Origin of the sequence: Giesbergeria sp., from assembly GCF_028686475.1 — a bacterium.
Classification (GTDB): Bacteria; Pseudomonadota; Gammaproteobacteria; order Burkholderiales; family Burkholderiaceae_C; genus Simplicispira.
Genome location: NZ_JAQUCA010000014.1, coordinates 1 through 56469, shown reverse-complemented (window position 1 = coordinate 56469; position 56469 = coordinate 1). Strand labels below are relative to the sequence as shown.

52 protein-coding genes (1 of these 52 only partly in view) are annotated in these 56469 nt (G+C 57.1%); 27 read left to right on the top strand and 25 right to left on the bottom strand.

Annotated features, from left to right (window positions below):
• On the bottom strand, positions 1-1922 hold the 5' portion of the coding sequence (locus tag PHX60_RS16025; RefSeq protein ID WP_366144381.1) for a methyl-accepting chemotaxis protein. Its footprint begins 556 nt before the window's first position; the window shows 1922 of its 2478 coding nt (coding positions 1-1922); it begins with the start codon at positions 1920-1922; the stop codon falls past the left edge of the window.
• A gap of 35 nt (positions 1923-1957) precedes the next feature.
• Positions 1958-4204, bottom strand: coding sequence for a chemotaxis protein CheA (locus tag PHX60_RS10525; RefSeq protein ID WP_300077234.1), 2247 nt, complete (start codon positions 4202-4204; stop codon positions 1958-1960).
• Between the two features lie 144 nt (positions 4205-4348).
• Between PHX60_RS10525 and PHX60_RS16020 the strand changes: the two genes are divergently transcribed.
• From PHX60_RS16020 to PHX60_RS10510, 3 genes are all read left to right on the top strand, one after another.
• Positions 4349-4537, top strand: a complete 189-nt coding sequence (locus PHX60_RS16020; RefSeq protein ID WP_366144380.1) for a hypothetical protein — start codon at positions 4349-4351, stop codon at positions 4535-4537.
• A 104-nt stretch (positions 4538-4641) separates the two neighbouring features.
• A complete protein-coding gene (locus tag PHX60_RS10515; RefSeq protein ID WP_300077233.1) occupies positions 4642-4965 on the top strand; it encodes a helix-turn-helix domain-containing protein in 324 nt (107 codons plus the stop codon).
• 135 nt (positions 4966-5100) lie between these two features.
• A complete protein-coding gene (locus PHX60_RS10510; RefSeq protein ID WP_300077232.1) occupies positions 5101-5625 on the top strand; it encodes a hypothetical protein in 525 nt (174 codons plus the stop codon).
• Positions 5626-5755: 130 nt separating this feature from the next.
• Here PHX60_RS10510 and PHX60_RS10505 read toward each other — a convergent pair whose 3' ends face one another.
• From PHX60_RS10505 to PHX60_RS10480, 6 genes are all read right to left on the bottom strand, one after another.
• The gene (locus tag PHX60_RS10505) at positions 5756-6493 is read right to left on the bottom strand and encodes an amino acid ABC transporter ATP-binding protein (RefSeq protein WP_300077231.1); all 738 of its coding nucleotides are present in this window, start codon (positions 6491-6493) and stop codon (positions 5756-5758) included.
• Positions 6494-6517: 24 nt separating this feature from the next.
• On the bottom strand, positions 6518-7183 hold the full coding sequence (locus PHX60_RS10500) for an amino acid ABC transporter permease (protein ID WP_300077230.1): 666 nt from the start codon (positions 7181-7183) through the stop codon (positions 6518-6520).
• Between the two features lies 1 nt (position 7184).
• Positions 7185-7937, bottom strand: coding sequence for an amino acid ABC transporter permease (locus PHX60_RS10495; RefSeq protein WP_300077229.1), 753 nt, complete (start codon positions 7935-7937; stop codon positions 7185-7187).
• A 51-nt stretch (positions 7938-7988) separates the two neighbouring features.
• A complete protein-coding gene (locus tag PHX60_RS10490; RefSeq protein ID WP_300077228.1) occupies positions 7989-9419 on the bottom strand; it encodes a transposase in 1431 nt (476 codons plus the stop codon).
• Positions 9420-9561: 142 nt separating this feature from the next.
• A complete protein-coding gene (locus PHX60_RS10485; protein WP_300077227.1) occupies positions 9562-10461 on the bottom strand; it encodes an amino acid ABC transporter substrate-binding protein in 900 nt (299 codons plus the stop codon).
• An 81-nt stretch (positions 10462-10542) separates the two neighbouring features.
• On the bottom strand, positions 10543-11514 hold the full coding sequence (locus tag PHX60_RS10480; protein ID WP_300077226.1) for a LysR substrate-binding domain-containing protein: 972 nt from the start codon (positions 11512-11514) through the stop codon (positions 10543-10545).
• 81 nt (positions 11515-11595) lie between these two features.
• On the opposite strand from PHX60_RS10480, the gene PHX60_RS10475 reads away from it, so the two are divergent.
• The 5 genes from PHX60_RS10475 (at position 11596) to PHX60_RS10455 (ending at position 16192) form a co-directional block, all read left to right on the top strand.
• Positions 11596-12174: a TRAP transporter small permease gene (locus PHX60_RS10475; protein WP_300077225.1), complete on the top strand. Its 579-nt coding sequence runs from the start codon at positions 11596-11598 to the stop codon at positions 12172-12174.
• On the top strand, positions 12171-13469 hold the full coding sequence (locus PHX60_RS10470; RefSeq protein ID WP_300077224.1) for a TRAP transporter large permease: 1299 nt from the start codon (positions 12171-12173) through the stop codon (positions 13467-13469). Before PHX60_RS10475 ends, PHX60_RS10470 begins: the two co-directional genes overlap by 4 nt.
• A gap of 205 nt (positions 13470-13674) precedes the next feature.
• On the top strand, positions 13675-14751 hold the full coding sequence (locus PHX60_RS10465) for an acyltransferase (RefSeq protein ID WP_300077223.1): 1077 nt from the start codon (positions 13675-13677) through the stop codon (positions 14749-14751).
• Between the two features lie 255 nt (positions 14752-15006).
• Positions 15007-15180, top strand: a complete 174-nt coding sequence (locus PHX60_RS10460; protein WP_300077222.1) for a hypothetical protein — start codon at positions 15007-15009, stop codon at positions 15178-15180.
• Between the two features lie 4 nt (positions 15181-15184).
• Positions 15185-16192 (top strand): LLM class flavin-dependent oxidoreductase, encoded by a 1008-nt coding sequence (locus tag PHX60_RS10455; RefSeq protein ID WP_300077221.1) that lies wholly within the window; start codon positions 15185-15187, stop codon positions 16190-16192.
• A 1-nt stretch (position 16193) separates the two neighbouring features.
• Here the strand turns inward: PHX60_RS10455 and PHX60_RS10450 are convergent, their stop codons facing one another.
• On the bottom strand, positions 16194-16820 hold the full coding sequence (locus tag PHX60_RS10450) for a hypothetical protein (protein WP_300077220.1): 627 nt from the start codon (positions 16818-16820) through the stop codon (positions 16194-16196).
• A gap of 85 nt (positions 16821-16905) precedes the next feature.
• Between PHX60_RS10450 and PHX60_RS10445 the strand changes: the two genes are divergently transcribed.
• The gene (locus PHX60_RS10445; protein WP_300077219.1) at positions 16906-17574 is read left to right on the top strand and encodes an HAD-IA family hydrolase; all 669 of its coding nucleotides are present in this window, start codon (positions 16906-16908) and stop codon (positions 17572-17574) included.
• A gap of 67 nt (positions 17575-17641) precedes the next feature.
• On the opposite strand, the gene PHX60_RS10440 is transcribed toward PHX60_RS10445, so the two are convergent.
• A complete protein-coding gene (locus PHX60_RS10440; protein ID WP_300077218.1) occupies positions 17642-19969 on the bottom strand; it encodes an NADP-dependent malic enzyme in 2328 nt (775 codons plus the stop codon).
• A gap of 143 nt (positions 19970-20112) precedes the next feature.
• On the opposite strand from PHX60_RS10440, the gene PHX60_RS10435 reads away from it, so the two are divergent.
• Both PHX60_RS10435 and PHX60_RS10430 read left to right on the top strand, forming a co-directional pair.
• Positions 20113-20418, top strand: a complete 306-nt coding sequence (locus PHX60_RS10435; RefSeq protein ID WP_300077217.1) for a helix-turn-helix domain-containing protein — start codon at positions 20113-20115, stop codon at positions 20416-20418.
• Positions 20419-20469: 51 nt separating this feature from the next.
• A complete protein-coding gene (locus PHX60_RS10430) occupies positions 20470-20829 on the top strand; it encodes an FKBP-type peptidyl-prolyl cis-trans isomerase (protein ID WP_300077216.1) in 360 nt (119 codons plus the stop codon).
• Positions 20830-20833: 4 nt separating this feature from the next.
• Here PHX60_RS10430 and PHX60_RS10425 read toward each other — a convergent pair whose 3' ends face one another.
• The 3 genes from PHX60_RS10425 to ppsA are packed head-to-tail and all read right to left on the bottom strand — an operon-like array spanning position 20834 to position 25671.
• Entirely contained in the window at positions 20834-22909 is a 2076-nt protein-coding gene (locus PHX60_RS10425; protein WP_300077215.1) for a VC_2705 family sodium/solute symporter, read from the bottom strand.
• Entirely contained in the window at positions 22902-23267 is a 366-nt protein-coding gene (locus tag PHX60_RS10420) for a sodium/substrate symporter small subunit (RefSeq protein ID WP_300077214.1), read from the bottom strand. Before PHX60_RS10420 ends, PHX60_RS10425 begins: the two co-directional genes overlap by 8 nt.
• A 13-nt stretch (positions 23268-23280) precedes the next feature.
• Positions 23281-25671: a phosphoenolpyruvate synthase gene (gene ppsA / locus PHX60_RS10415; RefSeq protein WP_300077213.1), complete on the bottom strand. Its 2391-nt coding sequence runs from the start codon at positions 25669-25671 to the stop codon at positions 23281-23283.
• A 177-nt stretch (positions 25672-25848) separates the two neighbouring features.
• Here ppsA and PHX60_RS10410 point away from each other — a divergent pair, with 177 nt between their 5' ends.
• Positions 25849-26670: a pyruvate, water dikinase regulatory protein gene (locus PHX60_RS10410; protein ID WP_300077212.1), complete on the top strand. Its 822-nt coding sequence runs from the start codon at positions 25849-25851 to the stop codon at positions 26668-26670.
• Positions 26671-26678: 8 nt separating this feature from the next.
• Here the strand turns inward: PHX60_RS10410 and PHX60_RS10405 are convergent, their stop codons facing one another.
• On the bottom strand, positions 26679-27632 hold the full coding sequence (locus PHX60_RS10405; RefSeq protein ID WP_300077211.1) for an alpha-E domain-containing protein: 954 nt from the start codon (positions 27630-27632) through the stop codon (positions 26679-26681).
• Positions 27633-27643: 11 nt separating this feature from the next.
• Positions 27644-29131: a circularly permuted type 2 ATP-grasp protein gene (locus PHX60_RS10400; protein WP_300077210.1), complete on the bottom strand. Its 1488-nt coding sequence runs from the start codon at positions 29129-29131 to the stop codon at positions 27644-27646.
• Positions 29132-29277: 146 nt separating this feature from the next.
• On the opposite strand from PHX60_RS10400, the gene PHX60_RS10395 reads away from it, so the two are divergent.
• From PHX60_RS10395 to PHX60_RS10385, 3 genes are all read left to right on the top strand, one after another.
• Positions 29278-32730 (top strand): transglutaminase family protein, encoded by a 3453-nt coding sequence (locus tag PHX60_RS10395; RefSeq protein ID WP_300077209.1) that lies wholly within the window; start codon positions 29278-29280, stop codon positions 32728-32730.
• A 110-nt stretch (positions 32731-32840) separates the two neighbouring features.
• Positions 32841-35366, top strand: a complete 2526-nt coding sequence (locus tag PHX60_RS10390) for a circularly permuted type 2 ATP-grasp protein (RefSeq protein ID WP_300077256.1) — start codon at positions 32841-32843, stop codon at positions 35364-35366.
• A 3-nt stretch (positions 35367-35369) separates the two neighbouring features.
• On the top strand, positions 35370-36296 hold the full coding sequence (locus tag PHX60_RS10385) for a transglutaminase family protein (RefSeq protein ID WP_300077208.1): 927 nt from the start codon (positions 35370-35372) through the stop codon (positions 36294-36296).
• Between the two features lie 13 nt (positions 36297-36309).
• On the opposite strand, the gene PHX60_RS10380 is transcribed toward PHX60_RS10385, so the two are convergent.
• From PHX60_RS10380 to PHX60_RS10370, 3 genes are read right to left on the bottom strand one after another with little or no spacing between them, the layout of a single operon-like run.
• Positions 36310-37737, bottom strand: a complete 1428-nt coding sequence (locus tag PHX60_RS10380; protein WP_300077207.1) for a tetratricopeptide repeat protein — start codon at positions 37735-37737, stop codon at positions 36310-36312.
• Complete coding sequence (locus PHX60_RS10375) at positions 37712-39706, bottom strand: adenylate/guanylate cyclase domain-containing protein (RefSeq protein ID WP_300077206.1); 1995 nt, start codon at positions 39704-39706, stop codon at positions 37712-37714. Before PHX60_RS10375 ends, PHX60_RS10380 begins: the two co-directional genes overlap by 26 nt.
• On the bottom strand, positions 39707-41305 hold the full coding sequence (locus PHX60_RS10370) for a FecR domain-containing protein (protein WP_300077205.1): 1599 nt from the start codon (positions 41303-41305) through the stop codon (positions 39707-39709).
• Positions 41306-41465: 160 nt separating this feature from the next.
• On the opposite strand from PHX60_RS10370, the gene PHX60_RS10365 reads away from it, so the two are divergent.
• Genes PHX60_RS10365 through PHX60_RS10350 form a run of 4 tightly spaced genes read left to right on the top strand, consistent with a single transcriptional unit; the run spans position 41466 to position 45282 of the window.
• Positions 41466-42164 carry a Crp/Fnr family transcriptional regulator gene (locus tag PHX60_RS10365; protein ID WP_300077204.1) on the top strand — a complete coding sequence of 233 codons (699 nt, stop codon included), beginning with the start codon at positions 41466-41468 and terminating at the stop codon, positions 42162-42164.
• A gap of 37 nt (positions 42165-42201) precedes the next feature.
• A complete protein-coding gene (locus PHX60_RS10360; RefSeq protein ID WP_300077203.1) occupies positions 42202-43008 on the top strand; it encodes an ABC transporter permease in 807 nt (268 codons plus the stop codon).
• Positions 42998-44299, top strand: a complete 1302-nt coding sequence (locus PHX60_RS10355) for an ABC transporter ATP-binding protein (RefSeq protein ID WP_300077202.1) — start codon at positions 42998-43000, stop codon at positions 44297-44299. Before PHX60_RS10360 ends, PHX60_RS10355 begins: the two co-directional genes overlap by 11 nt.
• Positions 44300-44331: 32 nt before the next feature.
• Positions 44332-45282 (top strand): GNAT family N-acetyltransferase, encoded by a 951-nt coding sequence (locus PHX60_RS10350; RefSeq protein WP_300077201.1) that lies wholly within the window; start codon positions 44332-44334, stop codon positions 45280-45282.
• On the opposite strand, the gene PHX60_RS10345 is transcribed toward PHX60_RS10350, so the two are convergent.
• On the bottom strand, positions 45235-46086 hold the full coding sequence (locus tag PHX60_RS10345) for a WYL domain-containing protein (RefSeq protein WP_300077200.1): 852 nt from the start codon (positions 46084-46086) through the stop codon (positions 45235-45237). The genes PHX60_RS10350 and PHX60_RS10345 overlap by 48 nt on opposite strands.
• 240 nt (positions 46087-46326) lie before the next feature.
• Between PHX60_RS10345 and PHX60_RS10340 the strand changes: the two genes are divergently transcribed.
• Positions 46327-47919 carry a bifunctional aminoglycoside phosphotransferase/ATP-binding protein gene (locus PHX60_RS10340; RefSeq protein ID WP_300077199.1) on the top strand — a complete coding sequence of 531 codons (1593 nt, stop codon included), beginning with the start codon at positions 46327-46329 and terminating at the stop codon, positions 47917-47919.
• Here PHX60_RS10340 and PHX60_RS10335 read toward each other — a convergent pair.
• The 3 genes from PHX60_RS10335 to PHX60_RS16010 all read right to left on the bottom strand — a co-directional run bounded on the left by PHX60_RS10335 (position 47900) and on the right by PHX60_RS16010 (position 49846).
• Complete coding sequence (locus tag PHX60_RS10335) at positions 47900-48442, bottom strand: YqaA family protein (RefSeq protein ID WP_300077198.1); 543 nt, start codon at positions 48440-48442, stop codon at positions 47900-47902. The two genes, PHX60_RS10340 and PHX60_RS10335, sit on opposite strands and share 20 nt — an antisense overlap.
• A gap of 93 nt (positions 48443-48535) precedes the next feature.
• A complete protein-coding gene (locus tag PHX60_RS16015) occupies positions 48536-49375 on the bottom strand; it encodes a hypothetical protein (RefSeq protein WP_366144379.1) in 840 nt (279 codons plus the stop codon).
• A gap of 27 nt (positions 49376-49402) precedes the next feature.
• Entirely contained in the window at positions 49403-49846 is a 444-nt protein-coding gene (locus tag PHX60_RS16010) for a hypothetical protein (RefSeq protein WP_366144378.1), read from the bottom strand.
• 61 nt (positions 49847-49907) lie between these two features.
• Between PHX60_RS16010 and PHX60_RS10325 the strand changes: the two genes are divergently transcribed.
• Both PHX60_RS10325 and PHX60_RS10320 read left to right on the top strand, forming a co-directional pair.
• Positions 49908-50156, top strand: coding sequence for a ParD-like family protein (locus PHX60_RS10325; RefSeq protein ID WP_300077197.1), 249 nt, complete (start codon positions 49908-49910; stop codon positions 50154-50156).
• The gene (locus PHX60_RS10320; RefSeq protein ID WP_300077196.1) at positions 50153-50434 is read left to right on the top strand and encodes a type II toxin-antitoxin system RelE/ParE family toxin; all 282 of its coding nucleotides are present in this window, start codon (positions 50153-50155) and stop codon (positions 50432-50434) included. The genes PHX60_RS10325 and PHX60_RS10320 overlap by 4 nt, the downstream gene beginning before the upstream one ends.
• 18 nt (positions 50435-50452) lie before the next feature.
• Here PHX60_RS10320 and PHX60_RS10315 read toward each other — a convergent pair whose 3' ends face one another.
• Positions 50453-50638, bottom strand: coding sequence for a hypothetical protein (locus PHX60_RS10315; RefSeq protein ID WP_300077195.1), 186 nt, complete (start codon positions 50636-50638; stop codon positions 50453-50455).
• A gap of 353 nt (positions 50639-50991) precedes the next feature.
• Positions 50992-51783, bottom strand: a complete 792-nt coding sequence (locus PHX60_RS10310) for a site-specific DNA-methyltransferase (protein ID WP_300077194.1) — start codon at positions 51781-51783, stop codon at positions 50992-50994.
• A gap of 136 nt (positions 51784-51919) precedes the next feature.
• Between PHX60_RS10310 and PHX60_RS10305 the strand changes: the two genes are divergently transcribed.
• From PHX60_RS10305 to PHX60_RS10285, 5 genes are all read left to right on the top strand, one after another.
• Positions 51920-52300 (top strand): helix-turn-helix domain-containing protein, encoded by a 381-nt coding sequence (locus PHX60_RS10305; protein WP_300077193.1) that lies wholly within the window; start codon positions 51920-51922, stop codon positions 52298-52300.
• 149 nt (positions 52301-52449) lie between these two features.
• Positions 52450-53490, top strand: coding sequence for a tRNA dihydrouridine synthase DusB (gene dusB, locus PHX60_RS10300; protein ID WP_300077192.1), 1041 nt, complete (start codon positions 52450-52452; stop codon positions 53488-53490).
• A complete protein-coding gene (locus tag PHX60_RS10295) occupies positions 53487-53720 on the top strand; it encodes a Fis family transcriptional regulator (protein ID WP_300077191.1) in 234 nt (77 codons plus the stop codon). Before dusB ends, PHX60_RS10295 begins: the two co-directional genes overlap by 4 nt.
• Positions 53721-53777: 57 nt before the next feature.
• A complete protein-coding gene (gene purH, locus PHX60_RS10290) occupies positions 53778-55364 on the top strand; it encodes a bifunctional phosphoribosylaminoimidazolecarboxamide formyltransferase/IMP cyclohydrolase (RefSeq protein WP_300077190.1) in 1587 nt (528 codons plus the stop codon).
• A gap of 24 nt (positions 55365-55388) precedes the next feature.
• Complete coding sequence (locus tag PHX60_RS10285; protein ID WP_300077189.1) at positions 55389-55694, top strand: hypothetical protein; 306 nt, start codon at positions 55389-55391, stop codon at positions 55692-55694.
• 68 nt (positions 55695-55762) lie between these two features.
• Here PHX60_RS10285 and PHX60_RS10280 read toward each other — a convergent pair whose 3' ends face one another.
• Positions 55763-56362, bottom strand: a complete 600-nt coding sequence (locus PHX60_RS10280; protein WP_300077188.1) for a hypothetical protein — start codon at positions 56360-56362, stop codon at positions 55763-55765.
• Positions 56363-56469: the final 107 nt, after the last annotated feature.

Below are 56469 nucleotides of genomic sequence, written 5' to 3'. Positions count from 1 at the left end.
AGGTTGGTTTGGTAGGCGATGTCGTTGACGATGCCAATTTTGCGCGCAATTTGCTGCATTGCGCCCACGGTTTCCGTCACGGCTTGGCCGCCTTCGGTGGCGCGCTGGCTGCCTTGGGCCGACATGCCGTCGGCAATTTTGGCGTTGTCGGTGTTTTGCTGGATGGAGGCGGCCATCTGGCTGATAGAGGCCGAAGTTTGCTCGACCGAAGCCGCCTGCTCGCTGGAGGCTTGGGCCAAAGATTGCGAAGTGGCCGATACCTGCGCCGTGGCCGAAACCAAATTGGAAGCGGTGGTGTTGACTTCCAAAATCGCCTGCGACAGCTTGTCCACGGTGTTGTTGACCACGTCTTTGAAGTCGCCCAAATCGCCCCGGTAGTTGCCCTTGATTTTGCGCGTCAGGTTGCCACGTTCCATCTCTTTGAGTACGCCCACCGCCTCGTTGACGGGCAACACAATGCCGTCGAGGGTTTGGTTGATGCCTTGGACGATTTTGCGGAAATCGCCTTGGTGGCGCTGGGCATCGGCACGGGTTGCCAGTTGGCCTTGGGCGGCGGCTTCGGCCAGTATGGCGGCATCGTTCACCAAGGCATGGATGGCCTCAATGCAGGTGTTAAGGTTGTTTTTGATGGTGTTGAAATCCCCTTGGTAGGGGTCGGTGATGGTGGCCGGAATGGCCCCGCGTGAAATAGCATCCACATACTTGGCGGCCACGTTCAGCGGGCCAATCACGGCATCCAGTGTGTTGTTGACACCTTGCACAATTTTGCCAAAATCACCTTGGTGGCGGCTGGCATCGGCGCGCGTGGCCAGTTTGCCCTCTACTGCGGCCTGCGAGAGCAGTTTGGCATCGGCCACCAGCGCCTGCACGGCCTCAATGCAGGTGTTGAGGTTGTTTTTCAGGGTATTGAAGTCGCCTTGGTAGTTGTCAGTGATGCGCGACGGAATATCGCCTTGGGCGATGCGTTGCACATACCCGGCGGCTACATTCAGCGGGCCAATCACGGCATCCAAGGTTTGGTTGACCCCTTGCACAATGGCGCGGAAATCACCTTGGTGGCGGCTTTCGTCGGCGCGCGTCGAGAGTTTGCCCTCTACGGCGGCCTTGACCAACAGTTGTGCATCGGCGCTCATGCCATGCACAGCGCTGTGCAAAGCGCGCATCGCGTGGGCCAGTTGGCCGATTTCGTCTTGGCGCTGCAAGCTGATGCGGTGGCTAAAGTCGCCTTGGGCCATTTGCTCGACGCTGTGCAGCAATTGGCGTGTAGGCACGGTGATGCTGCGGGTAATGAGTACGCCAAACAAGAGGCTGAGCAGTGCGGCCAGACTTCCTAAGCCCAACAGCAGCCAGCGGGTATCTTGGGACTCGGTCATGGCATGGCTGCCAATAGCACGCGCGGTTTGCGTGACCAAGGCAATCAAATTGTCCATGCTTTGCACATAGGCGTTTTGCGCTTCTAAGGTAGGGCCTAGGGCTTCGATGGCGGCTTCTTCGGGTTTGTTGGCGCGTAGCAAAACAATCACTTGCTTGTAGGCTTCGCGGTAGGTTTTGCGCGCATCGGCCACTTTGGCCAGTTGCTGTGCGGCCTTGGGCTGGGTGAGCAAGCCCTCTAATTGCTGGTAGTGTTGGCTGATTTTTTCGCTGATGGCGGCCAATTTTTCGAGTTGGCTTTGGGTGTCGGTATCCGCACGCAACAGGGCGTACATGATGGCTCCATTGAGGGTGCGCGTGTGCAAGTTGATTTGGTCCACCATCTGATTGGCCAACACCACTTCGGTCAAATGCTGATGCGACAAGGCATTGACATCGTGGCTGATGGTGCTGATGCGGTTCATGCCCAAGGCAACGATGGCCAGCAGCAAAGCCAAGGCGGTAGCAAAGCCTAGCCCCAGCCGTGTTCCGATTTTGAAGTTTCCGAACATGGTAATTTTGCTTTCTTGATGGAAATGAACGCTTGTCAGGCGACGCTGAGGTGCTGTGGCGTGGAGGTGGTAGCACCGCCAGCACCAGCGTTGTCGTTGAGGGTATGGCCGCTGGCGACGCTGGCCAGCAATTCCAGAACATCCACAATCAGGGCCACCCGGCCCGTGCCCAAAATGGTGAAGCCACTCATGCCGGGCAGGCCATGAAACACTGGCCCCAAGGGGCGAATCACGGTTTGGTATTCACCTTGCAAGGCATCGACCAGCAGGCCAGCACGCCGCTCACCACAGCGCACTACGACCAAGTTTGCGCGTGCTGTGGGGTCTGACCCCAATAGGGCATCGGCTTGGCTGACAAACCCGCTGGGCAAGCTGGACGGTTCGGGCAAGCCAAACCATTGGCGCAGGCGAATCATGGGCAGCAATTCATCGCGCAGCGGGAACACATCGTGGCCCTTGGTTTGTTGCGCGGTTTCTGGGGTCAACTCGATGCACTCTTCCACCATGTCTAAGGGAATCACCAAAGACGAATCGCCCACCGTGACCAAGAAGCCGTCAATAATCGCCAGCGTCAGGGGCAAACGGATGCGGATGCGGGTGCCTTGGCCCTCGGCGCTTTGGATTTCGATGCTGCCGCGCAAGGCGGCAATGTTGCGCCGCACCACGTCCATGCCCACCCCCCGGCCCGAGAGGTTGTTCACCTGCTCGGCGGTAGAAAAGCCCGGCTCAAAAATCAACTGCTGGATTTCGTGGGGGCTTAAAGTTTGCTCGGGGCGCACCAAACCGCGCTCGATGGCTTTGGCCAAAATGCGCTCGGACGACAAGCCGCCGCCATCGTCCGAGACTTCAATCAAAATATTGCCCGCATCGTGGCAAGCGTGCAGACGCACCCGCCCTTGGGCTGGTTTGCCGCGCGCCATACGCACCGCTACCGGTTCAATGCCGTGGTCGATGGCGTTACGCACCAAATGGGTGAGCGGGTCACCAATTTTTTCAATCACGGTTTTGTCCAACTCGGTATCGGCCCCGCTGATGTCTAGTGCGATGTCTTTGCCGATGTCTTGCGACACCTCGCGCACCACACGCTGAAACTTGTTAAAAGTGGCCCCAATTTGCACCATGCGTAACTGCAAAGCCGAGCCGCGCACCGACTCCACCAAGCGTGCTACCACCGAAGCGGCCTCTTGCAACTGCGGCAGGCCACTGTTGGCCACGGCCAGATGCAGCCCAGCGCTGGCGATAATCAATTCGCCTATCAGGTTGATGTGGGCATCGAGCGTATCGGCTTGCACACGGATAAGGGCGCTCTCGGTGGTTTTGGCTGCTGCTGCGGGTGGTGGTGCAGGTGCTGCGGGCGTTGGTACCGTGGGCGCGCTGCTGGTGGCTGGTGGTGGCGGCCACAACAGAGCCAGCTCTGGTGCCGTCAAGCTGCCGCAATCTTGCAAGGCTTGCATCCATGCTGCATGGACGGCTTGGTCTTGGTTTGGCTCTGGGGGCAGCGCTTGGCGATACTGCTGCAAGGGACTGTGTGGCGGCACAATGCACACTTGGGCGCAGTCGCGCGCAAACTCAAACACCCCTTCGATGGCCTGGGCGCTTAAATCGCTGTGGTAGCGCAGGGCAAAGCCGAGGTAGCAAGTCTCGGAGTCCATCTCGGCCACATCGGGCAGTGCCTGGCTGATGGTTGCCAAGCCCACCACGCGCCCCATGCCCGCCAAACAATGCAGCAAGGCCATTGGTTCCATGCCGTCGCGTAGCAAATTGGGGCCAGCGTAGAGGCTGATGTGCCAGTCGCTGGTTGCAGCGACTGGTAAATCTTCCAAGGGTGTCTGGGGTAGGGCGGGTGCTGGTGTGGCAACGGCCAGAGGTTCTGGCTCCGCTGATGATGATAATGATGGGCTACAGGCTTGCAGCGCCTGCATCAGCTGCTGGCTTTGGGCATGAATGCTGGCATCGGGCGTGCTACCGGCCTCGATATGGTCAATCAACACGGCCAGATGGTCACGCACTTGCAGCAACAATGCCACCAAATCGCGCGACAGTGGCACCTCGCCGCCACGCACTTGGTCCAGCACGTTTTCGGCATGGTGGGTAAAGGCCACCAAATGCTCTAAGCCAAACAAGCTGGCGGAGCCTTTGATGGTGTGGGCCGCCCGGAAGATGGCATTGAGCAATTCAGCATCGGCAGGGGCCTGCTCCAGTTGCAGCAGCGCCTGCTCCATGCTTTCTAGCAATTCACGACTTTCGACGATGAAAGTCTGCAAAATTTCATCCAAATTCATGGTGTTCGATGGCGTGGCATAGGCTTAGAAGGTAGCCGCCATTTGTGACACTGGTATGGACAAAATTCTGCGGTCGGCTTACCTCGCCCGTTAGAGACGGTGCAATCAAATACGGGATTTCCGTACAATCGAGCCATACAAACAGTGGTTGAACACCCTACCTTTCAACGTCAAGCAGCCAGCATCTGGACAGAGGGCGAACGTCACGCTTTCATCGATTGGATTGCAGTCAACCCCTTGGCCGGTGATGTGATTCCGGGTGCTGAGGGCGCACGGAAAGTGCGCTGGGTCGTTCAGGGCAAAGGCAAGCGCAGCGGGGCACAGGTGATTTAGTTCAACTACACCGAAGAAGGTGTAGTTGAACTGTTTGCGGTGTACGTCAAGGCTGATCGGGAAAATATGCCAGCCAGCGACATCCAACGCAACCGGAGAGCATGATGAAGCGACATTTTGATCTTGAAAAAGTGGCTGCCGCCATTGAGGCAGATATGGGTGAGGCCCTGCCCGACATTCGGCAGGCTCTGGCTGAGGTGCAGTCTGGCGTGGGCGCTCGCGTGACTACGCCAGAGCAAATTTTGTTGCGTCAAGCCCGCCAGAAAACAGGCTTGTCACAGGCTGATTTTGCCCGGCGCATTGAGACACCAGTAACTACGCTGCGCGATTGGGAGCAGGGCCGCTTCAAGCCGCCCGGTGGCGTGCTGTGCCTGTTCAGGTTAATGGTGTCACATCCTGAGTTGTCACAGGAATTGGCGACCGCTTAAAAATACAACGGCTTGGGTTCTAACTTTGCGCTCAATCGGACGGCCTCCAGCCGTCGCTTACCTTGGTTCGCTGGGCGACTTAAGCATCCCCTCAGTTTAAGTTTCCATTTCTAAAATGAGGAATTGGAGATGGTTTTGAAAAAGTTACTTAGTATTTTGATGGTATTTTTTTCATCTGGTTTGTGTGCTGCGCCAAGCAGTAGTTCCTCAGAGTATAAAGAGGCTTATACATGTGCCACAGAGAGCTTTGAGTCTGATTATGGCGGTGGGCCTGCAGCATTTTGCATCGGAAACTCCAGAGACCCTTCAAAAATCGAAGAGCGTGCCTACAAAGATGCTAAACGTGACTTCTTGAGCAAGAAAAATTCCACCACCAGTAGTGGTTCTTGTACATTTAAATATGCGATTTGGGTTGGAAATGGCAGTCGAGCTGACGGATTTGAAGAGGGCACTGTCAAGGAGGTTTCCTTACGCAAAATTGCACAGCTATTGCCGAGCAGAGAGAACAGAATAACTTTCTTTGATTTACATGGTCAGGTTATTTCAGGCGAGCTTGCTAGCAAGTTATTTTTTGTGACCAAAAAAGATCAGTATGGCATGCATGAATACAAGTTGTCGGATTTTGCAAAAAAGAACTGCACAAAGAAACAAATTGGTTGAAGCCTGAATCATCATTCTAGTGGCGAGCCTTGACACAAATGGGCCGTCCTGTGACGGTACCTGTGGCATAATAAATCCGTCTGGGGTAAGGCGAATGCCGTTTTATTTCAGATTTGTGTAAAAAAGCCATTCAGTGCTGCAAAATTTTGTTCAAAAACTCTTTGGTGCGCGGTTGGCGTGCTTCTGGGTGGTTAAAAAAATCATCCTTAGAGCAATCTTCCAAAATTTTGCCGCCCACATCCATAAAAATCACCCTGCTGGCCACTTGGCGCGCAAAGCCCATTTCGTGGGTGACGCACATCATCGTCATGCCCTCGTGGGCCAAGCCTGTCATAACATCCAGCACTTCGCCCACCATTTCCGGGTCGAGCGCGCTGGTGGGTTCGTCAAACAGCATCACGATAGGGTCCATGCTCAAGGCGCGGGCAATCGCGACACGTTGTTGTTGGCCGCCCGAGAGCTGGCCCGGAAATTTGTCTTTGTGTGCCATCAAGCCTACGCGGTCTAACATTTTGAGGCCACGTTGTTGGGCCTCCTCTGGCGTGCGCCCTAACACCTTGATTTGGGCAATGGTTAAATTCTCCGTGACTGACAGATGCGGAAACAATTCAAAATGCTGGAACACCATGCCCACATGGGCGCGCAGTTTGGGTAAATTGGTTTTTGGGTCGTGCAGGGGCACGCGGTCCACCCAAATTTCGCCGGATTGGATAGGTTCTAGCGCATTGATGGTTTTAATCAAGGTAGATTTACCCGAGCCAGACGGCCCACACACTACCACCACTTCGCCCCGGCCAATACGGGCCGAGCAATCGGTCAGCACTTGGTAGTTGCCATACCATTTGGAAACGTTTTTTAATTCAATCATGGCAATTCCTTTCGGTGCTTTGCTTTAACGGATAATGGCAATTTTGCGGTGCAGGCGCTTGACCGCCCATGATAGCGCATAACAAATGATAAAATAGAAGGCCGCTGCTGCCAAATAAGCCTCCATCGGGCGACCAAAGTTTTTGCCTGCTATTTCAAAGCCTTTGAGCATATCGTAAGCGCCAATCGCATAGACCAAAGAGGTGTCTTGAAACAGAATAATAGTTTGTGTCAAAAGCACTGGCAGCATATTACGAAAAGCCTGTGGCAAGACAATAAAACGCATATTTTGGCCGTAAGTCATGCCCAAAGCCTGCCCGGCAAATACTTGGCCGCGCGGAATAGCCTGAATGCCCGCACGCATAATCTCGCTAAAATAGGCTGCCTCAAAAGCAACAAAAGTCACTATCGCGGATAGTTCAGCCCCAATCGGTCGCCCTACCAGCAACGGGGCCAGCAAAAACACCCACAGAATCACCATCACCAGTGGAATGCTACGCATTCCATTCACGTAAATGGTGGCGGGCACATCCAGCCATTTGCGCCCTGACAAGCGCATTAGTGCCAATACTGTGCCCAACAAAATACCACCGATGGTGGCAATGGCGGTCAGCATCAGGCTAAAGCCTAGCCCTTTCAGCACAAAATCGTGAATCAAAGCCCAGTTATAGAAAGAAAAATCGAGCTGCATCTCAGTGCCCTCCTGCGCTGGCGGCTTGCAAGCCCGGCACGCGCACACGTTGCTCAATCCAAGCCATAATGCGGTTAATCGCAAAAGCCGATAGCATATACAGCAGCGTAACGGCCAAATAGACCTCGATGCCGCGTGAGGTTTCTTCTTGTGCCTGCATGGCAAACATCGTCAATTCGGCCACCGAGACAGCAAACGCCACCGAGGAGTTTTTGAAAATGTTCATCGTCTCGCTGGTCAGCGGTGGAATGATAATGCGAAACGCCGCTGGTAGCAGCACATAGCGGTAGCTCTGGAAGGTGGTAAAACCCATCGCCAGCGCGGCATAGCGTTGACCGCGTGGTAAAGTTTCAATGCCCGAGCGCACCTGCTCGGCAATGCGTGCCGAGGTAAAAAAGCCCAGTGCCAGCACCACCAGCACAAAACCGGGCACTGCTTGCAAAGCCGGTACCAAAGTGGGAATGACGTGGTACCATAAGAAAATCTGTACCAATAATGGAATATTGCGAAACAGCTCTACCCACGCATTGCCCAGTTTAACGATACGCGGGCTATCGGGCAGGGTACGCAAAGTGCCTACCAGCGTACCCAATAATAATGCCAGCAAAAGCGCCAGCAGCGATACCGATAAAGTCCAGCCCCAGGCCGATAGCATCCAATCCAAATAGGTGACACTGCCGCCTTTGCCAAAGCAGCCCTGTATGGGCGTGCGCTCTAAGGTGTCCTCGCAGAACACTTGCCAATCCCAAGCCATCGCTTGCTCCTTTCTGCTACCGACAAAAAAGCCCCATGAAATCTCCCACAGCTAAACGCAAAGCGTTGTAGCTGGGGTTTCTCGCTTCATCGACCGGTACGCCAAGATGTTGCCATCTGGACGGTTTACCCATGTCTCCACGAGCGTAGGCTGGTTTGCACCCGCCGGTTTGGAGCATTCCGCCCCTACCTTTTGTTTTTTAACCCTTGCCCGCTTGACTTTCTTCTTGGCTACACCCTCGCCCAGCATCAGGGCTACTCCGCGTTTAACCAGCACTTTGGCGGCATTGGTATCGGCGTTGTCAGTGCAATGGCAGCTTTGGCAAACAAACGCGGCTTGAGAGTGCCGGTTGTCTGGGTGAGTGAAACCGCAGTGGCTGCACTCCTGCGAAGAATAGTGTGCGGGCACTTCGATGCACAGTTTGCCTGCGCGCAGGGCTTTGTATTGTGTGTAAACCTTGATTTGCCCCCAGCCTGAAGCCAAGATGGCACGATTCAGGCCAGCTTTCTGCTGGACGTTCTTACCCGGTTTTTCGGTATCGCCTTTGGCACTGGCGGTCATGTTTTTGACTTTGAGCGCCTCAAATACATACAGCTTGTAGGCTGGGTCTGCTACCAAGGCATGGCTGGTTTGGTGGCAAAAATCGCGGCGCAGGTCAGTAGCGTATTGCTGGCATTGGGCTACACGCTGCTTGGCTTTTTTCCAGCGTCCTGAACCTTTAACCCGACGCGCTTGGCGGCGTTGCCAGCGCTTTTTGCGCTTTTCTTGCTGGGTTAAACGCTTTTTTTCTATTGCCCGGAAATCAAACTGCTGTCCATTGCTGGCCGCCAGTGGAATCTTGACACCTCTGTCCAAACCCAGTGTGACGCTGCTTAGTTCAGCAGTGCTGAAGCTGCGTAGCCATTGGGTGATTTCCTCAACGCTAGGCTCAGCAATGCCATCGTCATAGTTGAAAGACACATGCCAGCGCCCGGCATGGATGCTCAGGTGGATGGAAGCTGGCAGCGCGTAATCACGGTGCGCTGTAAAAGCCAAGCAGTCCAGGGGATGCTTTTTGGTGCCAAGATGCAGCAGGTGGTGCGTGACTTTTCCGGTCTCATCTTTGATAGGCTCAAAGGAAAACAATTCGCGCGTAAGCCACACCGATTGTTTACCATACTTGGCTTGGATAGTGGGGCGGCCAGCCAAACCGGCAAAGAAACGGCTGTAAGCCTGCATCCATTTGGCGGCACCATTGCGTAACAGCTGGCTAGGCACCTCCGAGAGCCACGGGGTCAGTTCTGGGTGCTTGAACTGGCTGTATTGCTGGTCTATGGGGGCAAACTGCCCGGTATGGTCGAGTGACTTGCGGGCAAAGGTGCGAAAATAGCGGTCTTCTTGCACCTTGGCGTTGTAGATAAAACGCTGGCAACCTATCCATTGCAACAGCACTTTTTCTTGTGCTGGAGTGGGGTAACAACGAAAACGGTTGCCAATTTGCATCGGATGATTCTATTCCTTATCCAGCAGGCACTTTGCAAGTGCCGCTCGCTTGACCCGCACCCTGCCTAGCGGCTAGGGTGGGGAATGCGCTCGCAAGGAGTTCAAACCAATTGGCTTGAAGGGGCAGGATAAGTGGGTTATCTTACTTTTTCAAGTAATCTTCGAGGGGTTTGTTGTTGGGGTTGGCCCAAGCCGCTTTGGTGGCCTCAGATATGGGCAGACCAATTTTGGTATTGGTGGGTGGCACGGGCTGCATAAACCATTTATCGTACAGCTTGGCCAGTGAGCCATCGGCAATTTGGCGTTTGATGCTATCGTCCACCGCCTTTTTGAAGGCAGTATCGTCTTTACGCAACATACAGGCAATAGGCTCTACCGAAATCACTTCACCGACAATTTTGAAGTCTGCTGGATTTTTGGCTTTAGAGATATTGGCGGCCAAAATAGAAGCGTCCATCACAAAGGCATCGGCCCGGCCAGTTTCTAGCAGCAAGAAGCTATCGGCATGGTCTTTGCCCATGACTTCCTTAAAGTCAATGCCGCCAGCACGTTCATGTTTACGCAAATGCTGCACCGAGGTGGTGCCGGTGGTCACGGCTACGCTTTTGCCATTCAAATCTTTAATATCTTGGATGCCCGAATTGGTTTTAACGGCCATACGCACTTCTTCCACATAGGTGGTGATGGCAAAAGAGACATCTTTTTGTCGTGCTGCGTTGTTGGTGGTGGAGCCACATTCCAAATCTACCGTGCCATTGGTGACCAGCGGAATGCGGTTTTGCGAGGTGACCGGTTGGTATTTAACGTCTAATTTGGCCAAACCGAGTTGCTTTTGGATGTCGGCCAGCACGCGCTCACCCATCTCGGTATGAAAACCCACATACTTGCCATTGCCCAAGGTGTAGCCCAAGCCCGAGGACTCACGCACGCCCAGCGTGACGCTGCCCGAAGACTTGATTTTTGCCAGCGTGTCGTTGGTTTGGGCGACAACGGCAGTGGCGGCCAAACTGGTCAGGGCCAAGGCCAATAGGTGTTTTTTCATAAAGCACTCCTTTTGCGTGGATAAATACTAGCAATGGGACAGTCAGGTGTCTATGCGTAACAACCTTAGCAAGATACTTGCCTAGGTGGCCCCATTGTGGCTGATAGGGGTGCTGTGCGTGGTAGCGTTTTGCAAAAAATCCCACAGCGCTTGGGCGGCACTTTTGCTACTTTCGCGCCCGGTCTCTTTGGCAGCTGGCTTGTCGCGGCAGGCGCGGATGTCCATTGTCAATTCCAGTGCGGGCATCCCTGCTGGCTCGGCGCGCACCAAACGGCCTTTGCCCAAGTCTCTTTCCACCGCGCTGAAGGGTAAAAAGGCTAGGCCGTGGCCTTCTAAGGCCATCGCTTTCAGCCCTTCGGCCATGTCGGTTTCATAAACCCGGTCTAAATGGATGGTGCTGGTCGCTTGTTTGAGCAAAATGTCGGTCAAGCCGCCCAAATAAGCCCCCGGCGCATAGCCCAAATAGGGCAAGGGCTGGGCCACACGACCCGGTAGTGCGTGCAGGGGTTCGCCTTGGGCATCGGGCTTGCTGTACGGGGCCAGCACTTCTTGGCCCAGCACTACCATGTCGTAGCGTTGGGCATCCAATTGCACCGGCTGCGATGCATGGTGGTAGGTGATGAGCAAGTCGCAGCTGCCTTCTACCAGCCGCATCACGGCATCGTGTACGTTCAGGGCAATCAGGCGGCTTTTGAATGGCCCAAACTGGCTGCGTAGGCTAGAGACCCACGCCGGAAAAAAAGTAAACGCCAGCGTGTGCGGTACGGCAAACTCAATCATGTCTTGGCTAGAACTGCCATGCGCGCGCAAGGTGCTGCGCGTGTTGTGCAGTGCCTGCAACATCTCTAACGCTTGGTCGTACAGGGTTTTACCGGCAGCGGTCAGGCGCGTAGGGTAAGAGCTACGGTCCACCAAATCGGTGCCTGCCCAAGCCTCTAGCGCCTGGATGCGCCGCGAGAACGCCGGTTGCGTCACATGGCGCAACTGCGCCGACCGGCTAAAGCTGCGGGTTTCTGCCAGACTGACAAAGTCTTCAAGCCACTTGGTTTCCATGGGCTGATTATCGGTGCAGTCGCTGCGCTGCTGGGGGTGCGAGCCGCATAATAGAAGCACCTATCTTGCTGCTTTTTTCTCATGCCATGCCCTGCCCAGTCTGATTCCAACGTGGCTGCCGATGCGGTAGCCGCTGCATCTTCTGCCGCGCCACCACATCCCCCCAGTGCGGAGCTGCACTCTTTGCGCCTCGAAGATAGCCTAACCGTGGGCATCATGGCCGCTTTGGCTTTGATTACGCTGGCCAATGTGTTGGCGCGTTATTTCACCAACAGCTCGATTGCGTGGACAGAGGAGATTTCAGTCTTTCTGATGATTGCACTGGCGTTGGTGGGCAGCTCGGCAGCGGTGGCGCGTGACCGGCATATCCGCATTGAATACTTTGCCGAGAGTGGCTCGGGGGCACGGCGGCGCTTTTTGGCCCAATTTGGTGCGCTGATGGTCGCTCTGCTGTTTGCGCTGATTGCCGTGTTGAGCGTGCGCGTGGTGTGGGATGATTACCGTTTTGAAGAAACTTCGCCGGGTATTGGCGTGCCACAGTGGTGGTATTCGGTGTGGCTACCGATTTTGTCGGCCTTGATGAGTGTGCGCGCCATTGGTTTGTTTATCCGGCGTGGCAAACAGCCCGATGTGGAGTTTTTGCCGGAGCAACAGCCATGATTGCTACGCTGCTCTTTAGTGCCTTTTTGTTGATGATGCTGGCAGGCGTGCCGATTGGGGCTGCCTTGGGCCTGGCCGGAACCGCTGCCATTGCATTGGCCAATCTGGATAGCCAATGGTTTGGCCTGCTGGCAGTGCCGCAGAACTTTTATGCTGGCTTGGGCAAATACCCGCTGCTGGCGATTCCGATGTTTGTGCTGGTGGGTTCGATTTTTGACCGCTCGGGCGTGGCCTTGCGGCTGGTCAATTTTGCCGTCGCCATCGTCGGGCGTGGCCCCGGTATGTTGCCGCTGGTGGCTATTGCGGTAGCCATGTTTTTGGGCGGTATCTCTGGCTCTGGTCCTGCCAATGCAGCGGCAGTGGGTGGGGTGATGATTGCCGCTATGTCGCGCGCCGGTTATCCGGCTTCATTCTCAGCCAGTGTGGTCGGTGCGGCAGCGGCCACGGATATTTTGATTCCGCCCTCAGTGGCCTTTATTATTTATTCGGTGCTGGTGCCGGGGGCCTCGGTGCCCGCCTTGTTTGCTGCCGGTATGGTGCCCGGTATTTTGGCTGGTGTGGCCTTGGTTGTGCCTGCCGTGTGGATGGCACGCCGCCACCACATGGGCGCACAAGAAGCCGAGTTGCCGCGCCCGCCTTTCTGGCAAAGCCTGCGCGATGCCGCCTGGGGTTTGGCGGCCCCGGTGCTGATTTTGGGCGGTATGCGCGCTGGTTGGTTTACCCCGACCGAGGCCGCCGTGGTGGCGGTGTTTTATGGCCTGTTTGTCGGCATGGTGGTGCATCGCACCATCAGTGTGCGCGATTTGTATCCCATTCTGCGTGAATCGGGCGAGCTGTCGGCAGTGATTTTATTGGTGGTCTCGCTGGCGGGTATTTTTGCCTATTCGCTCTCTACCTTGGGCGTGATTGACCCGGTGGCTAAAGCGATTGTCAACTCTGGATTAGGGGAGTATGGCGTACTGGCGCTGCTGATTTTGCTACTGGTGACGGTGGGCATGTTTTTGGATGGTATTTCCATCTTTTTGATTTTTGTGCCCTTGCTGTTGCCTATTATGCAGCACTATGGTTGGGACCCGGTTTGGTTTGGCGTGATTTTGACGCTCAAGGTGGCGCTGGGCCAATTTACCCCGCCTTTGGCGGTTAATTTGATGGTATCGTGCCGCATTGCTGGCGTGCGTATGGAGTCCACCGTGCGCTGGGTCGGCCCAATGTTGCTGGCCATGTTCTTGGTGATGGTGTTGGTGATTGCCTTCCCGTCACTGGCGTTGTGGCTTCCAGCGCGTTTGGGTTATTGAGCCTTCTTGCGTGGGTGGCTGCATGGAGTTTCTCAGGATGATCAGCGCTGGCCATCAAACTGCTAAGTAATCACGCAGAACCTTCGTGGTAGCATCTTCACTGAGAGAATTACTCAAAAAATTCCACATCGGTTGCACAGACTTACTTAAAATCTAAACATTTTATTTAAAAATTAGTAATTTTTAAAAATTCAAAACATTTTTTATGAATTTTAACCCACCCCCTTCTAGCGCACCAGACAATGAATGGTCTATAGAATTTTTGCGCGGGTGTGCCGCCATGATGGTCATGTACGCGCATTATTATTCATTGGCTGGCATGGAGAGAAATTTATTGAATTTCTTTTTTACCGGAGTTAATCTTTTCTTTGTTATCAGTGGCTTTGTTTTTGCCCCTTATTTTTTTCATAAAAAAATTCAAATAAAATCTTTCTTCATTCGGCGCATTTTTAGAATTTATCCGCTTTATTTGGTGGCTTTGTGTAGCTATGCAGCGTTGCGTTATTTGAATGGAATTCCAATTGAATATTTCTTTGAGCATTTGTTTTTCTTGCATACACTGGAGTCTAAAGAAATAGCTTTTTATTTTAATCCGGCTTTTTGGAGTTTGCCGCCAGAGATAGAGTTTTATTTGGCTATTCCGTTGTTGTGCGTTCTCTTTAGAGGCGGCAAGCCAGTGCGTGTGCTATTTTTTGCTGCCTTGGCCCTGCATTTTGTTTTGGCGAAAAATTTGGATTCAAAAAATCTTATTTTCCAAATAATGATTTTTCATTTGCCGGGGCTTTTGGTAGAATTTTGTCTGGGGATTTTAACTTGGATGGTTGTGATGGCTAAGCCAAGTTTGCTGTGGCGATTGCTCTTGGCTACGCTGGGGGTGGCATTGTGGTTGGTTCTGGCGCAAATTTTCAAGACAGGTGGCGATGCTATCATTTATAACAATAAATGGCTGAATGGCAATATGGGTTTGTTTGCCGCGGTCTCCTATGCTTTTTTAATGGCAAGTTTTGTGGGGCTGATACAAAATCCTTCTGCTCTGTTGAAAAAATTTGCCATTTTGATTGGAAATTTAAGTTTTGGGGTTTATTTGTTCCATAATTTAATGCCAAGTGCTTTAGAATTTTCAAAAGCTTGGTTTTCCAGTTTGCAATATGCTATGGTTTGTGCAGGCGCAACCCTTGTTGTTGCTTGGATATTAAATCGGTTTTATGAAAATCCATTCAGAAAAATAGGCCGTCGTTGGGCCAATTCAGTGGAGCAAAGCCAGCAAGTAGCCGCTCATTAAGCACGCGCCACGGCTGTGGCAGCTGCTTCGCTAGGAAGTAGCGCTCAAGGAATTCCTTACCAGCGCGCTGCCAATAGGATAAATTTGGCGTGTCGCCCAGCTGCTTGGTGCATACTCAGTGGGTAGATAGCGATAGTTACTTTTTCAACCGGGCCATTAAATGGACGTGAGCAGGTAACGGCCCAAAGCAAGGAATGCCGTGCGTTCCGCGCTCTACCTCCCCGGCATGACTGCCGAGGTTTCACGCGCAACCTGATGACTGAAAACACCCAAAACCCTGCTGATTTGCAAGCGCAAGCAGAAAAAATCCGTGCCGATGTGATGGCTGCCTTGTTGCGTGCTGCCAAAGCCGCACAACCCGCCCCCACTACACCCCCTTCCACCAACTCCGCGCCCGCAGACCAACCCGCTGCTGGCAGCGCGCAATAACTGCATGGCCAGCGCTGTGCATCGTCCGGCCCTGTCCATGCTGGACTTGGTGGCCGTGCGCGAGGGCGGCACGGTAGCCCAAGCGCTTCAGGTGGCTGTGCGTACCGCCCAGCATGTCGAGGCGCTGGGTTTTGCCCGCTATTGGGTGGCCGAACACCACAATATGCCCGGCATTGCCAGCTCGGCCACGGCTGTGCTGGTGGGGCATATTGCGGGTCAAACCAGCACCATTCGGGTGGGTTCGGGTGGCATCATGTTGCCCAACCATGCGCCCTTGGTGGTGGCTGAAGCCTTCGGCACCTTGGCCGAGTTGTATCCGGGGCGTATTGATTTGGGGTTAGGGCGTGCCCCCGGCACCGATGGCCCCACCATGCGCGCCTTGCGCCGCGACCGTATCGAAACCGAAGAGGACTTTCCGCGCGACGTGGCCGAGGTGCAGCGTTTGCTAGGGCCACCACAGCCCGGCCAGCGCATCACCGCGATGCCCGGTGCAGGCACCCAAGTACCGCTGTGGCTGTTGGGTTCTAGCTTATTTTCGGCGCAACTGGCTGCACAGATGGGCTTGCCCTATGCCTTTGCCTCGCATTTTGCGCCGCGCATGTTGCTGCCTGCCTTGGAGTTATACCGGCGCTTGTTCCGTCCATCGGCCACCTTGGCTAAGCCCTATGTGGTGGTGGGGGTGCCGGTGATTGCCGCGCCGACCGACGAAGAAGCGCAGTATTTGGCCAGCAGCACCTACCAGCGCGTTTTGGGCATCCTGACGGGCCGACGTGGGCGTTTGCCACCACCGGTGGCTGATTTTTGGAGCAGCGTTGGAACCCAAGAGCGCGCCGGGATTGCCGATTTTCTGGCCGCTGCCGTGGTCGGTGGGCCACAAACCATGCAGGCCGGTCTGCGCGCTTTGCAACAGGCCACGCAGGCGGACGAGTTCATCTTGGTCAGTGATGTATTTGACCCCGATTTGCGCCTGCGCTCTTTAGAGCTGACCGCCGCTGCCAACGCTGCGCTTTAGCTTAGCGGTAGGTGTAGGTGGCACCGTAGGGCAAACTAAAGTACGGTGTGGCCAGCGTCATGTTGATTTGGCCCACCGTGCCGTTAAAGCTGCAAGAATTTACCGTCCACGAGCCGGTCATGCCATCGGTAGATTGGGTAATTTGGTCGCGCAACGATAGGTCATTGCAAAACTCGTCTTGGTTGGCAGGCTTGGGCACGTTTTCAATCACGATGGGGGGCACGCTAAACTGCATGGCCGTGACTTGCACTTCTAGCCGATAATTGCCTTGCGTGCCGCCATCGACCGCGATGGAGCCAAAGCTTTCTAAAACAAAGGTCGGATTGCTCAGGCTAACGCGCGGGTAGGTGATGCCGCCCAAAGTAACTTGGGGCAGGCGCAGCACGTTGCCATTCGAAAAAAATTCAATTTGGTTGCCGATGCTAGGGTCATCGAGTTGCAACTGACCAAAATCTAGCAGGCGCACGCGCACATCCCGAATTTGGGTGTTGCCATCAATTTGAACCACGGGCATGGTCAGGATGTTGGTGCTGGTGTCAAAGCTGGACACATCAGCGGCCCCTGCCATGCAGGCAGCCACAGCGCTCAGTAGCCCGATGCTGTTTCGGACGATGGTGGAACAACGCATGAGATTTCTCCTATAACAAAAAACTATCACAAAGGGGAAGGCGTAAGTATCCTGCAAAAACAAACGTTTGGGTTAAGATAAAGCGATGCAAACCCCTGCCGCGCGCCGTTTTGACCTGATAGCCTTCGATTGGGATGGCACCTTATTTGATTCCACCCAGATTATTGTGCGCTGCATTCAGCAGGCGGTGCAAGATTTGGGCGGTGCGGTGCCCAGCCAAGCGGCGGCATCCTATGTGATTGGCATGGCCTTGGTGCCCGCGCTGGCCCATGCGGCCCCGGATATTGCGCCCGAGCGTTACCCCGAACTCAGCAATCGTTACCGTTACCATTATTTGCGTTTGCAAAACGAGGTCAGTTTGTTTGAAGGCATTTTGCCCTTGCTAGACGATTTGCGCGCGCGCGGCTACTTGCTTACTGTGGCCACGGGCAAAAGCCGTCGGGGTTTGAACGAGGCGCTGCAAAGCGCCAGCCTGCGCGGCGTGTTTGATAGCTCGCGCACCGCCGACGAAACTGCTGGCAAGCCGCATCCGCTGATGTTGCAAGAGCTGATGGCCGAGTTTGACGTGCCCCCCGAGCGCCTACTGATGATTGGCGACACCACGCACGACTTGCAAATGGCGCTCAATGCCGGTTGCGCCAGCGTGGGCGTGGCCTATGGGGCGCACCACCCAGATACCTTTGCGCCCCTGCGCCCCTTGGCGGTGGCGCATACGGTGCAGGAGCTACACCACTGGCTGCGCGACAACGGCTAAACCAGCGTTAAAACAACACCGTTAAAACCGTTATCGCATCAGCCGAATGAATTAGCCCAGTGCGCTTTTAGGCGGCGTTAGCGCCGGGGGCTTTGTTGACCCCAGCGTTGGCCGCTGCCAGTGCCGTCATGTTGACCACGCGGCGCACGGTAGAAGAGGGCGTGAGTACGTGCGCCGATGCCGCCGCGCCCAGCAAAATCGGGCCAATGGTGGTGCCGTGGCCGCTGGTGGTTTTGAGTACGTTGAACAAGATGTTGGCGGCATCCAAGTTGGGGCAAATCAGTACATTGGCCGAGCCGCTCAAGCTGGTTTCGGGCAGCATGGTGCGGCGCATGGCATCGGACAAAGCCGCATCGCCGTGCAACTCGCCATCGCACTCGATATGCGGCGATGCTTGCACAAACAAATCACGCGCTTGGCGCATTTTGCGCGCCGAGGCGCGGCCCGAAGAGCCGTAGTTGGAATGCGATAAAAAGGCCACCTTGGGCGGCAAGCCAAAACGTTGCACTTCTTCGGCGGCCATCAGGGCGATGTCGGCCAATTCTTCGGCGCTCGGGTCTTCGTTGATGTAGGTATCGGCAATAAACAGGGTGTGCTGCTCTAGCATCAGGGCGTTGACGGTGGCCAGTGTGGGGGTGTCGGGGGCCAAACCCACCACATCGCGGATATGCTCAAGGTGGCTGTCAAATTTGCCCACCAAGCCACACAGCATGGCATCGGCATCGCCCAGATGCACCATGAGTGAGGCAATCAGGGTGTTGGAGCGGCGCACAATGCCCTTGGCTGCTTCAGGGGTCACGCCCCGGCGGCCCATCAGGCGGGCGTAGGTTTCCCAGTAGCGGCGGAAGCGTGGGTCGTCTTCGGGGTCGCAAATTTCTACGTCTTTGCCAAGTTGCAGGCGCAAACCGGCTTTTTCAATCCGGGCGGCAATCACGGCGGGGCGGCCAATCAAAATCGGGCGTGCTAAACCATCGTCCACCGCTACTTGGGCGGCGCGCAAGACGCGCTCGTCCTCGCCTTCGGAATAAGCGACGCGGCTTTGGGCCAGTTTGGCGGCATGGAACACCGGACGCATGAACATACCGGTTTGATAGACAAAGCGGCTCAGGCTGTCGCGGTAGGCATCGATGTCGGTAATCGGGCGCGTGGCGACACCCGAATCGGCAGCCGCTTGCGCCACGGCGGGGGCAATCCGCAAAATCAGGCGCGCATCAAACGGGGTGGGGATTAAATAATCGGGGCCAAAGTTGAGGTCTTTGCCAGCGTAGGCAGCGGCCACTTCGTCGCTGGCTTCGGCCTTAGCTAAATCGGCAATTTGGCGCACGCAGGCCAGCTTCATGGCTTCGGTGATTTTGGTGGCACCGCAATCCAAGGCCCCCCGGAAAATATACGGGAAGCACAAGACGTTATTGACCTGATTGGGATAATCCGAGCGGCCGGTGGCGATGATGCAATCGGGGCGCACGGCCTTGGCCAACTCGGGGCGAATTTCTGGCTCGGGATTGGCCAGTGCCAAAATAATCGGCTTGTCGGCCATCGTTTTGACCATCTCGACCGTCAGCACGCCGGGGGCCGAGCAGCCCAAGAACACATCGGCACCATTGACGGCATTGGCCAAGGTGCGCGCACTGGTAGTGCGGCAATAGGTTTGCTTGGAGGCATCGAGTTTGCCCGACTTGGCATCTTCGCGCTCGGTTTGAATCACGCCCTTGGAGTCGCAGACGAGGATGTTTTCTACCTTGACCCCCAAGCCCACCATTACGCCCAAACAGGCAATAGCGGCAGCACCAGCACCCGAGACGGCCAAGCGTACTTGGGCAATGTCTTTGCCTACCAGCTCTAGGCCGTTGAGCAGCGCTGCCGAGGAAATAATGGCCGTGCCGTGTTGGTCATCGTGGAACACCGGGATGTTCATGCGCTTGGACAATTCGCGCTCGATGTAGAAGCATTCGGGGGCTTTGATGTCTTCTAAGTTGATGCCGCCCAGCGTGGGTTCTAGCGCTGCGATGATGTCGATGAGCTTGTCGGGGTCGTTTTCGGCCAGTTCAATATCAAACACATCGACACCGGCAAATTTTTTGAACAGGCAGCCTTTGCCTTCCATCACTGGCTTGCTGGCCAGCGGGCCGATATTGCCCAGCCCCAGCACGGCGGTGCCATTGGTGATAACACCGACCAAATTGCCGCGCGAGGTGTATTCGTGCGCCAATGTGGGGTCGGCCTCAATATCCAAGCAAGGGTAGGCCACGCCGGGCGAATAAGCCAGCGATAAATCGCGCTGATTCGACAGTGGCTTGGTGGGGGTAACCGAAATTTTGCCCCGGCTGGGGTTGCGGTGGTATTCCAGGGCGGCTTCGCGCAGGGCTTGTTCGGCGGTAGAGAGGGTTTGGGTCATAGACAAAAATAAAAGGTAGTTTTTAAGCAATCAGCAAAATAAGCTTACCCGATGCTGATGATGTTTGTGCAAACTGGTGGCATAAATTTGGCGCTATAGTGGGTTGTAGCTGACTGCATCGCCACGGCCCTGGGAGACACCTGATGAGTGCGAAAGAAAACGCCGCGACTTACCAACTGCTAGAGCGCCTAGAGCGCCGCTATGCCCTGCGTGTATTGTGGGCCTTGCGCGATGGACACGCGCAAACTTTTCGGTTGCTGCAAGACAGCGTGGGCGGTATTACCCCGAATACGCTCAATACCCGGCTGAAAGAGTTGCGCGATATGGGCTGGCTCACGCATGGCCATGATGGCTACTGCATTACCCCCACCGGAGCGGATTTGCTCAAGCGCCTGAACGATTTGCAAGCCTTTGCCAACCGCTGGGCTACGGCGCGAAGCAAGAAATAAAGGCCAGTTTCGGCTACATTGTCTAATTTTTCCCTCAGCATAAGGATAGTTATGGCATTTACCACCACCGCATCGGGCCTGCAATACGAAGACACTACGCTAGGCGAAGGTGCCGAAGCCACCCGTGGCCAGCAAGTCACGGTGCATTACACCGGCTGGCTCTACCAAAACGACCAACAAGGGGCCAAGTTTGACTCCAGCCGCGACCGCAATGCCCCATTTGTGTTCGGTTTGGGCGCGGGCATGGTGATTAAGGGCTGGGACGAGGGCGTGCAGGGCATGAAGGTGGGCGGCCAGCGCACCCTGATTATTCCGGCGGCTTTGGGCTATGGTGCCCGGGGTGCCGGTGGCGTGATTCCGCCCAACGCCACGCTCAAGTTTGATGTCGAGCTGCTCCAAGTAGGCCGTTAAGGCCTTAGTGGCTGCTAGGCTGTCGGTCGCGGCCCCAGCGACTGACCAGCCAAGCCATCAGCAAGCCAGCAGGCACGCCAAATACCCCGGCAGAAATGGGCTGAATGCCCCACCACAGGCCATCCCCCAGTAGCAAGGTGGGCGCGGCAGCACGCACCGCAGCTACATTGCTGAGCATGTAGTAAGCGGCCACGCCCAAGCCTGCCAGCATACCGGCCACTGCCCCTTGGCGTGTGGCACCACGCCAAAAAATGCCCAGCACCATCACCGGCACAAAGGCTGAGGCCGCCAACGAGAACGAGGCCGTCACCAGCGGCAGGATGTCCGATGGCTTCAAGGCCGCCACAAAAGCGGCGGCCAAGGCCACGGCCAACAAAATAAACTTGGTCAAAATAACGCGCTGTTCGGGGGTGGCTTCGCGGTCGGGGTCAGCCACGTACAAATCACGCACTAAAGCGTTGCTGATGGTAAGCAACAGGCCATCGGCGGTAGAAAGCGCTGCTGCCAGCCCACCAGCGGCCACCAAGCCCGAGACCACATAGGGCAAGCCTGCCAGTTCGGGTGCGGCCAGCATAATCAAATCGGCCCCGAGCCGGATTTCACCAAACTGCACAATGCCGTCGCCGTTGACATCTTCCACCGATAGCAAAGAGGTATCCACCCGCGCCCACTGTGCCATCCAGTGTGGCAGGGCATCAAACGGGCTACCGACCAAGTTGTGCATCACTTCAAACTTGACCAATGCCGCCACTGCGGGAGCGCTCAGGTACAAAATAGCAATAAAAAACAAAGACCAAGCCACCGAAGCGCGCGCCCCAGACACCGAGGGTGCGGTGTAATAGCGTGTGAGCAGGTGGGGCAAACCAGCAGTGCCTACCATCAAGCAGAACATCAGTGCCAGAAAATTGCGCCGGGTGTCTTGGTAATCGGCTTGCTCTTGTGGTGTGCCATTCGGGTCACCCGCGTAGGCTTGGCTGTGGCGTGGCAAGCCGCCCAAGGGTTGGGCGCGCGCGTAGTTGTCGCGCATTTCTTGCTGCCAACGCTCGCGTGCGGCTTCGGCATCGCGTGGCAAGGCGGCCAGTTCGCGGCTGGCGGCCACAATCAACCCGACATCGGCATTTTGTGCGCGCAGGTGGTGGATATGCTCTTGCCGTGTTTGGCGCTGCTGCTCTAGGCTGTTTTCTACATCTTGCAGCCAGCTTTGCAGCTCTAGCGCCCGGCGTTGGTAGGCGGCAATCACTTCTTGCTCGGCCGGGGAGGCCAACAATTGCGTTTCTAACTCGGCAATTTTGCCCAGTTGGTGCCCATAGACCAGCGGGGCTATCGGGTTGCCCAATTGTTTGTAGGCCAGCCACGATACCGGAATCAAAAATGCCAGCAAAATCACCACATACTGTGCCACCTGCGTCCAAGTGATGGCGCGCATACCGCCCAAAAATGAACACAGCAACATGCCGCCCAAGCCCAGCATGATGCCAATCTCAAACTGCACCCCGGTCAGGCGCGAGGCAATCAGGCCGACACCATAAATTTGCGCTACCAAATAGGTAAAGGAGCAAGCCACAGCGGCCAGTGCGGCAATCACGCGCGGCCAGTGGCCACCAAAACGCACCTGAAAAAACTCCGGCACGGTATAAAGCTGCATGGCGCGCAAATGGGGTGCAATCAACAAGGCAACCAAGCAAAAACCGCCCGTCCAGCCCAGCAAATAGGCCAAGCCCCCGGCCTGCCCCGGCGTACCAGAAAACCCCTGTAAATACAGCGCTCCCGATAAACTGATAAACGAGGCGGCGCTCATCCAATCGGCGGCGGTAGCCATGCCGTTGTAAAACGGTGGAATGCGCCGCCCAGCCACGTAATACTCTTCCGGGTCAGTGGTGCGGCCATAAACCCCAATGGCGGCATAGGCCATCACGGTCAAAAACAAAAAAATCGGGCCAATCCATTGGCGCGACAGGCCCCGGTGTTCGGCCCAAGTCATTAAGCCAACAAAACCCAACACCCCCAGCACATACAAGGCCAGATTGCGGTGCAGACGGCGCAGATAGGCACGCTGGGTGCCAAGGCCCGGTTCAGCCATGCTGTGGTGGCCGTGTTGGGGCCGAGGAAGTAGTGCTGGCTACCGGCGTACTGGGTTGCGCGGTGGTGGGCCACGGGTGGCGGTCAAGGTAGGCCATGACCAAGGCATAGACCACCACAATGGCCATAAAAACCAATACCACCCCTTGCGAGGCCAACCAGTAACCCAAGGGCCAGCCATAGACTTGCAAAGATTGCAAATCGCGGGCAAAAAACATCACCCCAAAGGCGGCCAGCGCCCACAAAAACAACAACACCGCCTGCAACAGCAGGCGGCGCGGGTCGGGTTTGGGCAGTACCACCAGTGGCAGCGCCGCAGGCGTGCCACTGGCTTCTGGAGCAGCGTGGATGCGGGTCACCACGCGCGCAGGTTTAACCTGCCAGTTGTTGCCAAGTGGCGATCACGCTGTCGGGGTTGAGCGAAATCGACAAAATGCCTTGGTCGGCCAGCCATTGGGCAAAATCAGGGTGGTCTGACGGGCCTTGGCCGCAGATGCCCACATACTTGCCTTGGGCCAGACAGGCGGCAATCACGCGCTCCAGCAGCTTTTTCACGGCGGGGTCGCGCTCGTCAAAGTCGTGTGCCAGCAGCTCCAGGCCCGAATCGCGGTCCAGACCCAAAGTGAGTTGGGTCAGGTCGTTGGAGCCGATGGAGAAGCCATCAAAGTATTGCAAGAACTCGTCGGCCAAGATGGCGTTGGAGGGCACTTCGCACATCATGATGAGCTTGAGTTCGTTCTCGCCGCGCTTGAGGCCATTGTCGGCCAGCATGGTAGTGACGCGCTCGGCTTGCTTGAGGGTACGCACAAACGGCACCATCACCTGCACATTGGTCAGGCCCATGTCTTCGCGCACGCGGCGCAGGGCTTCGCATTCCATCTTGAAGGCTTCGCCAAACTCGGCGCTGATGTAGCGCGCGGCACCCCGGAAGCCCAGCATCGGGTTTTCTTCTTCTGGCTCGTAGCGGCTGCCGCCGATGAGCTTGCGGTACTCGTTGCTCTTGAAGTCGGACAGGCGCACGATGACCGGCTTGGGCCAGAAGGCGGCGGCAATCGTGGCCACACCTTCGGCCACCTTGTCCACATAAAAAGCACGCGGCGAGGCATGGCCACGCGCCACCGATTCGACCGCCTTTTTCAGGTCCGCATCGACGGCAGGATAGTCCAAAATGGCCTTGGGGTGTACGCCGATGTTGTTGTTGATAATGAACTCTAGCCGTGCCAAGCCCACGCCCGCGTTGGGCAGTTGGCAAAAGTCAAAAGCCAATTGCGGGTTGCCCACGTTCATCATGATTTTGGTCTTGATGGGGGGCATGGCACCGCGCTGCACTTCGGTGACTTCGGTTTCTAGCAGGCCGTCGTAGATGTGGCCGGTGTCGCCTTCGGCACAGCTGACCGTGACCAAGGTGCCATCGAGCAGTTTGTCGGTGGCATTGCCACAGCCGACCACGGCAGGAATGCCCAACTCACGCGCAATGATGGCGGCGTGGCAGGTACGACCTCCCCGGTTGGTTACGATGGCGCTGGCGCGCTTCATGACCGGCTCCCAGTTGGGGTCGGTCATGTCGGTCACCAGCACGTCGCCGGGCTGCACCTTGTCCATCTCGGAGATATGGTGTACCAAACGCACCGGGCCGGTGCCGATTTTTTGGCCAATGGCGCGGCCTTCGGCCAGCACGGTGCCGGTGCCCTTGAGCTTGTAGCGCAGTTCGGCTTGGCCCTTAGATTGGCTTTTCACGGTTTCGGGGCGCGCTTGCAGGATGTAGAGCTGGCCGTCGGTGCCGTCTTTGCCCCATTCAATGTCCATCGGGCGACCATAGTGCTGCTCAATCACCAGCGCGTAATGGGCCAGTTGCTCCACATCGGCATCGGTAAGGGAGTAGCGGTTACGCAGTTCGGGGGCGACATCGGTGGTTTTGACCAGCTTGCCGCTGGCAGCTTTTTCTTCGGCGCTAGAGAACACCATCTGAATCAGCTTGCTACCCAGATTGCGCCGAATCACGGCTTTTTTGCCCGCCTTGAGCATCGGCTTATGCACATAGAACTCGTCCGGGTTGACCGCGCCCTGCACCACGGTTTCGCCCAAGCCGTAGCTGGAGGTGATAAACACCACCTCTTCAAAGCCGGATTCGGTGTCGATGGTGAACATCACACCGGCAGCGCCCAAATCGGAGCGCACCATGCGTTGCACACCGGCGGACAAAGCCACCACGTCATGGGCAAAGCCCTTATGCACGCGGTAGGAGATGGCGCGGTCGTTGTAGAGCGAGGCGAACACTTCCTTCATTTTGTGCAGCACGTCTTCGATGCCCACTACATTGAGGAAGGTTTCTTGTTGACCGGCAAACGAGGCATCGGGCAAATCCTCTGCCGTGGCAGACGAGCGCACCGCAAAGCTGGCTTGCGGGTTGCCCGCCGACAATTGGGCAAACTCTGCGCGCACGGCGGCTTCTAAATCCGCCGGGAAGGGGTGGTTTTCTACCCAGCCGCGAATCTCGGCCCCGGCGGCAGCCAAGGCGCGCACGTCTTCGACATCCAGCGCGGCCAGTTTGGCGCTGATTTTGTCGGCCAGCCCCTCAAAGGCCAAAAATTCGCGGAAAGCGTGGGCGGTGGTGGCAAAGCCGGTAGGCACGCGCACGCCCTCGGGCAGTTGCGAAATCATTTCGCCCAAGCTGGCGTTTTTGCCGCCGACCGATTCGACATCGGTCATTCTCAGGTTTTCAAACGGTACTACCAAGGCGGTAGGACTGAAGAGTGCAGACATAGGAAAGCTCCGGAAGTTAAAAACGGCTCAAAAACCCATGCCCGCGCAATCTAGCGGGCAAGGCAACACCCCCAGCAGAAAAGCAGCTTTATGGTTCTTTGGATGGGCTGCTGTGCGTGCTGGGCGCAGAATTTGCATAATTTCGCAATTGTAGGCTCCTCCCCTTAGAAAGTCCTCATGCATACACGCACTGTTTTTTTTGTTTCGGATGGTACGGGCATCACTGCCGAAACCTTTGGCAATGCCATCTTGGCGCAATTTGAAATGGTGCCGCGCCGCACCCGCCTGCCCTTTACCGATACGGTGGACAAGGCGCATCAGGTAGTGCGCCAAATCAACCACACCGGCGAGATAGAGGGCAAACGTCCGATTGTGTTTACCACGCTGGTGAACATGGAGGTGCTCAAAATTTTGCAAGAAAACTGCAAAGGCATGTTGCTCGATATGTTTGGCACCTTTGTCCATCCGCTGGAGGAGGAGCTGGGTATCAAATCGCACCACCGCGTGGGGCGCTTTTCGGACATCAGCAAAAGCAAGGAATACCACAGCCGCATTGAGGCGATTAACTTCAGTTTGGCGCACGACGATGGCCAAAGCAACCGCGACTTGGCCGGGGCCGATGTGATTTTGGTGGGCGTGAGCCGCAGCGGCAAAACCCCGACCAGCTTGTATTTGGCGATGCAGCACGGCCTCAAAGCGGCCAACTACCCTTTGATTCCCGAAGATTTTGAACGCCGCCAATTGCCGCCAGCGCTGGTACCGCACCGCAAAAAGATTTTTGGCCTGTCCATCAGTCCGGAGCGGCTGGCAGAAATCCGCAGCGAGCGCCGCCCCAACTCGCGCTATGCCAGCTTGCAAAACTGCCGCTACGAAGTGGCCGAGGCCGAAACCATGATGCGCCGCTCGGGCATTCGCTGGCTATCGACCACCACCAAATCCATCGAAGAGATTGCCACCACCATTTTGCAAGAGTTGCAACCAGAGCGGCTGGTGTATTGATTGGGCGATTAAGCAGCGGCCAAGAAGTCGCGCCCAATGCCTACACCAATATCATTGATGCGCTCCAAAATTTGCGTGAGGTAAGCGTGCAGGCCGGTCGCCAAAATTTCGTCGATGCGGCCATACTGCAAATCAGCCAACAGGCGGCCCACCAGACGCTGGGTTTCCTGGGACTGGCCGTTGGCCACCCGGTCGAGGTTTTGCCGTACTTCTAACATGCAGGCCAACAAAGAGCGCGGCATGGACGGGTTCAAAATCAACAACTCGGCCACCCGCTCAGGCTGGATGCCATTGCGATAGACCTTGCGGTAAATCTCGAAGGCCGAGAAGCTGCCCAGCACGGCGCTCCAGTGGTAGAAATCATATTCTTGGTCGCGGCCATTGTCGGTGCCATGAAACTCGCTGCCCAAGGCATGGAATTTGGCATCCAACAGGCGTGCGGTGTTGTCGGCGCGCTCCAAAAAGGTGCCTAAGCGCAAAAAATGCAACGATTCATCCGCCAGCATGGTGCCCAGCATGACCCCGCGCGATAAATGCGAGCGAAAGCGCACCCATTCAAAAAACTGGCTGGGGTCGGCCTCTAACTGGCCACTGCGTAATAGGCGGTTGACCTCCAACCAAGTTTGGTTTTGCATTTCCCAAGCCTCGGTGGTTAAGGAGCCGCGCACGGCACGGGCATTTTCGCGCGCGGCGCGCAGGCAAGACAGAATAGAGGCGGGGTTGTCCTCGTCCGCCACCATGAATTGCAGCACCTTGCGCGCGGTAATCTCCCCATATTTGGCTTGGTAGGCCGGTATCAGCTCGCTGATAGACAGCAGGCCCTGCCAGTTGGTTTGTGCCACTGCGGCTGATTGCGGCAGCAGGGCGGTTTCGTAGCCCACATTGAGCATACGGGCGGTATTCTCGGCCCGCTCCATGTAGCGGGACATCCAGAAAAGGTGGTCAGCGGTTCGGCACAACATCCATACTCCTCTCAAACTTCCATAATCCAGGTGTCTTTGGTGCCACCCCCTTGCGAGGAGTTGACCACCAGCGAGCCTTCTTTGAGCGCCACCCGCGTCAGGCCGCCGGGCACCATTTGCACGGTTTTGCCACTGAGCACAAAGGGGCGCAGGTCAATGTGGCGTGGCGCAATGCCTTGCTCGACAAAAGTGGGGCAACTCGACAGGCTGAGCGTGGGTTGGGCGATATAGCCCGCCGGGTTGGCACGCAGCACTTGGGCAAACTCGGCAATCTCGGCCTGTGTGGCCGTGGGGCCAATCAACATGCCGTAGCCACCTGCGCCATGCACCTCTTTCACCACCAAGTCTTTCAGGTGGGCCAGCACATATTGCAAGTCTTCGGGCTTGCGGCACATCCAAGTGGGTACGTTGTTCAGGATGGGTTTTTCACCCAGATAGAACTCAATCATCTTGGGCACATAGGGGTAGATGGATTTGTCGTCAGCCACCCCCGTACCCACGGCATTGCAAATGCTGACATGGCCTGCGCGGTAAGCGTCCATCAGTCCGGCACAACCCAAGGCCGAATCGGCACGGAACACCGCTGGGTCTAGGAAGTCGTCATCCACACGCCGGTAAATCACATCCACACGCTCTGGCCCCTTGGTGGTGCGTTTATAGACAAAGCCATCGCGCACAAACAGGTCTTGGCCTTGTACCAGCTCCACGCCCATTTGCTGCGCCAAGAAGGCATGTTCAAAATAAGCACTGTTGTACATGCCGGGGGTGAGCACCACCACATTGGGGTCGGACGCGCCGGTGGGGGCGCTGGCCCGCAGGGTTTCGAGCAGCAGGTCGGGGTAATGGGCCACCGGGGCGATGCGGTTTTGGCTAAACAGCTCGGGGAACAACCGCATCATCATTTTGCGGTTTTCTAGCATGTAGCTCACACCGCTGGGTACGCGCAGGTTGTCTTCGAGCACGTAGTATTGGCCGTTACCGGCGCTGTCGGGGGCGCGCACAATGTCAACCCCACTGATGTGCGAATAGACATCATTGGGTACGTTGACACCCATCATCTCGGGGCGGAACTGGGCGTTGTTCACCACCTGTTCACGCGGAATCACGCCCGCCTTGAGGATTTCTTGCTCGTGGTAGACATCATGGATAAAGCGGTTCAGTGCCGTGACGCGCTGCACCAGCCCCTTTTGCATCTGGCTCCACTCTTGTGCCGGAATGATGCGCGGAATCAAATCGAACGGTATCAGGCGCTCGGTGCCTGCACCGTCTTCGTCTTTGGCTCCATACACGGCAAAAGTGATGCCGACACGCCTGAAAATCATTTCGGCCTCTTCACGGCGCGCACGCATGGCCGCCTCTGGTTGGCGCTCTAGCCATTGGGCATAGGAAGCGTAACCGGGGCGCACTTGGGTGCCACACCGCAAACCCTGTTGTTGCACCTGCCCGCCCCCGTGTGGCAAGGGGGCAAGGGTGGCATACATCTCGTCGAATTTCAGCATGGTGTTTTCTCCTGCCGAGGCTTAAAGCAAGGACTGGGCCAGCTTGTGCCGCCCCATGCTGGCGCAGCTTTTGCTTGAGGGGCTGTGACCACGCGCCTTGGGGCGTGCCTGCAAAAACCACTTCCCCTTTTGCTCTTATTGCTCTTATGTCGATACACGCTGCCCTACACCACGTTACCCACTACCAATACGACCGCCCGATTAACTTGGGGCCACAGCTGATTCGCCTGCGGCCTGCGCCGCACTGCCGCAGCAAGGTGGTGTCGTACTCTTTGCGCGTAGAGCCAGCGCAGCACTTCATCAATTGGCAGCAAGACCCGTTTGCCAACTACCAAGCGCGCTTTGTTTTCCATGAAAAAACCACCGAGTTCAAGGTGACGGTGGATTTGGTGGTCGAGATGGCGGTCTATAACCCGTTTGACTTCTTTTTGGAACCACAGGCCGAGCAATTTCCGTTTGGCTACGACAGAGCCACCACGGAAGAGTTAGCCCCTTATCTGGCGACCGAAGCCATCACGCCGCAGCTCAAGGCTTATTTGGCGCAGGTGGATGTCACGCCCCGGCGCACGATCGATTTTTTGGTGGATTTGAACACCGGCTTACAACGCGATATCGCCTACCTGATTCGCCTAGAGCCGGGTGTGCAAACCCCGGAAGAAACGCTGGAGAAGCGCTCTGGCTCTTGCCGTGATAGTGCTTGGCTGCTGGTGCAACTGTTCCGCCATTTGGGGCTGGCAGCGCGTTTTGCCTCGGGCTACCTGATTCAGCTCAAACCTGATGTCAAATCGTTGGACGGCCCCAGCGGCACCGAGGTGGACTTTACCGACCTGCACGCTTGGTGCGAAGTCTATTTGCCCGGTGCCGGTTGGATTGGCCTAGACCCCACTTCGGGCTTGTTGGCGGGTGAAGGCCATATTCCGCTGGCCTGCACGCCGCGCCCTTCGGGGGCAGCACCGATTGAGGGCGCACTCGATGAGTGCGAAGTAACGTTCCACCACGCGATGGAAGTCACGCGCATTTATGAGTCGCCGCGCGTGACCAAACCTTACACCGAAGCGCAATGGAGCGAGGTACTGGCACTGGGTGAGCAGGTAGATGCCGCCCTGCAAGCTGGTGATGTACGCCTGACAATGGGCGGCGAGCCGACTTTTGTTTCCATCCAAGACCGTGATGCACCAGAGTGGAACACCGATGCCCTTGGCCCGACCAAACGCGGCTATGCCACCGAGTTGGTGCATAAACTTCGCACCGAATATGGGCAAGGTGGCTTTTTGCACTTTGGGCAAGGCAAGTGGTATCCGGGTGAACAGTTGCCGCGTTGGGCCTTGTCGATTTACTGGCGTGCCGATGGCGACCCAATTTGGCACTACCCGATTTTGTTTGCCGACGAGCGCCAACCCCAGCACTACACCAGCGCCGATGCCCAGCGTTTTATGCAAACTTTGGCGGGCAAGTTGGGCGTAGAGCATCAGCACATCACCCCCGGTTATGAAGATACCTGGTACTACCTGTGGCGCGAGCGGCGTTTGCCCATCAACGTCGACCCGTTTGATTCACGCTTAGACGACGAAATGGAGCGCATGCGCCTACGCCGGGTGTTTGAGCAAAAACTCGACAGCGTGGTGGGCTATGTGCTGCCCTTGCAGGCCGAACCCGATGCCGAGGCGGACAGCACCACATGGCGCAGTGGCCCGTGGCATTTCCGCGATGAACGCATGTACCTGATTCCGGGCGACTCACCGATGGGCTACCGTTTGCCGCTGGATGCTTTGCCTTGGGTCAGTCAGGCCGATTACCCCTACCTGCTAGAGCAAGACCCCTTTGCACCGCGCAATGCCCTGCCGCAAGCCAGCCAACTGCGCGCCCAATACGCGCCACACAGCATGGGGGGCGGTTTTGCCGAAGGCGGTAGCGTAGCCGTGCAGGGCCAAGGGCACGAAGTGCCCTCCCAGCAGCCGCCATCGGGGGATGCAGCGCCAGCGCGTTTTGCCTCGGCACACGAGACCATCCGCACCGCCATCTGCGTGGAAGCGCGCGACCCGATGCGTGCCAACGGCCCCAAGGCCGAACGCGAACACGGCAGTAACTTTGTCCGTGATGGTGGCGGCCTGTATGTGTTTATGCCGCCGTTAGAGCGCCTAGAAGACTACCTGCACCTGTTGGCAGCCGTAGAGGCGACCGCCGAAGCCTTGGGCGTGCAAATTGTGCTGGAGGGCTACCCCCCGCCACGCGACCCGCGCCTGAAGGTGTTGCAAGTCACTCCTGACCCCGGCGTGATTGAAGTCAACATCCACCCGGCCCACCACTGGGGCGAACTGGTGCAGCACACCGAATTCTTGTACCAAGCGGCCTACGAATCGCGCCTGTGCGCCGAAAAGTTCATGACCGATGGCCGCCACACCGGTACTGGCGGCGGTAACCATTTTGTGCTGGGCGGGGCGACTCCAGCGGATAGCCCGTTTTTGCGCCGTCCAGAACTATTGGCCAGCCTGATTTTGTATTGGCACAACCACCCCAGCCTGAGCTATCTGTTCAGTGGCATGTTTATTGGCCCGACCAGCCAAGCCCCACGTGTGGACGAAGCCCGCAACGACCAGCTCTATGAGTTGGAAATTGCCCTGCAAGAAATCCATGCCAATCGGCAAAAATTTGGTGCCGACATGCCGCCGTGGTTGGTGGACCGCACCTTGCGTAATATCTTGATTGATGTCACGGGCAACACGCACCGCAGTGAGTTTTGCATCGACAAACTTTACTCGCCCGATAGCAGTACGGGCCGCTTGGGTCTGTTGGAGTTGCGCGCCTTTGAAATGCCACCGCACGCCCGCATGAGCATCGTGCAGCAATTGCTGCTGCGTGCGCTGGTGGCACGCTTCTGGGAGCAGCCCTATCTGGCCCCGGCTACGCGCTGGGGCACCGAGTTGCACGACCGCTGCCTGCTGCCCAGCTTTGTCAAAATGGACTTTGCCGACGTGCTGGCCGATATGCGCCAAGCTGGTTTTGCCTTTGACGATGCGTGGTTCGCCCCGCACTTTGAGTTCCGCTTCCCGCTGGTCGGGCAGGTGCAAAGCATGGGTATCGAGCTTACCTTGCGTACGGCTTTGGAGCCGTGGCATGTGATGGGCGAGGAAGGCTCTGCCGGGGGCACAGTGCGCTATGTGGATTCGTCCCTAGAACGCATTGAAGTGCGCGTGACGGGCCTGAACCCCAGCCGTTACGTCATCACCTGCAATGGCCAGCCCTTGCCGCTGCAATCGACCGGCGTGGCGGGTGAGTATGTGGCCGGGGTGCGCTACAAGGCTTGGAACCCACCCTCTAGCCTGCATCCCAGCATCGAGCCGCACGCGCCACTGACTTTTGACATGGTGGACACTTGGATGAAGCGCTCGATTGGCGGTTGCCAGTACCATGTTGCCCATCCGGGCGGACGCAGCTACGACGTTTTTCCGGTCAATGCCTACGAGGCCGAAAGCCGCCGCTTGTCACGCTTCTTCCGCATGGGGCACACCCCCGGCGCGATGCAAGTGCCGCCCGCCACCATCGAACTACCCGGCAGCCGCGAATTCCCGTTCACACTGGACTTGCGCCGCGCGCGCTGAACCCGCGCCCTGCCTGTACCTGAAAAACCATTGCCGTGACCCTTCTCTCTCCTCCGTCCCCGGCAGTAGTGCCTGTGCCTGCTGCATCTTCTGCCGATGTCGCCCTGTCTATGGCCGCTCCGGCCCTGCCGGGGCATTACGATGAACTGCGTGGCTGTACCGCTCAGGCCGATGACGATAACACCGGGGGAATGGCCCCAGCATGGCGGCAATTTTTTGCCCACCCCGGCACGCAAAATCTGGCCGATTTGAACCGCCGCCAAGCCAGCTTGGAGCAGCAAATCCGTGACAACGGCATTAGCTACAACGTGTATGCCGACAGCAGCAACCCGCAACGGCCTTGGTCTTTGGATTTGTTTCCGCTGATTGTGCAAGCCGACGAGTGGCGGCAGATTGAAGCGGGCGTGTTGCAACGGGTGCGCTTGCTAGAGCGCACCTTGCACGACGTGTATGGCGCGCAAGAGTTGTTGCGCGACGGGCTGTTGCCCGCCGCTTTGGTACAAGGGCATCCGGGTTATTTGCGCACGCTGCACGGTATGCCGCCGGTGGGTGGCAACCGGCTGCAAGTGTGTGCCTTTGACTTGGCACGCGGCCCTGATGGGCGTTGGGCTGTGGCGGCACAACGCACCCAAGCACCCTCTGGCTTGGGCTATGCACTAGAAAACCGCCTGTCTATTTCGCGCCTGTTCCCGCAGGCGTTTGAATCGCTGCAAGTGCAGCGACTGGCCTCTAGCTACCGGGCGCTGATTAACGGCTTGCGCAGCATGTCACCCGCTGGGGCCGATGCCCATATCGCCTTGCTGACCCCCGGCCCGTACAACGAAACTTATTTTGAACAAGCCTACCTGACGCGCTACCTGGGCATCACCTTGGTGCAAGGCAACGATTTAACCGTGCGCGACAACCGCCTGTTTTTACGCACCCTGCGTGGCCTAGAGCCAGTGCATGTGCTGATTAAGCGGGTGGATGATGCGTGGTGTGACCCGCTGGAGCTGCGGGCAGACTCCTCTTTGGGCGTGCCCGGCCTGCTGCAAACCTTGCGTAGTGGTAACTTGCTGATGTCGAATATGCCCGGTTCGGCCTTTTTGGAATCGGTGGGCATGTTGGGCTTTATGCCCGAATTGTCGCGGCGTTTGCTCGGTCAAGAGCTGCTGTTGCCGTCGTGGCCTACCTGGTGGTGCGGTGAACACGCTGCCTTGCAAGCGGCCACCAAACATTTAAGCAAATGCGCCATTAAGCCCACTTACACCGGCTCGGCCTTGCACAGCCCGTTTGCTGGCTTGCAATGCAGCAGCTTGGAGGCCCAAGAACAGGCGGCATGGTTAGAGCGTCTGCACCAATCGGGCGAAGAATTTACCTTGCAACAAGAAATTCCATTGTCCCAAATGCCCACTTGGGATGCCCAATCGCAACCACCGCGCATTGTGCCGCGCGAGGTGATGCTGCGCGTGTTTGCCCTGACCGATGGGCAACAATCGTGGCGCGTGTTGCCCGGCGGGCTGGGGCGCATCGTCAGCAGCCAAGACAGCGTATTGAGCCTGCAACGCGGTGGCAGCAGCGCTGATGTCTGGGTGCGTGTGGATGCCGAACGCGGCCACACGGTGGACCGCACCACTTTGCTGAACAAACGCATTACCCCGACCACGGTGGCGCATTACCGGCGTGTCGTTACCAGCCGCGCTGCCGAAAACCTGTTCTGGCTAGGCCGCTATACCGAGCGCAGTGAAAACAGCCTGCGCTTAGCCCGCTTAACTTTGTCCACCTTGGGCAGTGCTGGGCAATCTTGTTTGCCCTTGGTAAAGTGGTTGGGCAGCTTGGCCGCCTCTTGTTCCTTGGTTCCGGCGGATGTGCCCTCGCCCATGTTGGCGCGGCGCGTCTTTACCCGTGCTTTGGTGGCGGGCTTGGGCCAGCCCGACAGCACCGCCAGCGTCGGTTTTAACCTGCGCTCACTGCGCCAAGTGGCTTCGTCGATTCGAGAGCGGCTATCGCAAGAGCATTGGGGCCTGATTTTGCGTACCGAGCAGCACTTTATGGAGCGCTGCGCCGAGTTGCTTGCCAGCGACTATGCCACGCTGGATGTGTTGCGCGTGCTGGATTCGGTCAGTCTGAATTTAGCTGCCATGACCGGCGACCAAACCGACCGTATGACGCGCGACGATGGCTGGCGCTTGCTCTCGATTGGGCGACAACTAGAGCGGCTGGACTTTTTAAGCACCGCATTGGCGCGGGCCTTAGAAGCAGGCGTGCTGGCCGAATCCGCTGGTTTTGAGGCCGTGCTGGCGCTGTTTGACAGCAGCATCACCTTCCACGCCCAATACCAACGCAGCCGCGACGTAGCCGCCCTGCTAGAACTGCTGGTGATAAGCCGCGAGAACCCGCGCTCTTTGGGCTGGGTGGTGCAAACCTTGCGTGGGCGCTTGGCCAAGCTGGCCGCTGATGCCGATGACAGCCTGCTGGCCCTAACCCCCGACCCGAACCAATGGAATTTGGCCCAGTTGTGCGATGAAGAGGCCCCGTTGCCCGCATTGGCCCCATTGCTAGAGCGCTGCACCAGCGCGACGTGGCGCGTCTCAGACGGTATCAGCCTGCGCTACTTTACCCACACCCACGAATCCTCTCGCAGCCTTGGGGCTTAAGGTATGTTGCTACAAGTCACCCACGAAACCCGCTACGACTACCAACCTGCGGTAGAAACGGCGCAGCATGTGCTGTGTTTGCGCCCCATCCAAACCGCCTGCCAGCAGGTGCTGGAGCATCAATTGGACATTCATCCGCGCCCGGCCTCGCGCACCGAGCGCCAAGATGTATTTGGCAACCACCAATGCCAGTTTTCTATGCAAAGTCCGCACGAAAGCTTGCGCGTGGTGGCACACAGTGCCATCCAAACCCAAGCACCCGCACCCATGCAAAGTAAGCAACCGTGGGAGATGGTGCGTGAAAATCTGCGTTACCAACATGGCATGGTGTATGACCCAGCGGTAGAGTTCACCTTTCCATCGGCCTACATTCCACGCCATGCTGAATTTGTTCACTACGCGCAGCCCAGTTTTCGGGCAGGTCGCCCCTTGCTGGATGCTGCGCGCGAATTGATGCAACGCATCTACCAAGACTTTACCTATGCCGCGCAAAGTACCGAAATCAATACCCCGGCACGCACCGCCTTGGCGCAGCGCAAGGGCGTATGCCAAGATTTTGCCCAAATTTTGATTGCTTGCTTGCGTAGTTTGGGGTTGCCGGGGCGTTACGTCAGTGGCTACCTGCTGACTACGCCCCCGCCGGGCAAGCCACGTTTGATTGGCAGCGATGCCTCGCACGCTTGGGCGCAGGTGTATCTGCCCGATGTGCAGGCCCAACACCCCGGCCAAGGCTGGTACGACCTTGACCCGACCAACCACCGCGACGGCTGGGGCACGCCGGGCGAAGACTATGTGACCGTGGCACGCGGGCGCGATTACAGCGATGTGGCCCCGATGCGCGGCGTGATTCATGGCGGCACGCGCCACACCCTGCATGTGGGCGTGACGGTGGCCCCAGTGGAAGAAGAGTTGGCCGAGTTAGACGGCTAAGGCGTGCTTGGATTTACCACTGTGCGCGCAAGCCGGCATACAAGCCTCGGCTGTGCAGGGTGAACAACGGCAAATTGGCATTTTGCGCCACCGCCTCTAGGCCAGCTAAAGCGGCCAGACGTGGCATCAGCTGGTGCTGCACCTCTAGGCGTAGCGTAAAGCGCTGGATGTTGCGCTGGCGGTTGTTAGACAGCAAGGGACTGTAACCCTGCGCGTCTCGGCTGTGGCTGGTCTCGGCATCCAACAGCCAAGTCGTAGCGGCACTGCTCATCATGCTGGTATGAAAGCGCACGCCATATTGGTTTTGTGCCCCACCGGGGCGGGTGCTGTCTTGGGGGCGGTCTTGGCCAGCGCGGGCGCTGAGTTGCCAATACAGTTGACCGCCTGCCGGAGTGCAACCCCATTGCCCACTGACACCCGCATAACGGCCCGAGAGGCCAGGGTTGCTGTGCAATTGGCGATTTTGCCCATCCAGCCCCAAACGCAAAGCACAGGCAGGGGCGGCGCTAGTGCTGCTGGTGCTGGCGTTGTGAGCTGCCCACTCTAAACCCACAGCCAGACCTTGGCTACGGTAACGGGTGCCCGCATGGGTTTGTAAGCTGGCCAAGCTGGCGCTGGCATAGTGGCCCCAATCGGTAGCGCTGGCGGGGCGAATGTGTTCTAGCTGCAATTCGGTCTGGGTACTGTTGGCTGCGTTCAGATGGGGGCTGTTGCGTTGCAATGCGGCGGCTTGAATCTCCCAACGGCTGCCGTCGGCCTGTGGACGCACATGGTGCAAGCGCACATCAACGCGGCTAAACCAACTGGGGCGCGGCAGGCTACTGGCTTCTAGGGGCAAGGTGATGGTTTCGGTGGGCAAAGTCAGGCTAATTTGCCCCAAATTGGGCGCACCCAACAAGTTGCTATCGTGGCCCCAGCGTAGCCCCGCGCTGATGCGCGTACCGGGCAAAGGCAGCGCCCCGGCTCCGCTGACCCACAGTTGACTGGTACGTGCCAAATTTTGGCGCAAACTACCAGGCAATGCCGGGTTGTTTTGCAGCGCCAGCACCAAATTAAGCGCCGAGGCCACATCGCCACTGCCAGCCAAGGCCAAGGCATAGTCTAGTTGGGTGTCGGGGTTGTCTGGGTCAAACAGCAGGGCGCGCTCTAGCGGCTCTATCGCCTCGGTGTGGCGCTGTTGCAGGTTGTACAGGTGGCCCAAGCGGGCCAAGTAGGCTGGGTAGGTGTAGCAACGTTGTAGCTGGCTGGCCAAGGCATCCGCATCCAAGGTATCGAGCAGGGCCGGGCTGGTGCAGGCCGGTTGCAGCGCTGCAAACGCTGGCGATGGCGCTTGCAACCCTTGGGCTTGTGCGCCCAGCAGCCAGCACAGCGCAGCACTGGCCGTGCTACAACGGAGGATGGCAGAGCGGCAAACATCAAACAAGGGGAGAAGCGGAGGCATCCAAGGGGTGGGCATAAATGTGGTGCGGTACGCGCATACCATCCAGCAAAAAAGTGCCCATAGACTGTAACCCAGCACCGCCGACTTGGGCCGCCAGCCCTTCACCCACCAAAATAGGGTGGGATAAATCAGCGGTCATGCCCACCAAGCGACTGGCAATCGTCACCGTGCGCCCCATCACCATGTGGGTGCGGCGGCTGGCCAAACCAAACGAGCCAGCCATCGCCGGGCCTGTCTCGACCCCTACGCCCAAACTGAGGGGTTCCAAACCGGCAGGGGCTGGGTCGGGCAAAATGCCTTGCACGGCTTGCAGCAAATCAATCGCTGCTTGCAAGGCTTGTTGGGCGTGGTTGGTATGGCTGGCGGTGTCGTTGTGGCGCAATTCACCGTTCCAGACGGCCAAAATGGCATCGCCCTGAAACGCCTCAATCACGCCACCGTGGCTTTGTACTACCCGGGTGGCAGCGGCAAAAAAGGCGTGCAATACAGCAGCGGCTTCTTCGGGCGGACGTGCTTCACAATAGGCCGAAAAGTTGCGAATATCGGCAAACAATACACTGACTTGGCGCGTTTGTGCCTCGATGGCGCTGGAGGGGTGTTGCAAGGCCAGTGCTGCCGCCACCGGAGCGGGCAAATAGCTAGACAAGTGGGCATACAGGCGGTCGCGGTCTATGCGGCTTTGCGCGTGTTCTAGCACGCCCCAGTAAATGCCAGCGAACAGCACAAACAACACTGGGGTCGTCCAACCCAACCACCAACCGGCCAAAGTTTGCAAAGCCCCATGCAGCAACCACAGCAGCAAGGCCAAACCGACACCCGCCAGCGGCAGCAGGTACACCGGCGCACGCCGGGCGCGCGCGGCCATGCGCTGTGACACCGCCCCTTGTGCTGGCAGCTTGGCTGGGCGCACCAAGGCATAAAGCAAGGCCACGCTGCTCAGGGCAGCCAAGGCTTGCAGCAGCGGCGCGATGCGGGGGGTAGCAGGTACACGGCCATCCATCAGGGCGGTCAATAATTGGGCATGGGCTTGCAAGCCCGAGGCAACGCCGCCAAACGGGGTGGCAATGGTGTCATTGAGGCCAAAGGCACTGCTACCCACCAGCACCCAAGCGCCAGCTAACAAAGGTGGCGGCACCCGTCCGGCCAGCACATCGGCAGCAGACAGGCTGATAAAACTGTCAGGATGCAAACGCCACGGAATACGCAAATCGCCTTGCTCGTTCAGTGGGACTTGGCCTAGCACCGGGTTGCCCGTGAGCAACCACGGCGCTTGCAACCAGTGGCCGCGTTGCAGGGCCACGTGTGGCTCGGCCCCAGCGTGCATCAGGGCCGCCAGTGCGAGCGCGGGATAGGCTTGGCTACCCATGCAAATGATGGCTGGCTGGTGGCGCAAAATGCCATCGTGGGCAATGCGCGGGGTGATATGGCCCACCACCGGGGGCGGTTTTGTGCTGGACGCAGCGGCCAGCAAGGCAGGCGCATTGGCCAAATAACCTTGGGCCGAGGCAAACGGTGCCGGACAGCTGGGCCAAACCAGCGCTCCGGCCAAGTGGCCCACCGAGGGCGTGCCCCCTTGCTCTAGGGCAAACACCTGCGCCAGCACCGGTTGGTGCCGGGCTATGGCTTGGGCCAGCGGGGCATCATCTGCACGCGGCGTGGTAAAAACGATGTCTAAAATTTGCTGGCGTGCGCCCAACTGGGCCAATTGCTCAATCAGACGGGCTTGGGTGGCACGCGGCCAAGGCCAAGGGCCAATTTCGGACAAGCTGCGCTCGTCAATATCGACCACCACCAAGCGGCGCTCTTGGGTATGCTCGGCCATAAAAGCCCAAGCCCAATCGCCGCTGCGCTCTTCTAGCGCCTGCAACCACGGCGCGGCCAGCAGTTGCAGCGCCAAGCAACTCAGGCCCGCCAGCAGCAAGCCGCCCAAAAAAACACCGTGGCGCTGGAGTGGTTTGAAGTAACGCACTTAACGGCCCCAGAGCGTCACGCCTTGCAGCACATTAAAGCCGATAGGCTTTTGGAAGGTATAGCCCGCTTCGCGGCCATCGGTGGTGATGGCACCGGCCAAGGTGGCATTGCCGCCAGTGGCTTGGAGCAGACCGCTGGGCAAGACGTTGCCGCTCGCGTTGATGTTTTGTGCGCCAATGCGCGGGTTGCTCAAATCTAAGCTGGTGCCAAAGGTGCTGCGGCCAAAATCTACCGTGAGGCTGGCCTTGTGTATATCAACCGCCTCCGCAGGCACGCCCAAGCCACGCGCCAAATGGGCCGTGGCTTGGGCCAAGCGGAAGTTGACCACAGGCTCGGCAGGGTTGGCCGCTACCAAGGTAGCACTGCCACCGGGGGGCCGGTAAAGGGTATAGGCATCGTTGCTTGTCACTTTTTCTAGCCCTTGGGCCAGTGCATAAGTTAAAAAGCGGGTAAAGGTATCGCTGCTGGGTTTGTGCATCCAACTGTAACGCACCCATGTGAGCTGTTGCACCTGCGGTGGTTGAATCACCACAGGGGGTTGCTCGGGTTCGGGCGGCGGCGGCGGCGGTGGAGGTGGAGGTGGAGGTGGAGGTGGAGGTGGAGGTGGAGGTGGAGGTGGAGGCGGAGGCGGTGGTGGTGGTGGTGGCGGTGGTGGCGGCACCGGGTCAGGGGCTGGTGCCGGGTCAGGAGCGGGTGCCGGAGCAGGAGCGGGTGCTTGTGGCGGCGGTGGTACGTAAGCGGCCACGCTGGCCCCCAGCGTTTCATTGGTCAGGCTTTGTGGGCTGGCAGTCGTCTCGGGGCTGGCCTCTGCGGCACGAGTGGCAGCAGATGCAGGCGCAGTTGAAGATGCAACCGCACTCGGGGCGCTGGCTACGGTGGTGTTGCGGGTAGCAGACTCTGGCCCCCCCGTGGCGATGGTGTGCGTGGGAGCAACCGGCAAGCGCGCAGCCGCCACCAACACCGGTACACTTTGGCTGCGCGCCAGCTCCAGCATCTGGCCCTTCATATCCGCCGTGAGGAGCTTGGCTTGGCCATTGAGGCAAGGGCCAACACTGGCCCCACATTCGCCCAGCAAGGGGGCCAAGGTGATGGCACCGGTATAAACACTGGCGGCCGTGGCATCGGCACTGGAGCGCACCACAAAATCGGTACCCTTGACCCCAATGGCGGCCACCGGGGTATTGAGGCGAAAACGCTCGCGCGCGGCCTCGCCCCAAGCACCGGTAATAGAGCGCACCACGCCCTCGTCTAAGCGAAACTTAATGGCCCCCTGCTCAGGTTGGCTGGCAGAATGGCTGTAGCTTTCAATGTGCAGGCGGCTGGCCGGGCGCACACTCAGGCGGCCACCATCGACAAAACGCAGCAATACATGCCCCCCATCGGGGGTTTCGATACGGTCGCCCACGTGGATGGCCGTGCCGCGCTCTAACGGGCGCGGGCTACCATCGCTGCCCAGTACACGGGCCAAGCCAATCACCATCGTGGCCTCGCCAACCATAGCGGGCTGTGCCTGGGGGGTGGCCCCTACCTGCCCACCTGCGCCCAAGCTGACCAGCACCAGCAAGGCACGAGAGGGTCGCAAAAGAGGGTGTTGCATGGAGAATAACCTTTCAAAGCCCCAAAGTGGCCAAAGTAGCGGGGCTGTGCCAATTTTCCTGCAAACACGCTGGCGGCCTTGTGCGTACCGTCACATCCCAATACCGCAGAGTGCCAATAAACCGCCATGCTGGTGCCATACTGCGCTTTTATTGATCAGAATGCCGGTCTCTTTACAGCTGCTCTCGCAATTTACGCTGCTCCAGCCCTTGCCGCGCGAGGCGCTGGAGCCTCTGTCTGCGCGCATGAGTTTGCGCCAGTTTGCACGCCGGGGCATGGTGATGAGCAAAGACAGCCCGGTGCAAGAATTGGGTTTTTTGGTCGATGGCCGCTTGCAAGGGGTGGACTTCACCGTCGATGGCCGCAGCGTGGGCATGTATTTTGTCGATCCGGGCGATTACTTTGGCGAGTTGTCCTTGGTCGATGGGCAAGCGCCGTCCGAGTTTGTGGTGGCGGCGGTCAAATCCACTGTAGCCTTTTTGGATGCAAGCGCAGCACGCGAGCTGATTTTGGGCCACCCGGCACTGGCCCAAGCGGTGATGGTGCGGCTGGCGCAGCGGGTACGCACCGTGATGGCACAACGCACTTTGCTGGGTTTGCCCAACCCGTTTCAGCGCCTGTGCGTATTAATCTTACAATTGCCCCAGCGCTTGGTCGATGGCGTGGCAGAAATTGAACAGCCACCCACCCACCAAGAGCTGGCCATCATGATCAACGCCAGCCGCGAGACGGTAACCAGGGCGTTTCAGGTGCTTTTTTTACACAAGGTGCTGGTGCGCGAAGGCAACGCCCTGCGCCTGACACAACCTACCTTGCTCAAGGATATTGCCGAAGGCCGGGCCGATCCGCCCAAGGCGTGAGCCTGTCCTGCCTGCGGTTTTTTAACATGGTGATTGCTTGAACTCCCTGCTGCTTTCTCTTTGGCCTTGGCGCCATCGCAGCCTCATTGCACAACTGGCCGGACGCGAAATCCACGCCCGTTATCGCCAATCTTGGCTAGGCTTGTTGTGGCTGGTTATCACACCGCTGCTGATGTTGGGTATTTATACCTTGGTATTTAGGCATATTATGCGCGTGCGCTGGTATGGCCTAGAAGAGAGTAATTTGGCCTTTGCCCTGCGTATTTATGCCGGGCTGGCGGTATTTAATTTCTTTGCCGAGTGTATTAATCGCGCCCCCAGTTTGGTGCTAGAACAGCCCCATTTGGTGAAAAAAGTGGTCTTCCCACTAGAAATTTTGCCCTGGGTCAGTGCCAGCAGTGCGGCGGCTGGCTTGGGCGTGTCTGGGTTGTTGCTGCTGGCTTGCACCGCCGTGCTGAATGATGGCGGCTTGCCCGTTACGGCGCTGGCGCTGCCGCTGGTCTGGTTACCGTTGTTACCACTGGTATTGGGGCTGGGGTGGCTGTTTAGTGGAGTTGGAACCTATGTGCGCGATGTCGGCCAGCTGCTGGGCATGGCCGTTAGTGCGCTGATGTTTCTCAGCCCGATTTTCTTTCCAGTCGAAGCCCTGCCCGAGGCGGTGCGCGACTGGATGCTGCTCAACCCCTTGGCATGGGTAATGACTGGCACACGCGAGGTGCTGCTACAAGGCCAGTGGCCCAACTGGCAGGCATTGGGCTGTTTGTTTGCAGCCTGTACGCTGCTGGCTGGTTTAGGCGCGGTATTTTTCCGCAAGGTAAGAACGGGGTTTGCTGATGTTGTCTGATTTGGCTATCGAAGCGCATGGCGTGGGCAAGCGCTTCTCTTTGTTTAACCATCCCAAAGACCGGCTCAAGCAATTACTCTGGGGGCGCTATAAACAATACAGCCGTGATTTTTGGGCGCTGCAAGATGTCAGTTTTGATATTCGGCGCGGTGAAGTTGTCGGGCTGGTGGGGCGCAATGGTGCAGGAAAATCAACCTTGCTACAAATGGTTTGCGGCACCTTGATACCCACCACAGGCAACTTAGCGGTGCGTGGGCGGGTGGCGGCGCTGCTGGAATTGGGGGCTGGTTTCAGCCCCGATTTTAGTGGGCTAGAGAATGTGTACATGAACGCCGCTATTTTGGGCCTGAGCCGTCCACAGGTAGATGAGCGGCTAGACAGCATTTTGGCCTTTGCCGATATTGGGCCATTTATTCACCAACCGGTTAAAACCTATTCTAGTGGCATGTTTGTACGGCTGGCCTTTGCCGTCGCCACCAGCGTAGATCCAGATATTTTGGTGATTGACGAAGCGCTGTCGGTGGGTGATGGGGCGTTTGCACGTAAATCGTTTGATCGTATCATGGCGCTGAAAGAAAATGGAGCCACCATTTTATTTTGCTCGCACGCCATGTACCACATCCAAGCACTGTGTTCGCGCGTGCTCTGGTTAGAAAGTGGCAAAATGCGTATGTGGGATACAGCGGCCAAAGTCACCACGGCTTACGAAACCTCGCTGATTGCTGAAAATGCCCCCAAAACAGCCACCTCGCCCTCCTCTACTCTGGCTGCAAGCACCGCACCTGCAACAACAACACCAGCAGAAGAAAGCGCAGCAGAAGAAAGTACGGTCGAGACCATAACATCCCCGCCGCCGCCGCAAGGCACGGCACATATTAAAAACATTGAGGCTTGTGCAGATGGCATCATCGGCCGAGAATTGGTGGTTCAATCCGATCAAACAACCCTCAAAGTGACGGTTCACTTTGCCAGCGACCCAGAATTGCCCTGCCCTTCGGTGGCTTTTGGCATTATCCATGCCAGTGGAACGGCGGTGTCCAGTGCTGGTAGCTTTAATGATAAATTGGTTTTGCAAAGAAATGCCAATGGCGAAGGAAAAGTGACGATTGTTTTTCCAAAAATTTCTTTATTGCAAGGAGAGTATTGGGTTGATGTTTATTTGGTATGCGAGCGCGCCTTGCATATTTATACAGCCGCAGAAAAATTAATCAAACTGCATGTGATTCAAAATGGCATGGAATTTGGCTTGATAACTTTATCACGCCAATGGGAAATACAAAAAGGAGAATAAAATTGAATCACAGGCTATGGTCCATCCATGAAATGCAGGCCACAGATGCCGCAGAAATTCGCGCCTTATTTTTACATGTGTTTCAACATGAAATGAGCGAATCTTTATGGAACTGGAAGTATGCGGAAGGACGCGGCTGTGCGCTGATTGTGCGCGATAAACAGGGGAAATTGATTGGCCACTATGGCGGAAACATTAGAAATGTTATTTTTAATGGCAAACCCGTACAAACGATGCAAGGCGTTGATGTAATGGTAGATCATCAGGCGCGGGGCATCATGACCAAAAACGGCGTTTTCTCTACCATGACCCGCGAGTTTGCCAACCATTTTTATGGCTACGACCGTCCTAATTTATTTCCGATTGGCTTTCCCAGTGATAGGCACATGAAAATTGGCGAGCTGCACAAAATTTATGTGTCCGTGGATACCGTGCATGAATTGTCTTGGCCCCAAGCAAAAGAAATATCCTTGCCGTGGTGGCAATCTATTGTTCAACTAAATCCATCGTCCCCCAAAGACCAAGCGGCCATCAATCACCTTTGGAAAATTCAAGCCAAGGACCTTTCAGATTTGATTTTGCCTATCAGGGATTTTCAACAATGGAAATACCGGTTCATTGACCATCCCAGCAAAAAATATGATATTTTTATTTTAAAAAATAAAATAACCAAAAACCCAATCGCAGCATGGGTAGTCTGCCCCAACACAGACAAAGAAAACTCTTCAGAATTGTTGGACACCCTCAGTGCCAAAAAAGAAATTCCAACGGTTTTACATGCAGCACGCTACACAGCCCAGCAACAAAACAAAAATTTACACAGCTGGTTGAGCAGTGTTCCGGTGGCTCTTTTCAAAACCAATGATTGCACAGTGCATGATATTGGTGTTCGTGTACCGACGCAAATTGTGCGCCCGGCCCCAGCCCCCGAAGAACTAAAAAATCGGTGGTGGCTGACCGGGGGCGATACCGATTTTAAATAATTGGTATTGGCAAAATCGCCAATGATTAATTATTTTAAGAAATTTAATGATTGAATGGTATCGACGAAACCAGCCTGTGTAATGGGATGGGCTAAAGTAGTGCGCCACTTCGGGTGCCACGCGCAGTAGCACTTCGGTGGTTTGGCGGGTAAACCAGACATCATTTTGGTGGTCGATGTAGTCCTGATGCTCAGGCTTGGGGCTAAAGCGGCTGGCCTTGTCCACTTCTAGCCCTTGGACCAGCGCCACGCTAAAGTTTTTCAGCAGCGCACCTTCTTCAGCCGCCAGATACCAAATGCCGTTTTTGTGGATGAGCCGGTAAGGTTGGGCCAAGCGTGGCTTGTCTTTGTAGATAAAGTGGCATTCGTGGCGCTGCTCAATCGCACTTTGCAGCAGGGCAAAGGTGGTGCTTTGGCGTTCTAAATCTTCGTGCGAGGTCGCTTGTACCTGGGTGGCGCGTTGTGGCGTGGGGGTTTCCAGTTGCCCCAGCAAGTAAGGCAGGCTGGAATCGGGAAACAGATGCTCAGTGCCTGCCAACTGCGCGTACTGGTGCAGGTACTGGGCCGGAACGGTGCTGCGCCGGTGGCGGGCCAATTGCCATTGGCCTTCTGGGTTGCGCTCGGCAATGTCGCGCAGGCGCTCGCCCAAGTCGCGCTCAATGGTGCGTACATCCACGCCAAACTGTTGCGCCAACAGGTGCTTGTCCAAGCTGCCACCTTGGTGCAGCAGCGCCAAGATATGCGACAGGCGTTGGGCCAGTTTTTCTCCTTTGGCGCTGGCTGGGTGCTGGGCAGGGTGGTTCATGGGTGTGGTGGCGTAGGGCGATGAGCCACTTTACACGGCAGCTGCGACAGGTGGTGTCGATACCTCCGGTGCAGATGTAACAAGGACATAAAAAAACGCATGGCCTCCATTCTGCTATACATATGCAGCAAGTTCGACGCTACATAATTTGCACTTTGCCAAAAGTGTGTAGCAGAAAACTGCTATCCAAGTCTTGGCTCTACGCACCATTCTGCAAAGCACCATTTTTCCATTTTTACCATGTCCGATACCCCCAACCAACGCCCCCTCTGGCTGCAGCAACTGCTGCACGGCCCCCACGCTCTAGCCCCCGATGCCAGTTGTACCGAAACCCATATCTCTTGGGTGGTGTTGGCGGGTGAACAAGCCGTGAAGTTCAAAAAACCGCTGGACATGGGCTTTTTGAATTTCAGCACCTTGGCATTGCGCCACCATGCCTGTTTAGAAGAATTGCGTATCAATGCGCGCACGGCACCGCAGTTGTACCAGTGCGTGGTGGCGGTTCTGGGGTCGCAAGAAGCGCCGCGTCTGGTTCCGGTGGCGCAGTTGACGGCGGCACAGCAAGCCGAAGTGATCGAATATGGCGTACAAATGCAGCGCTTTGGAGCCGACCAACTGCTGGCCCAGCAATTGGCCGCAGGCCAGTTAGAAACCAGCCATTTGAGCGCACTGGCCGAACAGGTAGCCCAGCTACACGCACAAGCCGCCGTGGCCCCGGCAGGCAGTGACTGGGGTAGCCCCGCCGCAGTGCGCCAGCAATCGCAAGCCAATTTAGATGCTTTGGCCCGTTTACCCTTGAGCGATGCCGACCGGGCCACCTTAGCCGCCCTGAGCGACTGGACGCAGCAAGAAGGCGAGCGCTTAATGCCCTTGTTTGCCCAGCGCCAACAAGATGGCCATGTGCGCGAAGGCCACGGTGACTTGCATTTGGGCAATTTGGTACTGCTGGACGGCACGCCGCAGCTGTTCGATGCGATTGAGTTCAGTGAATCGCTGCGCTGGATTGACACCGTGGCCGATGGAGCATTCTTGGTCATGGACTTGCACGCCCAAGGTCGCCCTGATTTGGCTTGGCATTTTCTGAATGCGTGGCTAGAGCAATCGGGCGACTATGCCAGCTTGCCCTTGCTGCCGTGGTATTTGGTTTATCGTGCTTTGGTGCGCGCGATGGTGGCCGGTTTTCGCTTGGACCAAGTGCAGGGGGAAGCCGCCCAAGCGCAAGTGTGGCAAGAAGTGCGCCGCTACATGGCCTTGGCCGAGCAACTGCGCCAACCGCGTCCGCGTTGGTTGTGGTTGGCCCACGGGGTTTCCGGTTCAGGCAAAAGCCGCCACAGCGCCCGCTTGGTGGCCGAGCGCGGCATGGTGCGCTTGCGCGCCGATGCCGAGCGCAAGCGCCTGTTTGGTCTGGCCCCCACGGCCTCCAGTGTGGGCGCGGTGCCCGGTGGCATTTACACCCCAGAAGCCAGCCAGCGCACCTACCAGCGGTTAGCACAATTGGCCGCGCAGGTACTGCAAGCCGGGTTCCCGGTATTGGTCGATGCCACCTTTTTGGCACAAGGCCAGCGGGCGCAACTGTTGGCGGTAGCGGCACAGCAACAAGTGCCGTGTCGCATTTTGGCTTTCGATGCCCCACCCGAGGTGCTGCGTGAGCGCGTGCAACGCCGTCTGGCCAAAGGTGGCAATCCTTCCGAGGCCACGCTAGAGGTGTTAGAAGCCCAACTGGCCGCGCGCGAACCCTTGAATGCCGCCGAGCAAGCCTTGACCGTACTGGCCGATACCACGCAAGACCTTGATTGGAATGCCTTGCTGCCGCTCAATCCAACCCTAGCCTAGGAAACAGGTAGAGCAAGCTGCTGGTCATGACGATATAGCGCAGCAGCTTGCCCAGCGCCATATAAGCTACACAGGGCCAAAACGGTAGGCGCAACCAACCAGCCAGCAGGCACAGCGGGTCGCCCACCACCGGCAACCAACTGAGCAGGCAGGCTTTGGGGCCAAAGCGGCGCAACCAAACGCGGGCCATGCGCTCGTGGCGTGAGTTGGGTTGCGGTTTTTCTGGCGCAGGGGCGGCTGCCAAGCCTTGCGCTGCTTGCCGCCGCTGGCGTGCAGCCCGCCAAGCCCGGTGTGCGCCCAAGCCCATCCACCAGTTCAAGGCTCCGCCCAAGGTGTTGCCCAAGGTGGCCACGACAATGGCCGGCCAAAACAAGGCCGGGTTGAGCTGAATCAGGCCAAACACCACCGGCTCGGAACCCAAGGGCAGCAGGGTTGCCGAAGCAAACGACACCACAAAAACCGTACTCAGGCCCAACTGCGGCAGCGCCAGCAGCTCTAGCAGGTGTTGTAGCCAGATTTCCATGATGGGCGCGAGTGTAGTCGGCCCCGCTGGTCTATGCCAGCAAAGAGCAAGGCGCCCGTCCCCGTTTAGAGTAAACGTTGCTGCAACGAAGCATCAGCCAAGGGCCGCAAGCGGGCATAGTCCAATAATTCGGCCAAATGGGCACCCTTGGCCTGCCATTCGTAGACCACGTTTTCGGCCAGTAGCACGTAATGCCACAGCAGGCCCTGCCGGTGTTCTGGGGCCAAGTTGTTGATGCACTCGCACCAGGCCACGGCAGCCTTGAGTTTGCGTTGCACATTTGGTAATGATGTGCGGAAAGTAAAGTTTGCGCTTGTGCTTGCCGGTGCCGACATCGTTGTACGGCGTGGCCGAAAAATCTACCTGCACAAAGCGCCGTCCTTTGGGGGCGGCAATACGTGTGAGGCTTTTTTGCCATTCGACTTCGGTGGTTTCGCCCTCGCGCTTGAACTCGTGGATATGGTGTGCCTCGTCGTTGAACACCATCAGCTCGGGCAAGGCGGCCAGAAACTCCAACACATTGCCGCGTGCATAGCGCCGGTCTAACACCTCTAAACTGTTGCCGGTGGCGCGGCCGGGCATCAGGGGCAACACTTGGGTTACTACTTGGTGGGCGGGCAAGGGTGCGCCGGGGGCTTGCACCTCGGTCAGTGCTGGGGTTTCGTCTTCGCCTTCGGCCAGCAAATGCCAATTGCTGATGGCAATCATGCCGTTGCCGGTGGTTTTCAGGCCGATTTCGGTTTTGGCGCAGACGTTGCCGCGCACAAAGGCAAACACCGCTTCGCGCTGCGCTTCTGGGATGAACAAATCGGCATAGCGGGCCACGTCCGAGCTGGCAAAATCCCGCGTTCCGCTGGCGCTACCCGCCACCAGTTTGCCGCAAAAGGCATCCAGCAGGCGTTCATAGACAATCAGCCCCGGTGCTACCACCATGAAATGCCGGGTAAAGCGTGCATCGTCTTATCCCTGCGCCAGTGCGGCGTTTTTGTTGAGCAATTGCCAAATCAGCAAGGCTTGCAACACCCACGTTTTGGCGGTGCCGGTGGCCATCTTGCAGCAGTATTTGGGGTGGGCGTGTTTGGCGGCATCCACTTCGTGCAGGCGCTGGCCCGACAGCAGGGCTTCGGGGGCCACTTGCTGGTACAAGTCTTTGAGTGTGGCCGCGCCCAGCACTTCATGGGCCACGATGGCATTGAGGATGGCTTGCTTTTGCCCAGCATGAAAGTTCAGGCTGCTACGGCTGGCGCTTTGCTCCTCGCCAAACCACCAGTGCAGTAGTTCTGCTGTGGTGGACGTGACCAGCTCCAAAATATCCGCCGCGCCGTGTTCTAGGCCCAAGCAGAGTTGCTGGGTGCGGGCCGTGAGGGCGGCTGCCAAGGCCAAGGGGTTTTGTGTTTCGCTCATACCGCGTGACTTACTTGAATCAATGAACTACAATTGTGGTAACGGAAGAAAGGATGGTTGTATGAGCACCCTCTCGGTTCGTATTGACGAAACCTTGGTGCAAGCCGCGCGCGCTAGCGCCAAGGCTGAATTTCGCACCGTGCAAGGCCAGATTGAGTACTGGGCTAAAGTAGGTCGGGCCGCACTGGACAACCCGGATTTGCCGGTTTCTTTCATTGCCGAAAGCCTGATGAGCTTGGCCGAGCCGCGCACAGACAGCACGCCTTTTGTACCGCGCAGCCAGCAGCTGGCCGATACCCCCCAACCATGAGTTGGCAAGTGCAGCAAACGCGGCGTTTTGCCCGTGTTTACAAAAAACTGACCAACCCCATGTTGATTGCCGATACCGACACAGCGGTGGCCACCGTGGCACAAAACCCAGAGGTGGGCGAACGCAAGAAAGGCGACTTGGCCCAGTTGTGGGTACACAAGTTTCGTAGCCAAGGGCAGCTTTACTTGTTGGGTTACACCCGCGAGGATGAAGTGCGCTTGGTCTATTTGGAAGCCTTGGGGCCGCACGAAAACTTCTACCGGGATTTGAAGCGCTAATCCATAGCCATCCAGTTCTCACCCCGCCACCTCCACCGTTACCACGGCTTCGGCTTCAAAGCCAAACACATCCACGGCGCGCACGCACACGCGGCGCGCACCGGGTTGTGCGGGCAAGGTCAGCGCGGCTTGCGTGACCACGCGCAGCGCGTCGCCGTCGTTGGCGGTGTTGCCCCGGTAGTCTTGCCAAACGGAGCGAAACACCTGCCCGTTCTAGAAGGGCAATAGGCTTCTGTGTGTTGTAGTCGACGCGCTCAATCGACTGCGACGCAACGGCGTTAACGTCCGTCCATATCGATTGGATCGGAACCCCCTTCATTTCATCCAAATATCTCTTATATCGAGGAACACCGCCTTCTTTCTTTGGCCAAGCAATTCGTCCCTTGGCATCCAATTCATCCAACTTCGCAATCTGGAACTTCCAATGATTGCCTCGTGCGTTCGGATCGATTCCTCGCCACGGCAATCCTGACGACCCACGCCGAATGCCTGCTGCCATCAAGTCACTGAGCGTGTAGCGTCGACCAGTTCCCTCTTCGATGTTGCGATACGCAGACTCAAGGTAGTCTCTGATCGTATTCAGCGTACTGGGTTTCAAAGTGAAGGTTCTCCGTCTTAGAAAAAAAGAAAACTACGTCATGGATGTGGTTGTAGGTTTCCGAATCGCTGCGCGCTGATGTTCGCTTCCAGATGAGTTCATTTTGGAAATTTTCTCGTCCTAACACCTCATCCAAAACCAGCTTGACGTAATGCCCCACATGCCAATCCAGATGCACATAGATGGAGCCGGTATCGGCCAGCAGCTCGCGCATCAAAATCAGGCGCGGCGTAATCATCGCTAGATAGGAGGCGGTGCCATCGCTCCAAGTATCGGAGTAGGCAAACTGCTCAATCACCGTCGGTTTTTGTTCCAACTCCAGCCCCGGTAGCGTGACTTTGGTGCGGTAATCCGCCTTGCTGTCAAACGGTGGGTCGATGTAAATCAAATCCACCTTGCCGCGCAAGCTGGGCTGGTCGTCATCACCCGCCAACAGCGCCGCCATCGCCAACAGGTTATCGCCATAAATTAAGCGATTGGCCCACGGGGTGGCTATGGCGGCGGTTGCGCCCAAGCTGGGCTGTGGGCTATCGAGCAATGCTGCCTGTCCGGGCGCGAACACCTCGCGCTGGGCGACCCGGCTTTGCTGGGTAATCCAGTCTTGCGCCGCGCTGTCTTTGGCGGGCAGCACCACCTCGCGGGTTTGCAGGCGCACGCGCTGGCGGCTTTCCAGACTCTCCAAGATGCGTTCGGCTTGTTTGCGCCCGTTGGCGACGATTTCGGGCAGTTGTTCGAGCAGGGACTTGGGCATGGGTGGTACTTGCATCAGCGGTAGCCCGTGCTACAGCCAATTCAACTGAAAGTTCAATAGAAAATTCAATCTATCGTACAACACAAAGTTCAATGCAAATTCCATCGAAATTTAATGTTTCGGTATGGATCAAAAGTTGGAATTTGCTAACCGTTTGCGTGCCGCAATGGTGGCAGCGGGTTTGGAGCCGCGCCCTGGGGTGTTGTTGAACTTGTTCAATACCCACTACTGGGGCCGTTCGGTGACGTTTCAGGCCGTATCGCGCTGGTTGCGTGGCGGGGCCATTCCGGAGCAGGACAAGCTCATCACGCTGGCAAAAGTGTTGAAAATTGAACCAGAAGTCCTACGCTTCGGCGAGGGCGTGCGTCAGTCAGTGCAAGAACACCGCCAGCGCTGGGATGAGGGCGTAGGCTACCTAGAGCGCGAAACCTTCGATGCCTTTTTGCAACTGCCCGCCCCGCAGCGCAAAATCATCCGCGAAGTCATTTTGACCTTCGCGCAGGTACACAAGCCGTAGCTTGGGCTACGCATGTAACCCAACATCCACACCCACGGCAACAACCCTTGCCTAATTTTTCAGTGGCTCTGCTCAAAATTTAAGCAGCTACAATCCTGCCTTCTTTTTCAGCAGCAGCGCTGCGCTGGCTGCCTTCTGGCTTTTTTTTCATGCACATTGGCCCCATCCCTCTGGAAAACCGTTTGTTTGCTGCCCCAATGGCGGGCGTAACCGACCGGCCTTTCCGTCAGCTTTGCCGCGCCCTGGGGGCCGGTTATGCCGTCAGTGAGATGGTGACCTCGCGCAAAGACCTGTGGAACAGCCTGAAAACCTCGCGCCGTGCCAACCACGAGGGCGAACCCGGCCCGATTGCCGTGCAAATTGCCGGTACCGAGGCCGCCATGATGGCCGAGGCTGCTGTCTATAACATCGACCGGGGCGCACAAATCATCGACATCAACATGGGCTGCCCGGCCAAAAAAGTATGCAACAAATGGGCTGGCTCGGCCTTGATGCAAAACGAAACCTTGGCGGTAGAGATTGCTGCGGCCGTGGTCAAGGCTTGTCTGCCGCATGGTGTGCCCGTGACGCTCAAAATGCGGACTGGCTGGTGTCAACAGCATAAAAATGCCGTGGCCTTGGCACGCCAGCTGGAGGCCGTGGGCATCCAAATGCTCACGGTGCATGGCCGCACGCGCGAGCAAGGCTACAAGGGCCAAGCCGAATACGACACCATCGCCGCCGTCAAGCAAGCCGTGCGTGTGCCGGTGGTGGCCAATGGCGACATCGACAGCCCAGAAAAGGCCCTGGCCGTCTTGGCTGCCACCGGGGCCGATGCCCTGATGGTGGGCCGTGCCGCCCAAGGCAGACCGTGGATTTTTCGGGAAATTGGCCATTTTTTGGCCACCGGCCAACACCTGCCCCCGCCCACCGTGGCCGAGGTGCGCTGCCTGCTGCTAGAGCATCTGCAAGACCATTACCAACTGTATGGCGAAAGCACCGGCGTGCGTAGCGCCCGCAAACACATTGCTTGGTATGTGCGTGGCCTGCCCGGTGGCGAAGCCCTGCGCCAACACATCAACGCGCTGGACGACTGCGCCAGCCAAGCCCAAGCGGTGGCTGATTACTTTGCCGCCTTAGGCCAGCAAATGGAACGTTTACCCGCAGCGGCCTCGTCCTCTCTTGTTGAACCCGAAGAATGCACTGTATGAGCAAAATCACCCTAGAAGAATCCGTGCGTGACAACCTGCAAGACTACTTTCGTGATTTGGACGGCGAAACCCCGGTCAATGTGTATGACATGGTGCTGCTGTTGGTAGAAAAGCCCTTGCTCGAAGTGGTGATGCAACAAGCCGAGCAAAACCAATCGCGTGCCGCGCAATGGTTGGGCCTGAACCGCAACACCTTGCGTAAAAAGCTGGTAGAACACCAATTGCTTTAACCCGGTTTTTTGACCTCCATCCCTATTTTTTTCCATCCATCCCTACCCACCAAAACCATGCGAGCCCTCCTTTCTGTCTCCGACAAAACCGGCATTGTTGAATTTGCCCAAGCCCTGCACGCCCTGAATGTGCAATTGCTGTCCACTGGCGGCACCGCCAAACTGTTGGCCGAAGCGGGCTTGCCCGTGACCGAAGTGGCCGAAGTCACCCAGTTCCCTGAGATGCTGGATGGCCGCGTCAAAACCCTGCACCCCAAAGTGCATGGCGGCTTGCTGGCGCGCCGCGACCTGCCCGCGCACATGGCGGCCTTGCAAGAACACGGCATCGACACCATCGACCTGCTGGTGGTCAATTTGTACCCGTTTGAAGCCACGGTGGCCAAAGTCGGTTGCACGCTGGCCGATGCCATCGAAAACATCGACATCGGTGGCCCGGCGATGGTGCGCTCCGCTGCCAAAAACTGGCAAGACGTGGGCGTGGTGACCGATGCCAGCCAATACCCTGCCGTGATTGACGAGCTGCACAAGCTGGGCAAACTGTCCAACGCTTTGCGCTTTGGCCTGTCGGTGGCGGCTTTTAACCGCATCAGCCAATACGACGGGGCTATCAGCAATTACCTGTCGAGCGTGCAGTTCGAAGAAGAAAAATTGAACGAAGATTATGTGCCGCAAATGGCCGTCTTCCCCGGTCAAGCCAATATGTACACCGTCAAGGTGCAAGACCTGCGCTATGGCGAGAACAGCCACCAACAAGCCGCTTGGTACCGCGACTTAAATCCGCCCGCAGGCTCTTTGGCCACCGGCGTGCAGTTGCAGGGCAAAGAACTCAGCTACAACAACATCGCCGATGCCGATGCAGCGTGGGAATGCGTCAAGAGTTTTGACGAACCCGCTTGCGTCATCGTCAAGCACGCCAACCCCTGCGGTGTGGCCGTGGGCCAAGACGCGCTGGAGTGCTATACCAAAGCCTTCCAAACCGACCCCACTAGCGCCTTTGGCGGCATCATCGCCTTTAACCGTCCGGTGGATGGTGCCGCCGCGCAAGCGGTGTCCAAGCAGTTTGTTGAAGTGTTGATGGCCCCGCACTTCACCGCCGAGGCTTTGGAGGTGTTCAAATCCAAGGCCAATGTGCGCCTGCTGCGGATTGAGCTGCCCGACCACTATGGCAGCGTGCGTAACGCCATCGAGACCAAGCGCGTCGGTTCTGGCATTTTGATGCAAACCGGCGATAACCATGTGCTGACCTTGGCCGACCTGAAGGTGGTGACCGTCAAGCAACCCACCCCCAGCGAACTGCAAGACCTGTTGTTTGCCTGGAAGGTAGCGCAATACGTCAAGAGCAACGCCATCGTATTCTGCAAAAACGGCATGACGATGGGGGTGGGCGCAGGCCAAATGAGCCGCCTTGATTCGGCGCGCATTGCCAGTATCAAGTCCCAAGCGGCAGACTTGTCGCTGGAGGGCACGGTGGTGGCCAGCGATGCCTTCTTCCCGTTCCGCGATGGTTTGGATGTGGTGGTAGAAGCTGGTGCGACTTGCGTTGCCCAACCCGGCGGCTCGATGCGCGACCAAGAAGTGATTGACGCGGCCAACGAGCGTGGTGTGGCAATGGTCTTTACCGGCGTGCGCCACTTCCGCCATTAAACACAGGCACAGCGCGTCATTTTTATGGGTTCTGTGCGTCGCCATCAGGCCGTTACGCTGCTGCAAGCCTCGCAAGAGGCTCCGGCATTGGCCTCTTTGTTGGCGCTGGTGCGCGAGTCTAGCCAGCGGCTAGAAGCGATAACGCCTTTGATTCCGGTACTCCTGCGCCCCAGCGTGCAGGCTGGCCCCATTGAAGGCGATACGTGGTGCCTGATGGTGAAGAATAATGCAGTGGCGGCCAAAATGCGCCAATTGCTGCCACTGCTGCAAGCGCGCCTGCAAGCCCAAGGCTGGCAGGTCAATACTATTCGGCTCAAAATTCAGGGCTAACGTCGCCCACCTCGCTACCTGTCCGCTTCAGTCAAGGTGCAATGGGGCAGGGGTGCGCGCACCGCTCATTAAAATTTAGGTGCATCGTTTCGCAAAATTTTTAAATTTTCTACGTTGGTAGGCGTATTGAATTCTTTTTGTCTGGTCGGGTCTGTTTTTACATTGAGGTTAAGCTGCATAAACCATGAATGTTGATGCTTATTTTCTCTGCTAGATGTGTAAAACTCAATTGCTTCCCCAATATCAATAATTTCTTTAAAATTGTTTTCATCGAATTTAGCCAAGCCAAGGCTAAAATCATTGTGTGCTTTGGCGTAAGCGAAGGCATTTTTAGAAAACTCTTGAGTTCCAATTCTTAATTTTTCGGATTGATTCAAAATTTCATTGAGTCGCTGCTTTTGAGCGGTTGAAATAACAGATTTTCCAGGAGTTACTAACAAACTTCCATCGGAATTTAGAGTAAAACCAAAATCGAGTGATGCTAAATCTGGAGCAGCAGTCTTAAGCGTTTGCTTAAAATCTTTCCAAACATTGCCAAGGCTTTGCAAGCCCATGTCGGCAGCCTGCTGTATTTCATTTATTTTTTCAAAATCTGGAAGTACGGGCGCTTTATAATTTTTCACTTCTGCCAGATAGCTATACGTCAAATGGTGGTGGTAAAATTTCAAATGTTTTCAATTTTTTTTGTTTTTAAAATTATTAACTTCTAAATAAAAGATTTAAATTATACTTTCGTATAAAAAGATGAGTGACAAGGTTGTGAAATTCATCGGAT

Bases quoted from the DNA above. Each gene is read 5' to 3' on its own strand.
- PHX60_RS10495 (WP_300077229.1), bottom strand. From the start codon at position 7,937: ATGGCTTGGGATTGGCAAGTGTTCTGCGAGGACACCTTAGAGCGCACG.
- purH (WP_300077190.1), top strand. From the start codon at position 53,778: ATGCGAGCCCTCCTTTCTGTCTCCGACAAAACCGGCATTGTTGAATTT.
- PHX60_RS10310 (WP_300077194.1), bottom strand. From the start codon at position 51,783: ATGCCCAAGTCCCTGCTCGAACAACTGCCCGAAATCGTCGCCAACGGG.
- PHX60_RS10370 (WP_300077205.1), bottom strand. From the start codon at position 41,305: ATGCAACACCCTCTTTTGCGACCCTCTCGTGCCTTGCTGGTGCTGGTC.
- PHX60_RS10345 (WP_300077200.1), bottom strand. From the start codon at position 46,086: ATGAACCACCCTGCCCAGCACCCAGCCAGCGCCAAAGGAGAAAAACTG.
- PHX60_RS16010 (WP_366144378.1), bottom strand. From the start codon at position 49,846: ATGAGCGAAACACAAAACCCCTTGGCCTTGGCAGCCGCCCTCACGGCC.
- PHX60_RS10350 (WP_300077201.1), top strand. From the start codon at position 44,332: ATGCAGGCCACAGATGCCGCAGAAATTCGCGCCTTATTTTTACATGTG.
- PHX60_RS10455 (WP_300077221.1), top strand. From the start codon at position 15,185: ATGGCCAGCGCTGTGCATCGTCCGGCCCTGTCCATGCTGGACTTGGTG.
- PHX60_RS10355 (WP_300077202.1), top strand. From the start codon at position 42,998: ATGTTGTCTGATTTGGCTATCGAAGCGCATGGCGTGGGCAAGCGCTTC.
- PHX60_RS10430 (WP_300077216.1), top strand. From the start codon at position 20,470: ATGGCATTTACCACCACCGCATCGGGCCTGCAATACGAAGACACTACG.
- PHX60_RS10295 (WP_300077191.1), top strand. From the start codon at position 53,487: ATGAGCAAAATCACCCTAGAAGAATCCGTGCGTGACAACCTGCAAGAC.
- PHX60_RS10450 (WP_300077220.1), bottom strand. From the start codon at position 16,820: ATGCGTTGTTCCACCATCGTCCGAAACAGCATCGGGCTACTGAGCGCT.
- PHX60_RS10460 (WP_300077222.1), top strand. From the start codon at position 15,007: ATGACTGAAAACACCCAAAACCCTGCTGATTTGCAAGCGCAAGCAGAA.
- PHX60_RS10410 (WP_300077212.1), top strand. From the start codon at position 25,849: ATGCATACACGCACTGTTTTTTTTGTTTCGGATGGTACGGGCATCACT.
- PHX60_RS10525 (WP_300077234.1), bottom strand. From the start codon at position 4,204: ATGAATTTGGATGAAATTTTGCAGACTTTCATCGTCGAAAGTCGTGAA.
- ppsA (WP_300077213.1), bottom strand. From the start codon at position 25,671: ATGTCTGCACTCTTCAGTCCTACCGCCTTGGTAGTACCGTTTGAAAAC.
- PHX60_RS10385 (WP_300077208.1), top strand. From the start codon at position 35,370: ATGTTGCTACAAGTCACCCACGAAACCCGCTACGACTACCAACCTGCG.
- PHX60_RS10515 (WP_300077233.1), top strand. From the start codon at position 4,642: ATGAAGCGACATTTTGATCTTGAAAAAGTGGCTGCCGCCATTGAGGCA.
- dusB (WP_300077192.1), top strand. From the start codon at position 52,450: ATGCACATTGGCCCCATCCCTCTGGAAAACCGTTTGTTTGCTGCCCCA.
- PHX60_RS10500 (WP_300077230.1), bottom strand. From the start codon at position 7,183: ATGCAGCTCGATTTTTCTTTCTATAACTGGGCTTTGATTCACGATTTT.
- PHX60_RS10445 (WP_300077219.1), top strand. From the start codon at position 16,906: ATGCAAACCCCTGCCGCGCGCCGTTTTGACCTGATAGCCTTCGATTGG.
- PHX60_RS10475 (WP_300077225.1), top strand. From the start codon at position 11,596: ATGCCATGCCCTGCCCAGTCTGATTCCAACGTGGCTGCCGATGCGGTA.
- PHX60_RS10440 (WP_300077218.1), bottom strand. From the start codon at position 19,969: ATGACCCAAACCCTCTCTACCGCCGAACAAGCCCTGCGCGAAGCCGCC.
- PHX60_RS10320 (WP_300077196.1), top strand. From the start codon at position 50,153: ATGAGTTGGCAAGTGCAGCAAACGCGGCGTTTTGCCCGTGTTTACAAA.
- PHX60_RS10335 (WP_300077198.1), bottom strand. From the start codon at position 48,442: ATGGAAATCTGGCTACAACACCTGCTAGAGCTGCTGGCGCTGCCGCAG.
- PHX60_RS10400 (WP_300077210.1), bottom strand. From the start codon at position 29,131: ATGCTGAAATTCGACGAGATGTATGCCACCCTTGCCCCCTTGCCACAC.
- PHX60_RS10505 (WP_300077231.1), bottom strand. From the start codon at position 6,493: ATGATTGAATTAAAAAACGTTTCCAAATGGTATGGCAACTACCAAGTG.
- PHX60_RS10395 (WP_300077209.1), top strand. From the start codon at position 29,278: ATGTCGATACACGCTGCCCTACACCACGTTACCCACTACCAATACGAC.
- PHX60_RS10425 (WP_300077215.1), bottom strand. From the start codon at position 22,909: ATGGCTGAACCGGGCCTTGGCACCCAGCGTGCCTATCTGCGCCGTCTG.
- PHX60_RS10285 (WP_300077189.1), top strand. From the start codon at position 55,389: ATGGGTTCTGTGCGTCGCCATCAGGCCGTTACGCTGCTGCAAGCCTCG.
- PHX60_RS10465 (WP_300077223.1), top strand. From the start codon at position 13,675: ATGAATTTTAACCCACCCCCTTCTAGCGCACCAGACAATGAATGGTCT.
- PHX60_RS10470 (WP_300077224.1), top strand. From the start codon at position 12,171: ATGATTGCTACGCTGCTCTTTAGTGCCTTTTTGTTGATGATGCTGGCA.
- PHX60_RS10480 (WP_300077226.1), bottom strand. From the start codon at position 11,514: ATGGAAACCAAGTGGCTTGAAGACTTTGTCAGTCTGGCAGAAACCCGC.
- PHX60_RS10325 (WP_300077197.1), top strand. From the start codon at position 49,908: ATGAGCACCCTCTCGGTTCGTATTGACGAAACCTTGGTGCAAGCCGCG.
- PHX60_RS10405 (WP_300077211.1), bottom strand. From the start codon at position 27,632: ATGTTGTGCCGAACCGCTGACCACCTTTTCTGGATGTCCCGCTACATG.
- PHX60_RS10435 (WP_300077217.1), top strand. From the start codon at position 20,113: ATGAGTGCGAAAGAAAACGCCGCGACTTACCAACTGCTAGAGCGCCTA.
- PHX60_RS10490 (WP_300077228.1), bottom strand. From the start codon at position 9,419: ATGCAAATTGGCAACCGTTTTCGTTGTTACCCCACTCCAGCACAAGAA.
- PHX60_RS10380 (WP_300077207.1), bottom strand. From the start codon at position 37,737: ATGCCTCCGCTTCTCCCCTTGTTTGATGTTTGCCGCTCTGCCATCCTC.
- PHX60_RS10340 (WP_300077199.1), top strand. From the start codon at position 46,327: ATGTCCGATACCCCCAACCAACGCCCCCTCTGGCTGCAGCAACTGCTG.
- PHX60_RS16015 (WP_366144379.1), bottom strand. From the start codon at position 49,375: ATGGTGGTAGCACCGGGGCTGATTGTCTATGAACGCCTGCTGGATGCC.
- PHX60_RS10390 (WP_300077256.1), top strand. From the start codon at position 32,841: ATGGCCGCTCCGGCCCTGCCGGGGCATTACGATGAACTGCGTGGCTGT.
- PHX60_RS10485 (WP_300077227.1), bottom strand. From the start codon at position 10,461: ATGAAAAAACACCTATTGGCCTTGGCCCTGACCAGTTTGGCCGCCACT.
- PHX60_RS10365 (WP_300077204.1), top strand. From the start codon at position 41,466: ATGCCGGTCTCTTTACAGCTGCTCTCGCAATTTACGCTGCTCCAGCCC.